This is a genomic window from Bradyrhizobium sp. HKCCYLRH3061, from assembly GCF_051168015.1.
Classification (GTDB): Bacteria; Pseudomonadota; Alphaproteobacteria; order Rhizobiales; family Xanthobacteraceae; genus Bradyrhizobium.
On the sequence record NZ_JBNPUE010000019.1, the window covers coordinates 56,724 to 111,397 of the forward strand.

Annotated in this window: 56 protein-coding genes (1 of these 56 only partly in view); 27 read left to right on the top strand and 29 right to left on the bottom strand. The window is 66.8% G+C overall.

Annotation, left to right across the window (positions count from 1 at the left end):
- Positions 1 to 703, bottom strand: the 5' portion of a protein-coding gene (locus ACQR2C_RS26405) for a helix-turn-helix domain-containing protein (protein WP_434882445.1). Its footprint begins 254 nt before the window's first position; only the first 703 of its 957 coding nucleotides appear in the window; the start codon lies at positions 701 to 703; the stop codon falls past the left edge of the window.
- A 183-nt stretch (positions 704 to 886) separates the two neighbouring features.
- Here ACQR2C_RS26405 and ACQR2C_RS26410 point away from each other — a divergent pair, with 183 nt between their 5' ends.
- Positions 887 to 1,903, top strand: coding sequence for a carbon-nitrogen hydrolase family protein (locus ACQR2C_RS26410; protein WP_434874465.1), 1,017 nt, complete (start codon positions 887 to 889; stop codon positions 1,901 to 1,903).
- 17 nt (positions 1,904 to 1,920) lie between these two features.
- Here ACQR2C_RS26410 and ACQR2C_RS26415 read toward each other — a convergent pair whose 3' ends face one another.
- Together ACQR2C_RS26415 and ACQR2C_RS26420 are read right to left on the bottom strand one after the other, a co-directional pair.
- The gene (locus tag ACQR2C_RS26415; protein ID WP_316181829.1) at positions 1,921 to 2,382 is read right to left on the bottom strand and encodes a PEGA domain-containing protein; all 462 of its coding nucleotides are present in this window, start codon (positions 2,380 to 2,382) and stop codon (positions 1,921 to 1,923) included.
- 114 nt (positions 2,383 to 2,496) lie between these two features.
- Complete coding sequence (locus ACQR2C_RS26420; protein ID WP_316218267.1) at positions 2,497 to 3,432, bottom strand: glycine reductase; 936 nt, start codon at positions 3,430 to 3,432, stop codon at positions 2,497 to 2,499.
- A 142-nt stretch (positions 3,433 to 3,574) separates the two neighbouring features.
- On the opposite strand from ACQR2C_RS26420, the gene ACQR2C_RS26425 reads away from it, so the two are divergent.
- From ACQR2C_RS26425 to nadC, 8 genes are all read left to right on the top strand, one after another.
- The gene (locus tag ACQR2C_RS26425) at positions 3,575 to 4,591 is read left to right on the top strand and encodes a transglycosylase SLT domain-containing protein (protein WP_434882446.1); all 1,017 of its coding nucleotides are present in this window, start codon (positions 3,575 to 3,577) and stop codon (positions 4,589 to 4,591) included.
- A gap of 122 nt (positions 4,592 to 4,713) precedes the next feature.
- On the top strand, positions 4,714 to 5,460 hold the full coding sequence (locus ACQR2C_RS26430) for an AzlC family ABC transporter permease (protein WP_316181833.1): 747 nt from the start codon (positions 4,714 to 4,716) through the stop codon (positions 5,458 to 5,460).
- On the top strand, positions 5,457 to 5,801 hold the full coding sequence (locus ACQR2C_RS26435) for an AzlD domain-containing protein (protein WP_315804125.1): 345 nt from the start codon (positions 5,457 to 5,459) through the stop codon (positions 5,799 to 5,801). The genes ACQR2C_RS26430 and ACQR2C_RS26435 overlap by 4 nt, the downstream gene beginning before the upstream one ends.
- 78 nt (positions 5,802 to 5,879) lie before the next feature.
- Entirely contained in the window at positions 5,880 to 6,362 is a 483-nt protein-coding gene (gene tsaA, locus ACQR2C_RS26440; protein WP_315804124.1) for a tRNA (N6-threonylcarbamoyladenosine(37)-N6)-methyltransferase TrmO, read from the top strand.
- A 15-nt stretch (positions 6,363 to 6,377) separates the two neighbouring features.
- Positions 6,378 to 7,334 (top strand): NUDIX hydrolase, encoded by a 957-nt coding sequence (locus tag ACQR2C_RS26445; protein WP_315804123.1) that lies wholly within the window; start codon positions 6,378 to 6,380, stop codon positions 7,332 to 7,334.
- A 68-nt stretch (positions 7,335 to 7,402) separates the two neighbouring features.
- The gene (gene nadA / locus ACQR2C_RS26450; RefSeq protein ID WP_434848837.1) at positions 7,403 to 8,389 is read left to right on the top strand and encodes a quinolinate synthase NadA; all 987 of its coding nucleotides are present in this window, start codon (positions 7,403 to 7,405) and stop codon (positions 8,387 to 8,389) included.
- Positions 8,386 to 9,939 carry an L-aspartate oxidase gene (locus ACQR2C_RS26455; protein ID WP_434882447.1) on the top strand — a complete coding sequence of 518 codons (1,554 nt, stop codon included), beginning with the start codon at positions 8,386 to 8,388 and terminating at the stop codon, positions 9,937 to 9,939. Before nadA ends, ACQR2C_RS26455 begins: the two co-directional genes overlap by 4 nt.
- Positions 9,936 to 10,784, top strand: a complete 849-nt coding sequence (nadC, locus tag ACQR2C_RS26460) for a carboxylating nicotinate-nucleotide diphosphorylase (protein WP_315804120.1) — start codon at positions 9,936 to 9,938, stop codon at positions 10,782 to 10,784. The genes ACQR2C_RS26455 and nadC overlap by 4 nt, the downstream gene beginning before the upstream one ends.
- Here nadC and ACQR2C_RS26465 read toward each other — a convergent pair whose 3' ends face one another.
- The 4 genes from ACQR2C_RS26465 to ACQR2C_RS26480 form a co-directional block, all read right to left on the bottom strand.
- Complete coding sequence (locus tag ACQR2C_RS26465; protein ID WP_434882448.1) at positions 10,785 to 11,210, bottom strand: HIT family protein; 426 nt, start codon at positions 11,208 to 11,210, stop codon at positions 10,785 to 10,787.
- A gap of 60 nt (positions 11,211 to 11,270) precedes the next feature.
- Positions 11,271 to 12,479: a GNAT family N-acetyltransferase gene (locus ACQR2C_RS26470; protein ID WP_434882449.1), complete on the bottom strand. Its 1,209-nt coding sequence runs from the start codon at positions 12,477 to 12,479 to the stop codon at positions 11,271 to 11,273.
- Positions 12,480 to 12,581: 102 nt separating this feature from the next.
- A complete protein-coding gene (locus tag ACQR2C_RS26475; RefSeq protein WP_316237479.1) occupies positions 12,582 to 13,334 on the bottom strand; it encodes a glycerophosphodiester phosphodiesterase in 753 nt (250 codons plus the stop codon).
- Between the two features lie 30 nt (positions 13,335 to 13,364).
- Positions 13,365 to 13,832: a RidA family protein gene (locus tag ACQR2C_RS26480; protein ID WP_315804116.1), complete on the bottom strand. Its 468-nt coding sequence runs from the start codon at positions 13,830 to 13,832 to the stop codon at positions 13,365 to 13,367.
- A 205-nt stretch (positions 13,833 to 14,037) separates the two neighbouring features.
- On the opposite strand from ACQR2C_RS26480, the gene ACQR2C_RS26485 reads away from it, so the two are divergent.
- Positions 14,038 to 14,895 (top strand): cell envelope integrity EipB family protein, encoded by an 858-nt coding sequence (locus ACQR2C_RS26485; protein WP_434882450.1) that lies wholly within the window; start codon positions 14,038 to 14,040, stop codon positions 14,893 to 14,895.
- 8 nt (positions 14,896 to 14,903) lie between these two features.
- Here the strand turns inward: ACQR2C_RS26485 and ACQR2C_RS26490 are convergent, their stop codons facing one another.
- Complete coding sequence (locus ACQR2C_RS26490; protein ID WP_434882451.1) at positions 14,904 to 16,211, bottom strand: DNA polymerase IV; 1,308 nt, start codon at positions 16,209 to 16,211, stop codon at positions 14,904 to 14,906.
- Entirely contained in the window at positions 16,208 to 16,507 is a 300-nt protein-coding gene (locus tag ACQR2C_RS26495; RefSeq protein ID WP_315718395.1) for a DUF3572 domain-containing protein, read from the bottom strand. Before ACQR2C_RS26495 ends, ACQR2C_RS26490 begins: the two co-directional genes overlap by 4 nt.
- Before the next feature lie 217 nt (positions 16,508 to 16,724).
- Between ACQR2C_RS26495 and ACQR2C_RS26500 the strand changes: the two genes are divergently transcribed.
- The 3 genes from ACQR2C_RS26500 to ACQR2C_RS26510 all read left to right on the top strand — a co-directional run bounded on the left by ACQR2C_RS26500 (position 16,725) and on the right by ACQR2C_RS26510 (position 19,653).
- Entirely contained in the window at positions 16,725 to 17,090 is a 366-nt protein-coding gene (locus tag ACQR2C_RS26500; protein ID WP_008964019.1) for a response regulator, read from the top strand.
- Between the two features lie 12 nt (positions 17,091 to 17,102).
- On the top strand, positions 17,103 to 18,521 hold the full coding sequence (locus ACQR2C_RS26505) for a PleD family two-component system response regulator (RefSeq protein WP_316181848.1): 1,419 nt from the start codon (positions 17,103 to 17,105) through the stop codon (positions 18,519 to 18,521).
- A 961-nt stretch (positions 18,522 to 19,482) separates the two neighbouring features.
- On the top strand, positions 19,483 to 19,653 hold the full coding sequence (locus ACQR2C_RS26510) for a hypothetical protein (protein ID WP_315804112.1): 171 nt from the start codon (positions 19,483 to 19,485) through the stop codon (positions 19,651 to 19,653).
- A 123-nt stretch (positions 19,654 to 19,776) separates the two neighbouring features.
- Here the strand turns inward: ACQR2C_RS26510 and ACQR2C_RS26515 are convergent, their stop codons facing one another.
- On the bottom strand, positions 19,777 to 20,544 hold the full coding sequence (locus ACQR2C_RS26515) for a hypothetical protein (protein WP_434882452.1): 768 nt from the start codon (positions 20,542 to 20,544) through the stop codon (positions 19,777 to 19,779).
- Between the two features lie 315 nt (positions 20,545 to 20,859).
- On the opposite strand from ACQR2C_RS26515, the gene ACQR2C_RS26520 reads away from it, so the two are divergent.
- From ACQR2C_RS26520 to ACQR2C_RS26535, 4 genes are all read left to right on the top strand, one after another.
- Positions 20,860 to 21,264 (top strand): DUF1127 domain-containing protein, encoded by a 405-nt coding sequence (locus ACQR2C_RS26520; protein ID WP_434882453.1) that lies wholly within the window; start codon positions 20,860 to 20,862, stop codon positions 21,262 to 21,264.
- 425 nt (positions 21,265 to 21,689) lie between these two features.
- Positions 21,690 to 22,133 (top strand): DUF1127 domain-containing protein, encoded by a 444-nt coding sequence (locus ACQR2C_RS26525; protein WP_434882454.1) that lies wholly within the window; start codon positions 21,690 to 21,692, stop codon positions 22,131 to 22,133.
- Between the two features lie 282 nt (positions 22,134 to 22,415).
- Positions 22,416 to 23,114 (top strand): aspartate/glutamate racemase family protein, encoded by a 699-nt coding sequence (locus ACQR2C_RS26530; RefSeq protein ID WP_434882455.1) that lies wholly within the window; start codon positions 22,416 to 22,418, stop codon positions 23,112 to 23,114.
- A gap of 145 nt (positions 23,115 to 23,259) precedes the next feature.
- Positions 23,260 to 23,490 carry a hypothetical protein gene (locus ACQR2C_RS26535; RefSeq protein WP_315804107.1) on the top strand — a complete coding sequence of 77 codons (231 nt, stop codon included), beginning with the start codon at positions 23,260 to 23,262 and terminating at the stop codon, positions 23,488 to 23,490.
- Positions 23,491 to 23,602: 112 nt separating this feature from the next.
- On the opposite strand, the gene ACQR2C_RS26540 is transcribed toward ACQR2C_RS26535, so the two are convergent.
- From ACQR2C_RS26540 to topA, 8 genes are all read right to left on the bottom strand, one after another.
- A complete protein-coding gene (locus tag ACQR2C_RS26540) occupies positions 23,603 to 24,955 on the bottom strand; it encodes a globin-coupled sensor protein (RefSeq protein WP_316237475.1) in 1,353 nt (450 codons plus the stop codon).
- A 222-nt stretch (positions 24,956 to 25,177) separates the two neighbouring features.
- A complete protein-coding gene (rpmG, locus tag ACQR2C_RS26545) occupies positions 25,178 to 25,345 on the bottom strand; it encodes a 50S ribosomal protein L33 (protein WP_006611239.1) in 168 nt (55 codons plus the stop codon).
- Positions 25,346 to 25,464: 119 nt separating this feature from the next.
- The gene (locus ACQR2C_RS26550; RefSeq protein ID WP_315804105.1) at positions 25,465 to 26,790 is read right to left on the bottom strand and encodes an LLM class flavin-dependent oxidoreductase; all 1,326 of its coding nucleotides are present in this window, start codon (positions 26,788 to 26,790) and stop codon (positions 25,465 to 25,467) included.
- A gap of 234 nt (positions 26,791 to 27,024) precedes the next feature.
- Positions 27,025 to 28,362, bottom strand: a complete 1,338-nt coding sequence (locus ACQR2C_RS26555) for an amidohydrolase (RefSeq protein ID WP_315804104.1) — start codon at positions 28,360 to 28,362, stop codon at positions 27,025 to 27,027.
- A gap of 44 nt (positions 28,363 to 28,406) precedes the next feature.
- Entirely contained in the window at positions 28,407 to 29,165 is a 759-nt protein-coding gene (locus ACQR2C_RS26560) for an NUDIX hydrolase (protein ID WP_434882456.1), read from the bottom strand.
- 40 nt (positions 29,166 to 29,205) lie between these two features.
- Positions 29,206 to 29,652: a DUF983 domain-containing protein gene (locus ACQR2C_RS26565; protein WP_316181857.1), complete on the bottom strand. Its 447-nt coding sequence runs from the start codon at positions 29,650 to 29,652 to the stop codon at positions 29,206 to 29,208.
- On the bottom strand, positions 29,649 to 32,024 hold the full coding sequence (rnr, locus tag ACQR2C_RS26570; RefSeq protein ID WP_434882457.1) for a ribonuclease R: 2,376 nt from the start codon (positions 32,022 to 32,024) through the stop codon (positions 29,649 to 29,651). Before rnr ends, ACQR2C_RS26565 begins: the two co-directional genes overlap by 4 nt.
- Positions 32,025 to 32,028: 4 nt before the next feature.
- A complete protein-coding gene (topA, locus tag ACQR2C_RS26575; RefSeq protein ID WP_434882458.1) occupies positions 32,029 to 34,800 on the bottom strand; it encodes a type I DNA topoisomerase in 2,772 nt (923 codons plus the stop codon).
- Between the two features lie 225 nt (positions 34,801 to 35,025).
- Between topA and ACQR2C_RS26580 the strand changes: the two genes are divergently transcribed.
- On the top strand, positions 35,026 to 35,235 hold the full coding sequence (locus tag ACQR2C_RS26580) for a hypothetical protein (RefSeq protein WP_315712655.1): 210 nt from the start codon (positions 35,026 to 35,028) through the stop codon (positions 35,233 to 35,235).
- Between the two features lie 13 nt (positions 35,236 to 35,248).
- On the opposite strand, the gene ACQR2C_RS26585 is transcribed toward ACQR2C_RS26580, so the two are convergent.
- Positions 35,249 to 35,692, bottom strand: a complete 444-nt coding sequence (locus tag ACQR2C_RS26585; protein ID WP_315804099.1) for a winged helix-turn-helix transcriptional regulator — start codon at positions 35,690 to 35,692, stop codon at positions 35,249 to 35,251.
- A 141-nt stretch (positions 35,693 to 35,833) separates the two neighbouring features.
- On the opposite strand from ACQR2C_RS26585, the gene ACQR2C_RS26590 reads away from it, so the two are divergent.
- Positions 35,834 to 36,607: an SDR family NAD(P)-dependent oxidoreductase gene (locus ACQR2C_RS26590; RefSeq protein WP_434838258.1), complete on the top strand. Its 774-nt coding sequence runs from the start codon at positions 35,834 to 35,836 to the stop codon at positions 36,605 to 36,607.
- A 77-nt stretch (positions 36,608 to 36,684) separates the two neighbouring features.
- Here ACQR2C_RS26590 and ACQR2C_RS26595 read toward each other — a convergent pair whose 3' ends face one another.
- The gene (locus ACQR2C_RS26595; RefSeq protein WP_315804097.1) at positions 36,685 to 37,296 is read right to left on the bottom strand and encodes an FMN-dependent NADH-azoreductase; all 612 of its coding nucleotides are present in this window, start codon (positions 37,294 to 37,296) and stop codon (positions 36,685 to 36,687) included.
- Between the two features lie 97 nt (positions 37,297 to 37,393).
- Between ACQR2C_RS26595 and ACQR2C_RS26600 the strand changes: the two genes are divergently transcribed.
- On the top strand, positions 37,394 to 37,792 hold the full coding sequence (locus ACQR2C_RS26600; RefSeq protein ID WP_315804096.1) for a winged helix-turn-helix transcriptional regulator: 399 nt from the start codon (positions 37,394 to 37,396) through the stop codon (positions 37,790 to 37,792).
- A gap of 3 nt (positions 37,793 to 37,795) precedes the next feature.
- On the opposite strand, the gene dprA is transcribed toward ACQR2C_RS26600, so the two are convergent.
- The 5 genes from dprA to ACQR2C_RS26625 form a co-directional block, all read right to left on the bottom strand.
- Positions 37,796 to 38,914, bottom strand: coding sequence for a DNA-processing protein DprA (gene dprA, locus ACQR2C_RS26605; protein ID WP_434882459.1), 1,119 nt, complete (start codon positions 38,912 to 38,914; stop codon positions 37,796 to 37,798).
- 63 nt (positions 38,915 to 38,977) lie between these two features.
- Entirely contained in the window at positions 38,978 to 40,315 is a 1,338-nt protein-coding gene (locus ACQR2C_RS26610) for a patatin-like phospholipase family protein (RefSeq protein WP_434882460.1), read from the bottom strand.
- 213 nt (positions 40,316 to 40,528) lie between these two features.
- On the bottom strand, positions 40,529 to 41,125 hold the full coding sequence (gene plsY / locus ACQR2C_RS26615) for a glycerol-3-phosphate 1-O-acyltransferase PlsY (protein ID WP_434838254.1): 597 nt from the start codon (positions 41,123 to 41,125) through the stop codon (positions 40,529 to 40,531).
- 30 nt (positions 41,126 to 41,155) lie between these two features.
- Complete coding sequence (locus ACQR2C_RS26620; RefSeq protein WP_315804092.1) at positions 41,156 to 42,457, bottom strand: dihydroorotase; 1,302 nt, start codon at positions 42,455 to 42,457, stop codon at positions 41,156 to 41,158.
- A 23-nt stretch (positions 42,458 to 42,480) separates the two neighbouring features.
- Positions 42,481 to 43,434, bottom strand: coding sequence for an aspartate carbamoyltransferase catalytic subunit (locus ACQR2C_RS26625; protein ID WP_042339600.1), 954 nt, complete (start codon positions 43,432 to 43,434; stop codon positions 42,481 to 42,483).
- A gap of 172 nt (positions 43,435 to 43,606) precedes the next feature.
- Between ACQR2C_RS26625 and ACQR2C_RS26630 the strand changes: the two genes are divergently transcribed.
- From ACQR2C_RS26630 to ACQR2C_RS26640, 3 genes are read left to right on the top strand one after another with little or no spacing between them, the layout of a single operon-like run.
- Entirely contained in the window at positions 43,607 to 44,311 is a 705-nt protein-coding gene (locus ACQR2C_RS26630; RefSeq protein WP_315804091.1) for a M15 family metallopeptidase, read from the top strand.
- A gap of 22 nt (positions 44,312 to 44,333) precedes the next feature.
- Positions 44,334 to 45,977 carry an acyl-CoA dehydrogenase family protein gene (locus ACQR2C_RS26635; RefSeq protein ID WP_434874490.1) on the top strand — a complete coding sequence of 548 codons (1,644 nt, stop codon included), beginning with the start codon at positions 44,334 to 44,336 and terminating at the stop codon, positions 45,975 to 45,977.
- Positions 45,974 to 46,798 carry a CPBP family intramembrane glutamic endopeptidase gene (locus ACQR2C_RS26640; protein ID WP_434874491.1) on the top strand — a complete coding sequence of 275 codons (825 nt, stop codon included), beginning with the start codon at positions 45,974 to 45,976 and terminating at the stop codon, positions 46,796 to 46,798. The genes ACQR2C_RS26635 and ACQR2C_RS26640 overlap by 4 nt, the downstream gene beginning before the upstream one ends.
- 9 nt (positions 46,799 to 46,807) lie before the next feature.
- Here ACQR2C_RS26640 and ACQR2C_RS26645 read toward each other — a convergent pair whose 3' ends face one another.
- Both ACQR2C_RS26645 and ruvX read right to left on the bottom strand, forming a co-directional pair.
- On the bottom strand, positions 46,808 to 47,731 hold the full coding sequence (locus ACQR2C_RS26645) for an AEC family transporter (RefSeq protein WP_434874492.1): 924 nt from the start codon (positions 47,729 to 47,731) through the stop codon (positions 46,808 to 46,810).
- A gap of 3 nt (positions 47,732 to 47,734) precedes the next feature.
- Positions 47,735 to 48,220: a Holliday junction resolvase RuvX gene (gene ruvX / locus ACQR2C_RS26650; RefSeq protein WP_316237462.1), complete on the bottom strand. Its 486-nt coding sequence runs from the start codon at positions 48,218 to 48,220 to the stop codon at positions 47,735 to 47,737.
- A 171-nt stretch (positions 48,221 to 48,391) separates the two neighbouring features.
- Here ruvX and ACQR2C_RS26655 point away from each other — a divergent pair, with 171 nt between their 5' ends.
- Positions 48,392 to 49,981, top strand: a complete 1,590-nt coding sequence (locus ACQR2C_RS26655; RefSeq protein ID WP_434874493.1) for an ABC-F family ATP-binding cassette domain-containing protein — start codon at positions 48,392 to 48,394, stop codon at positions 49,979 to 49,981.
- Positions 49,982 to 50,027: 46 nt separating this feature from the next.
- On the opposite strand, the gene ACQR2C_RS26660 is transcribed toward ACQR2C_RS26655, so the two are convergent.
- Together ACQR2C_RS26660 and ACQR2C_RS26665 are read right to left on the bottom strand one after the other, a co-directional pair.
- On the bottom strand, positions 50,028 to 50,963 hold the full coding sequence (locus ACQR2C_RS26660; RefSeq protein WP_316237460.1) for a cyclase family protein: 936 nt from the start codon (positions 50,961 to 50,963) through the stop codon (positions 50,028 to 50,030).
- A gap of 226 nt (positions 50,964 to 51,189) precedes the next feature.
- Positions 51,190 to 52,080 (bottom strand): LysR substrate-binding domain-containing protein, encoded by an 891-nt coding sequence (locus ACQR2C_RS26665; RefSeq protein WP_434882461.1) that lies wholly within the window; start codon positions 52,078 to 52,080, stop codon positions 51,190 to 51,192.
- Positions 52,081 to 52,185: 105 nt separating this feature from the next.
- On the opposite strand from ACQR2C_RS26665, the gene ACQR2C_RS26670 reads away from it, so the two are divergent.
- The 3 genes from ACQR2C_RS26670 to gatC all read left to right on the top strand — a co-directional run bounded on the left by ACQR2C_RS26670 (position 52,186) and on the right by gatC (position 54,666).
- The gene (locus ACQR2C_RS26670; RefSeq protein WP_316218304.1) at positions 52,186 to 53,172 is read left to right on the top strand and encodes an NAD(P)H-dependent flavin oxidoreductase; all 987 of its coding nucleotides are present in this window, start codon (positions 52,186 to 52,188) and stop codon (positions 53,170 to 53,172) included.
- Between the two features lie 9 nt (positions 53,173 to 53,181).
- Entirely contained in the window at positions 53,182 to 54,258 is a 1,077-nt protein-coding gene (locus ACQR2C_RS26675) for an NAD(P)H-dependent flavin oxidoreductase (protein WP_315804082.1), read from the top strand.
- A 120-nt stretch (positions 54,259 to 54,378) separates the two neighbouring features.
- Positions 54,379 to 54,666, top strand: coding sequence for an Asp-tRNA(Asn)/Glu-tRNA(Gln) amidotransferase subunit GatC (gatC, locus tag ACQR2C_RS26680; protein WP_315804081.1), 288 nt, complete (start codon positions 54,379 to 54,381; stop codon positions 54,664 to 54,666).
- Positions 54,667 to 54,674 lie beyond the last annotated feature (8 nt).

Sequence of the window (54,674 nt, forward strand, 5' to 3'; positions counted from 1 at the left end):
GTGCGATCTCCGGCAGTGAGAGGTCGGCGTCGGACAGCCGGGTGCGGACGTGCGCCTTGATCCGATAGAGCAGCGCTGCGCGGTGGCTCGAGGCGGGCAGGGGCTGGGTGCACAGCCGCTCGGCCAGGGTCATGGTGAGCAGGTCGGCGGCCTGGTCCGCCAGCCGCTCGGCATGCTCGGGGCCGATGTGCTCGGCGCGCTCGCAGAGCCTGACGATGAAGTCGTGGGCGAGCGGCTGGAGCGGGCTGTCGGAGCCGAAGCTGATCGCCGTCACGGTCTCGGTCGGACCGATCCGGCGCTGCAGCATCTCGCGCGGGAGCTTGAACACGATCTGCTTGAACGCGGCGTCGAACTGCAGCTCATAGGGGCGGGTCGTGTCGTAGATCGCGAACTCCCCGGGCCTGATCACGGTGTCGCGGCCATCCTGGACGACGCCGCCGATCCCCTCGCGCCCGAGCGCGATGAGGATGAAGTCGGCATCCGCCCGGGAGATCCGCTGCGAGGTCCGGTGCACGCGCTGCCGGTCCGAGGCGACCTCGGAGCACACGGCCCGTCCCAACGCGGTGTGGGTCACCGAGCCGCGAAACGCGCTGCCGAGATCGGAGGTGCAATCGAGCCCGACATAGACGTCGCAGACGATGTCCTGCCACAGCGCCAGCCGGCGGTGGCCCGGGCTTCCGTCGGTGGTGAACAGGATCGGCATCGCTCCGTCTCCTCCTGCACCTGTGGCTGCGGCAATGCAGCAAATTCCGGGCCGGCTCGATCTTCGTCGCAGCCGCAGTCGAATGTTCGTTCCCTGGGAGACGAGCGCGAAAGCCGGCTGGCGTCAATAGTTGGCCCGGTCGCGGCGCCACCCGCCGCGCACGGGCATCAGGGAGCAGCAGCGATGGGACTGGCACATCCGAAATACAAGGTGGCGGTGGTGCAGGCGGCGCCGGCCTGGCTCGACCTGGACGCCTCGATCAAAAAGACCATCGCCCTGATCGAGGAGGCCGCCGACAAGGGCGCCAAGCTGATCGCGTTTCCGGAGGTGTTCATCCCCGGCTATCCCTGGCACATCTGGATGGACTCGCCGGCCTGGTGCATCGGGCGTGGCTTCGTGCAGCGCTATTTCGACAACTCGCTGGCCTATGACAGCCCGCAGGCCGAGGCGCTGCGGGCCGCCGTGCGCAAGGCGAAGCTGACGGCCGTGCTGGGACTCTCCGAGCGCGACGGCGGCAGCCTCTACATCGCGCAATGGCTGATCGGCCCCGACGGCGAGACCATCGCCCGGCGCCGCAAGCTGCGGCCGACCCATGCCGAGCGCACCGTCTACGGTGAGGGCGACGGCAGTGACCTTGCGGTGCATGATCGTCCCGACATCGGCCGGATCGGTGCGCTGTGCTGCTGGGAGCATCTGCAGCCGCTGTCGAAATACGCGATGTACGCGCAGAACGAGCAGGTGCATGTCGCCGCGTGGCCGAGCTTCTCGCTGTACGATCCGTTCGCGCCGGCGCTCGGCGCCGAGGTCAATAACGCCGCCTCGCGCGTCTATGCGGTCGAGGGCTCGTGCTTCGTGCTGGCGCCGTGCGCCACCGTCTCGCAGGCGATGATCGACGAGCTGTGTGACCGGCCCGACAAGCACGCGCTGCTGCATGTCGGCGGCGGCCACGCCGCGATCTTTGGTCCGGATGGCTCTTCGCTCGCCGAGAAGCTGCCGCCGGAGCAGGAAGGCCTGCTGATCGCCGAGATCGATTTGGGCATGATCGGCATCGCCAAGAATGCCGCCGATCCGGCGGGGCACTATTCGCGCCCCGATGTGACCCGGCTGCTGCTCAACAAGAAGCCGCTCAACCGGGTCGAGCAGTTCGCGCTGCCGGTCGATGCGGTCGCTCCTGGCGAAGCGCAATCGGCGGCTGGCTGACAGGCCTGGCGAGCGGGCTAGGTCCCGGCCTCCGGTTGGGCCGGCGGCGGGGCCGACCGCCGCGGCGGCCGTTGCGCACGGCCTGCCGGTGCCGCCATGCGTGGCTGCAAGGTGACGATCACCGGGTTCGGCTTGTGGTCGGTCGCCGCGCCAGTCGCCGCGTCCACACCCATGCCGATCAGGCCGCCCGCCAGGATGTTGCCGGCGAAGCCGGCCGCGCCGGTCGCCGGGATGTCCTTGGTCAACGGGATGATCTGGGTCTCGTAGCCAGGCTTTTCGATGGTGACGGAGATGTCGGCATTGCGCTTGGCGACGAACGAGCAGGGAGTCGTGCAGGTCATCGGCGCTTCGAGACCGGCGACCGTGGCCTCGGCGCCGGACGGCGTCGACGCGACGCTGATCGTCTCGGTTGTGCCCCGCGTTACGGACGCGCAGCCTCCCAGCGCGGCGCACAGCGCCACCAACGCTACAACTCTCATTTGGTACTGCCCCCTTGAAACCCGGGGGAACTCAAGCGCAACTGGAGCGGGACGGCAAGCGCAATCAGCATTATCCGAAGAAATTCCCGGGCGAGTTTCGCCCGAGTGTGGCTTTCACACCTGCTTTCCACGAACCTGCCGCGCAATCGCCTTCTGCGCATCGAACTCGGCGCGCCGCCGCGCCAGCTCCTGCGGCGCGAGCATGGCGGGATTGCTGTAGTCGCGCTTCCAGCCGTGATCCTCGCTCCACTGCAAAGGCGATTGCACGGTCGTGCGTGCGGCTGGTGAACTCTCGAGGACACGTAAAGCCAAATCGAGCGTGAAGGCCTGCGAGGCCGCGTCGTGCGGCTTGCCGGCGGAGTTGCCGAGCGGAAAATCCGAGAACAGGAAGCGCGGCGCGGCGGCGTGCTCGACGATGTCCTTGGCGCAGCCCATGACGACGGTCGCGACGCCGTTCGCTTCGAGATGCCGTGCCACAAGGCTCACGGTCTGGTGGCACACCGGACAGTTCGGCACCAGCACGACGGCGTCGATCGCGTCGGCGCGGCAGCGCGCGAGAATCTCCGGCGCATCGGTCTCGATCGTCACGCGGTGGCTGCGATTGGTTGGCGCGCCGAAGAAGCGCGGTCCGACCGTGCCGATGCGGCCTTCACCTGCCAGCCTTAGGAGCTGTGGTAGCGGAAACCAGGTGCCGGAATCCTCGGCCGAGGTGTGCACGCGATCATAGGCGATGTGGGAAATGCGCAGGTCGTGCTGCGCCGACGTGTCGCCGTCATAGACGGAGTAGAACTTGGCGCCGCCATTGTAGGGCGCGCCGGGACCTTGATCGCCTTTGGCGGGATCGAAAGGCGCGGCCGTGGTGACGATGGTGACGCGCGACTGCGCGAGCGGCTTGCGCAGCGGCTGAAACGGCGCCGACGTGTAGTGGGCCCAGCGATAGGGCGTGTCATAGCCGATCGCCAGATAGTAGTCGCGCGTGCGCGCCATATAGGACAATGGCGCATCGCTGTCGGGCGCGAAGCCGAGTCTGTCGTCGGTCGGTGCGGTCATCCGTCGCGCTCCCTGCAGGACTTGGGGATTGCTAGCCGGCTCGTTCGCGGTGTCAAGGCGCCGCGCGGTGGAACCCCGCATGGTCTTCGGCTTTGTCTGTCGGCAGAATTCCAACCATTGCACCGCGCCCACGATGCTTTCCATGGTTTCCGTTGCTCGCATTGCCTGTCTCGGCCTTGCCTTGATGCTGACCATGCCCTTGTCCGGCGTGGCGGCGGAGCAGGCCTCCGACCGCGACGTTGCCGTGCCGGCTGATCCGAAGGATGGCGCGCGGCAGGATTCGCCGCAGGAGGCTGCGAAGCCGGCAGACGCTGCAGCAGAGGGCCCGGAGAACAAGACCGACGAGTCCAAGGAGAGCGGCACGCGCGAGGCGATCTGCCTGATGATCGAATCCGCAGCCAAGGCGAATGATCTGCCGCTCGAATTCTTCGCCCGCGTGATCTGGCAGGAGAGCCGCTTTCAGAGCGATGCAGTCGGGCCGGTCACGCGCAACGGCCAGCGCGCGCAGGGAATCGCCCAGTTCATGCCGGGCACGGCGAACGAGCGCCAATTGCTCGACCCGTTCGATCCGGTTCAGGCGCTGCCGAAGTCGGCGCAGTTCCTGGCCGAGCTGCGCGATCAGTTCGGTAATCTTGGTCTCGCGGCCGCCGCCTACAATGCCGGGCCACGGCGCGTGCAGGACTGGCTCGGCGGCAAGGGGCAGATGCCGTGGGAGACCCGCAACTACGTCTCGGCGATCACCGGCGCGTCGATCGACGATTGGGCCGCGGCGGGGAAGGGCGGCAAGATGCCGCCGAGCCCGCCGCCGACCTCGTGTCGTCAGCTGATGGCGATGTTGAAGCGCGCGCCGAATCCGTTCGTCACGGAGCTCGAGCAACATGTGGCGCTGTCGGCCGCGAAACCATGGGGCGTCCAGCTGGCTGCAGGCTTCGACCGCAACAAGGCGCTCGCGATGTATTCGCGGGCGATCAAGGGGCTCGGCCCGGTCATCGGCGACCGCGACCCGAGCCTGCTGTCGTCGGTAATGCGCTCGCGCGGCAACCGCGCCTTCTACCAGGTGCGGATCGGCGCCGAGACACGGGCCGAGGCCGACGCGCTCTGCAGTCGGATCCGCGGAGCCGGTGGTGCCTGCTTCGTGTTGCGCAATCGCTCCGGATAGCGCTGCCGCAGCATGGCGTGCGGGGGAATGGCTGCGCCGGACGCAGACCCGCGCGCGCCTGATGGCGGTTGACGCGCGCGGCTTTCGAAAGCCTTATCTTGGTTCGTTCCGCTGGGCCGCCCGTGACACTTCCTCCGCTCGATTCGCCGCAATGGCATGGTTCACTGCGCGCCTTCGGCTGGGGGCTGCGCGCGACGTCGGCGACCATCCTGTCGCTGGTGCTGTTCGTCACCTTCATCGGCATCGGCGCGCTCGCGCACGACACCCATTTCAGCATGCTCTGGGCGATCCTCTCTACCGCGCTGGTATGGGCCGGTCCGGCGCAGATCATCCTGGTCTCCACGCTCGGCTCCGGCCAGACCATTCTGCAATCGGCGATCGCGGTGACGATGAGCGCGATCCGGCTGTTTCCGATGGTGGTGGCGGTGCTGCCGCTGATCCGCTCGCCCCAGACCAAGCGGCGGCACCTGGTGCTGATCGCGCATTTCACTGCCGTGACGCTGTGGGTCGAATGCTATCGCTTCCTGCCGCATGTGCCGCGCGAGCGCCGCATCGCCTTCGTGCATGGGCTCGGCACCGGCCTGATGGGGATTGCGCTGATCGCGACGATCATCGGCTATCTTCTCGCCGCCAATCTGTCGCAGACCTTCGGCGCCGCGGTGCTCTTGCTGACGCCGCTGGCCTTCCTGTTCTCGACCCTGCGCAACGCCAGGGAGCTTGCCGACGTGCTCGCGCTCGGTCTTGGCCTCGTGCTGTATCCTCTGGCCGCCCAGCTCAACAGCGGCGTCGACATCCTGGTCAGCGGCGTCGTCGCCGGAACGCTCGCGTTCGGCGCGCACAAATGGCGCGAGCGGCGGGGGCTGGCATGAGCGACTTCATCGGCGATTGGCATGCGCTCGTGGTGCTGCTGGTGGCAGGCGTGATCCCCAACCAGATCTGGCGCCTGCTCGGACTTTGGTTCGGCAGCGGGCTCGACGAGGGCTCGGACCTGCTGATGTGGGTCAAGGCGGTCGCGACCGCGATCCTGGCGGGGGTCATCGCCCAGATCCTGGTGCAGCCGCCGGGCGCGCTCGCCAGCGTGCCGTGGGGCCTGCGCTACGGTGCCGTCGTTGCCGGCCTTGCGGCCTTCATGGCGACCCGTCGCTCGATCTTCGCCGGTGTCGTCTGCGGCGAGGCCGCGATGCTGGCCGGCAAATGGTGGCTCGGATGAGTTGCGCGATCTTGCGCGGCCGCAATTGCGGTGAGCCGAGGTTCGGATAGATTGCCGGGAAGACCTGAGGACTCCGCAATGACCGCTGATACCGATCTCCGCCCGGGCGAAGTCGCCATCGACGCGCCACAGCCGCGCGACGCCACGCTGTATTTCATCGGCCGTATCCGCACGCCCTGGACCTCGCGTCTGGAGACGCCGCGGCAGGGCAGCTTCGAGGGGCCGGTGTGCCGGCTCGAGATCTTCGAGCCCTGGGTGCCGGCGCTAGAGGGCATCGACAGTTTCAGCCATCTCCAGGTGCTGTACTGGCTCAACCGGGCGCGCCGTGATCTCGTAAAGCAGAGCCCGCGCCATCATGATGGCGAGACCCGGGGCACCTTCGCGCTGCGCTCGCCGGTGCGTCCCAATCCGATCGGCGTGTCGACGGTCCGCTTCGTCGCGCTGGAGGGCAGCACCGTTCTGGTGCGCGGTCTCGACTGCCTCGACGAGACGCCGCTGATCGATCTGAAACCGGATCACTGCGTGTTCACGCCGGCGGCGGCTGGCAAGGATGACAAATAGGACCGACAGATCCGGATGTCGAAGGTGAACAAGCGGCCGCAGAAGACGGTGACGGCTCTGGATGCGATCACGGCGGACCTCGTCGCCGTGCTGGTGGCGGTGACCGACGGGCAGCCCAGGATCATGACGATCGAGCACGCTGCGGCGCTGCCGAGCGGACCGTTTCAGTTCGGGCACCGCTCGCTGCAGACCGGCCTGCGCGCCTGGGTCGAGGCCCAGACCGGCCATCCCCTGGGCTATGTCGAGCAGCTCTACACCTTCGCCGACCGTGGCCGTACCGGCGATCCCGACGCGCCGCACCGGATCTCCATCAGCTATCTCGGCCTGACCCGTGAGGAGGAGGGGCGCGAGGGCGCGGATGCGCAATGGTCATCCTGGTACGACTACTTCCCGTGGGAGGATCATCGCGACGGGCCGCCGGCGATCCTGGCCAAGATCATCGCGCCGAAGCTGAAAGCCTGGGCCCGATCCGCCGACGAGCCGACGCTGCAGAAGACCAGGTGGCGGCGCGCCGCCATCACCTTCGGCCTCGACGGCCGCGAGTGGAACGAGGAACTGACGCTGCAGCGCTACGAGCTGCTGTATGAGGCGGGGCTGATCCCCGAGAGCGTGCGCGAAAAGGGAGGCGATCCGATCGTGCCGGGCCGCGCCATGACGGGTGATCACCGCCGCATTCTCGCCACCGGCATCGCGCGGCTGCGCGCCAAGATCAAATACCGGCCGGTCGTGTTCGAGTTGATGCCGGAAGAATTTACACTCCTGCAACTGCAACGCAGCGTCGAGGCCTTGGCAGGCCGGCTCGTCCACAAGCAGAACTTCCGCCGCCTCATCGAGCAGCAGGAACTCGTTGAAGAGACAGGCGCAATCGCTGCCGACACGATCGGTCGGCCGGCCAAGCTGTTTCGCTTCCGGCAGGGCGTTCTGGCCGAGCGGGCGGTGGTAGGAACCAAGCTGCCGCTCTCGCGGTCTTGATCGCCCGCTCTTGACAAGGCTTATGCTCAGGATAAGTATAAGGCATCTTATGCTCATGGAGAGTATAAATGGCCGATCTTGTCCTGCCCGCCGTCGCGCCGAATGCATCGCTTGCTGAGCGTCTGAGGCGGGTGATCCCGCCGCCGGAATGGGCTGTCTTCGAGGACGATGTCGAAGCCATCCTGGCGCTGAAGCGCCGGCGCAATGCCGTGGTGCTGGCGCACAACTATCAGACGCCCGAGATCTATCACGGCGTCGCCGACATCGTCGGCGACAGCCTGCTGCTGGCGCGCGAAGCGACCAAGGTCGATGCCGAGGTGATCGTGCTCGCCGGCGTCCACTTCATGGCGGAGACCGCCAAGCTGCTCAATCCCGACAAGACGGTGCTGATCCCCGACGTGGAGGCGGGCTGCTCATTGGCGGAGTCGATCACCGCCGCCGACGTCCGGCTGATGCGCGCGCGCCACCCGGGCGTGCCCGTGGTCGCCTATGTCAACACGTCGGTGGCCGTGAAGGCCGAGTCCGACGTCTGCTGCACGTCCGGCAACGCGCGCGCGGTCGTCGAGTCGCTCGGTGTCGATCACGTCATCATGCTGCCGGATGAATATCTCGCGCGCAACGTCGCCGCACAGACCAAGGTCAGGATCACGGCCTGGAAAGGGCATTGCGAGGTCCATGAGCGCTTCAGCGCCGATGACGTCCGCACGCTGCGCGACAACCATCCCGGGGTCACCGTGCTCGCGCATCCGGAGTGTCCGCCGGAGGTGGTGGCGGAGGCCGACTTCGCCGGCTCCACTGCGGCGATGTCGGACTTCGTCGGAGCAAGACGGCCGATCCGGGTGGTGCTGCTCACGGAATGCTCGATGAGCGACAATGTCGCCGTGCTCCATCCCGACATCGAGTTCATCCGCCCCTGCAATCTGTGCCCGCACATGAAGCGGATCACGTTGAAGAACATCCGCCATGCGCTCGAGACCAACACGCACGAGGTCACGATCGATCCCGCGATGGCCGAGCGCGCGCGGCGCGCCGTGGAAAGGATGCTGGCATCATGAGCATCGATGTTTCGAAGTTGGCTGGCCGTCCCGTGATCATCGGCGGCGGAGCCGCAGGTCTGATGACGGCGCTTCAGCTCGCGCCCGAGCCCGTCGTACTGCTGTCGAAGTCGCCGCTCGGCGCGGAGGCATCGAGCATGTGGGCGCAAGGCGGACTGGCCGCGGCGGTTGGCGATGACGATGATCCGTCGCTGCATCTTAAGGACACGCTCGCTGCCGGAGCGGGATTGTGCGACGAGTCCGCCGCGCGCCGTATCATCGATGCTGCGCCGGCCGCGGTCGAGCGCCTCGCCCAGCTCGGCGTCGCGTTCGACCGGCATGCGGATGGACGCTGGCGTCTGGGCCTGGAGGCCGCGCACAGCCGCAAGCGGATCGTGCATGCGACCGGCGACGGCACGGGACGCGAGATCATGCGCGCACTGATCGCGGCGGTGCGGCGTTGTGCTTCGGTGACCTTGCTCGAGGGCGTCGAGGCGCGCCGGCTGATTGTCGACGACAACGCGATCCAGGGCGTGGTTGCAGTGCGCGGCGATGCGGCTCTGATTCTCGCCACGACACGCGTCGTGATCGCAACCGGCGGCATCGGCGGGCTGTTCCTCGACAGCACCAATCCCACCGGCTGCTTCGGCCAGGGGCTCGCGCTGGCGGCGCGGGCCGGGTCCGTGCTGTCCGATCTCGAATTCGTGCAGTTTCACCCCACCGCGTTTGACGGGCCCTCGCGGCCGCTGCCGCTTCTCACCGAGGCGATCCGCGGCGACGGTGCGGTGCTGATCGACGAGACCGGCACGCGCTTCATGGCCGACGAGCCGGGGGCCGAGCTGGCGCCCCGCGATGTGGTGGCGCGCGCGGTGTGGCGGCGCCGCGCGCAGGGACACCGTGTGTTGCTCGATGCGCGCGACAAGCCGGGCCAGGATTTCGCCGCGCGCTATCCCGTGATCAGCGCCTTCTGCCGCATGGCGGGCATCGATCCCGCGCGCGATCCGATCCCGGTGCGGCCGGCCGTGCACTATCATATGGGCGGCATCGCTGTTGACGCGATGGGCCGCAGCACGGTCGAGGGCTTGTGGGCCTGTGGCGAGGCCAGCCGCACCGGCCTGCACGGCGCCAACCGGCTCGCCAGCAACTCGCTGATGGAAGCGATCGTCTGCGCGCAATGGGTGGCCGAAAGCGTGGCCGGCGCGCCGCAGCGTGCGGGCAAGCCGTGCGCGGTGGCGGTCATTCCGCCGGCGTCCGATCCGTCGGCCGTACGGCCGCTGCTGTCGGATGCGCTCGGCGTGATGCGCGAGCGCCGCACGATCGCGGCGGCCGTCCGCAGCCTGCTTCCGCTGGCGGAGCAGGCCGGGCCCGCGGCTGATCCTGCGCTGGTCGGCCTGATGCTCGCGGTCGCGGCGCATGCCCGTGAGGAGAGCCGCGGCGCGCATTTCCGCAGCGATCGTCCGGACACGCGGACCGTCGCGCAGCCGTCCAGCTTCACTCTGCCCGAGGCGATCACGGTTGCGCGCGACATCGTCGAGGCCGAGCAGACGCCGTTGAGGAGTGCAGTGCCATGAGTCTCAATCCTCTCTCGCCCTTGCTCTACGAGCCGCTGGTGCGCATGGCGCTGCTTGAGGATCTCGGCCGGGCCGGCGACATCACCACCGATGCCATCGTGCCGGCCGAGCAGCGCGCATCGCTGAAGCTGCGGGCGCGCCAGCACGGCGTGATCGCGGGCCTCGATGTGGCGCGCTGCGCCTTCCAGACCGTCTCGCCGGACGTGCGCCTGGAGGTCGTGCGGCCTGATGGCAGCGCCGCGGCGCCGGGAGACACGATCGCAACCATCAGCGGCCCGGCGCGGGCGCTGCTGACCGGCGAGCGCGTGGCGCTCAACTTCCTCTGCCGCTTGAGCGGGGTCGCCAGCGCGACGGCGTCGCTGGTCGCGGCGGTGAAAGGGACCAAGGCGCAGATCGTCTGTACCCGGAAGACCACGCCGGGCCTGCGCGCGCTGGAGAAATATGCGGTGCGCGCCGGAGGCGGCGGCAATCACCGGTTCGGGCTCGACGATGCCGTCCTGATCAAGGACAACCACATCGCCATCGCCGGCGGCATCAAGGCTGCCATCACGCGCGCGAAGGCCCATGCCGGCCATCTCGTCAAGATCGAGGTCGAGGTCGACACCTTGGCGCAGCTCGAGCAGGCGCTGACGCTCGGCGTCGACGCGGTGCTGCTCGACAACATGACGCCGGCGGAGCTCGAAACCGCGGTGGGCATGATCGGCGGCAAGGCCATCGCCGAAGCCTCGGGCCGGATCACCGTGGAGACCGCGCCCGCGATCGCCGCGGCCGGCGTCGACCTGATCTCCGTCGGCTGGATCACGCATTCGTCGGCCGCGCTGGACATCGGGCTCGACGAGGCCTGATCAGCCCTTCAGCGCCGCAATCAGCTTCGCCGCGTTCTCCTCCAGCAGCTTCGGATCTTCCTTGCGGCTCGCGGGCGGCAGCAGGGAATCGCCATTGTGGCGCGGCATGATGTGGACGTGCAGGTGGAACACCATCTGCCCGCCGGCATGCTCATTGAACTGCTGCACGGTGATGCCGTCGGCGGCGAACGCGGTCTTGGCCGCGCGCGCGATGGTCCGCACGGCACGGCCGACATGGAGGTAGTCCTCCTCGGTGATATCAAGGATGTTGCGGGCCGGCACCTTCGGGATCACCAGCGTATGCCCGGGGACGCGCGGCATGATGTCGAGGAACGCCAGCACGTGGTCGTTCTCGTAGACCTTGGTGCAGGGGAATTCGCCGCGCAGGATCTTTGCGAACGGATTGTTGGGATCGTAGGCGGTCATGGGCAGTCCCTTAAGCGGTTCTTCTTGGTGCGCCTTACTCTCACCGGCAGGTGTCGCCGGTCAAGACGGCTCGTCCATGCCTTTCCGGAACGGTCCGGATTCGGCGAGCTCGCGGCCGGCCTGCTCGACATAGGCGCGCTCGCGCTTGAGATAGTCGTCGATGGCGCGGCGCAGGCCGCGGTCGGCGATGTAGTGGGCGGAGTAGGTGGTCTGCGGCAGGTAGCCGCGCGCGATCTTGTGCTCGCCCTGGGCGCCGGCCTCGACCACGGCAAGCTTGTGCTGGATCGCAAAGTCGATCGCCTGGTAGTAGCAGACCTCGAAATGCAGGAACGGGTGGTGCTCGATGGCGCCCCAGTTGCGCCCGAACAGCGTATCCGAGCCGATGAAGTTGATCGCACCGGCGATCCAGCGGCCGTCGCGCCTGGCCATCACCAGCAACACGTCCTCAGCCATGGTCTCGCCGATCTGCGCGAAGAACTTGCGGGTCAGATACGGCCGGCCCCACTTCCGCGAGCCGGTCTCCATGTAGAACGCGAAGAACGCGTCCCAGGCGTCCTCGGTGATGTCCTTGCCGGTCAGCCAGTGGATGGTGATGCCGGCGGCCAATGCGTCGCGCCGCTCGCGCTTGATCGCCTTGCGGTGGCGCGAATTCATCGTCGCCAGGAAATCGTCGAAGCTGGAAAAACCCTGATTGTGCCAGTGGAACTGCTGGTCGGTGCGCTGCAGGAAGCCCTGCGCGGCGAGCAGCTGCCACTCCGACTCCCGGGCGAAGGTGACGTGGACCGACGACGCCTCGCTGATCCCGCACAGCGCCTTGAGCCCCTGCGCAAGCGCATTACCGATCAATTCCTGGTCCTGGTCGGCGCGGATCAAGAGCCGCGGCCCGGTCGCCGGCGTGAACGGGACCGACACCTGCAGCTTCGGATAATAGCGGCCGCCGGCGCGCTCATAGGCGTCGGCCCAGCCGCGGTCGAAGACGTATTCGCCCTGCGAATGGGACTTCAGATAGCACGGCACGACGCCGAGGATCTCGTCGCCGATCTTCGCCACCAGATGGCGCGGCGCCCAGCCGGTACGCAGGGTGGCCGAGCCAGAGGCTTCGAGCGCCGAGAAAAACGCATGTGAGATGAACGGATTGTAGCCGCGGCCGCAGGCGGGAGATGAGCCGGGACCAACGCGACCGCCGGGATTGGCGCAGGCATCCCATGCGGCCGCCGGGATCTCGCTGATCCCGGGAACGGCTTCGAGCGTGATCTCAGGCGATGCCATCGAGTCCTTGTCAAACCGGCCGGCACGGGACGCCCCGGCCGGGACGTTCCAGATGCCACGCCCTGAAGATCGTGCATCGCAGCAGCGAGTTCAAGGCCGGCGTCACGTCTCCGGCGTAAACCCTTCGAAGATCATCTGATCCGCGTAGCGGGCTGCGGCGGCACGCTGCTCGGGGGTGCGGACGGTCCAGGTCAGCAGCGGGCAGCCGAACACATTGCGCGCGATCCAGGGGGCCGGCGCAGGCAGCTGGTCGACCCAATAGGCGACGAAATGCGGCTGGCTGCTGAAGCCGTGCTTCAGATGCAGCATGCTGTCGCGCTGCGCCTGGGTCAGCTTGGCCCAATAGCCGTCCTCGTAGCTGCGCTGCGCGACGATGCCGCGCGTCAGCTTCGGCATGGTCTCGCGCAAGGCACGGACCTGGTCCGGATCGAACGACATCCCGACCACCGGCCCGGAGTAGGACGCCAGCACCTCGGCCATGCGCCGGACCAGCCGGCGATCGCCCTGGAACGTGCTCTTGACCTCGACGACCAGTGGCACGCGTCCGGCGATCAGGTTGCAGAGGTCGCCGAGCGTCATCATCTGCTCGTCGGTCTGCTTGAACTTGATCGCTTTCAGCTCTGCCGCGGTCTTCTCGATCAGCGGGCCGGTGCCCTCGGTGAGGCGTCCGAGATCATAGTCGTGATGCACCATGGCCTCGCCATCGGCCGACAGCTGGATGTCGCATTCGATGGCGAAGTTGCCGGCCACGGCGCCGCGTGCGGCGGCCGGCATGTTCTCGATGATGCCGCTGACAGCATCGTGAAGGCCGCGATGGGCGACGGGGCGGGCCGTCAGCCAGTCAGGTGCGCGCATTCGCCCCGTCCATTGTCTTCAACTTCGAACTCACTCAACCTCGAACACGCCTTCGACTTCCACCGCCGCATCGGACGGCAGGGCCGAGACGCCGACGGTGGTGCGGGCGTGGCGGCCCTTGTCGCCGAAGGCGGCGACCATCAGGTCGGAGGCGCCGTTGAGAACCTTCGGTCCGTCGAGGAAATCCGGCGCCGAATTGACGAAGCCGCCGAGCCGGACCACGCGCACGACCTTGTCGAGATCGCCGACCGCCGCCTTCACCTGCGCCAGCAGGTTGACGCCGCAGCCCTTCGCGGCCGCATAGCCGTCCTCGATCGACACGCCGCCGCCAAGCTTGCCGGAAGCGATCATCTTGCCGTCGCCGCCGAGGCAGACTTGGCCCGACACGAACAGCAGATTGCCGGTGCGCACGAACGGGACGTAATTGGCCACCGGTGCCTTTGGTGCCGGCAGTGTGATGCCCTGTGCCGCCAGGTTCTGTTCGACCGTACCCGCCATCTCAAATCCCCGTTCTGTCGCCTGAAAGCCGGTCCCGTGCCGGACCGCGGCCCTGTTTGGCGCAGTTGCCAGTGACATGCAAGCTGCCAGCACCGACGCGATTCCGGCGCTTTAAGCGCACGTTTCCGTGAGACAGCCGCAGTTGCGACGCAATGCAGCGGTCTCTAATGTGACGGTTTAGCGATACGTCCTCCGAGGAAAACTCATGGCTCATTCGTTTCGACTGTCGATGGGAGCGCTCGCCGTCGCGGCGATCACGTTCGGTCCGGCGCAGGCCGGGGCGGCGGTGCCGTTCCTGCCGCATCAGGCGCTCTACGACCTGAGCCTGGTCAAGTCGCGCGGTTCGAGCCCGGTCAACAGCGCGCGCGGCCGCATCCTCTACAATTTCTCCGGCAACGCCTGCGACGGCTACACTTCGGAATTCCGCCAGGTCTCGGAGCTCGATCTCGGGGAGGGCAAGGTGACCCTGAGCGACCTGCGGTCCACCGCATGGGAGGACGGCGCCGGGAAGAGCTACCGCTTCAAGATCGACTCGCGCATGAACGAGCAGGCCCCCAGCCCGGTCGACGGGATCGCCGAGCGCACCGGCGATCACATCACCGTCAAGCTCAAGCAGCCCGAGGCGAAGACCTTCACGCTCGACGGCTCGACCGTTTTTCCGACCGAGCAGATTCATCGCATCATCGCCGCCGCGCGCGAGGGCAAGTCGCTGCTCGAACTGACGGTCTATGACGGCTCGGACAATGGCGAGAAGGTCTACAACACGCTGACCGTGATCGGTGCGCCCGTGCCGGCCGACAAGGCCGCCGCCAAGCCCGACGCCTCGACCGACAATGACGAGATGAAGAAGATGACGCGGTGGCCGGTGACGGTCAGCTATTATGACCGCGACGCCAAGCGGGCCGAGGGCGAGCAGACGCCGGTCTACGCGATGTCGTTCGAGCTCTACGAGAACGGCGTCTCGCGCGCGCTCGTGCTCGACTACAATGATTTCGTCATCGCCGGCGCGCTCGGCAAGTTCGACGTCAAGGACGTGAAGGACGGCAAGCCCTGCAGCAATTGACCGGGGCGTCATTCGGTCTGCTCCGGGCCGTCATAGGCGATGCCGCGGATCACCGCGGCCTGGCCGAACTTCTTGCGTAGCGCATCGATCGCGCGCTCGGCCGAGGCCGAGCGGCGGTCGAGCATGTCGGTGTCGGAGGCCTCCGAGCCCGGGCGCAACGCGCTGACGCCTGTGCCCATCAGCCGGAACGCCGTGCCGTCGGTCTCGCGCGCCAGCATCTCCTTGCAGATTGCGAAGATCTTGCCGGCGAGCTGCGTCGGCGCCGCGATCGATTGCGAGCGCGTTCGTTGGCGGAAGTCGGCGGTCTTGAGCTTCAGCGTGATGGTCGACCCGGCGAGCTGGCTCGCCTTCAGCCGTGCCGACACCTTCTCCGACAGCCGCCACAGCGTCTTTTCCAGGGTCACGTAGTCGCGGATGTCGGTGTCGAAGGTGGTCTCGCTGGAGATCGTCTTGGCGCCGCGATCGGCCACCACCTTGCGGTCGTCGAGGCCGCGCGCCAGCCGCCACAGCCGGCGGCCGTCACCGCCGAACTGCTTCATCAGCTCGATCTCGTCGGCGCGCTGCAGGTCGGCGATGGTGCGGAAGCCCTGGTTCGCCAGCCGCTGCTGGGTGGCCGGACCGACGCCGAAGATGAAGCCGACCGGCTTGTCGGCCAGCATCATCAGTGCTTCCTCCTGGTCGAGCGCGGCAAAGCCGCGCGGCTTGTCGAGATCCGAGGCGATCTTGGCCAGGAACTTGTTGCAGGACAGCCCGACAGACACCGTGATGCCGATGGTCTGCTCGACGTCGCGGGCGAAGCGCGCCAGCACCTTGGCCGGGATCATGCCGTGGACGCGCGCGGTACCGGAGAGGTCGAGGAACGCCTCGTCGATCGACAGCGGCTCGACCAGCGGCGTCAGCGCCTGCATCGCCTGCCGGACCTCACGCCCGACGCGGACATATTTCGCCATGTCCGGGGGAATCACGGCCGCCGAGGGACACAGCTCCAGCGCCTTGAACATCGGCATCGCCGAGCGCACGCCATAGGTGCGGGCGATGTAGCAGGCCGCCGACACCACGCCGCGCTTGCCGCCCCCGATGATGACGGGCCGGTCGGCGACCTCTGGATTGTCGCGCTTCTCGACGGTTGCATAGAACGCGTCACAGTCGATATGGGCCAGGGTCAGCGCGGGCAGGGCGCGATGGCGGACGAGGCGCGGCGAGCCGCAGCCCGAACAGCGGCGCGCGCCATCGTCGAGGTCCGTCAGGCAGTCTCGGCAGAAGCAGGTCGGCCCGCTGACCGCGCGTGACCCGCTCGCTGGCGCCGAGCCGGTCACGGCACGTCGCGCTCCCACTGGCGGTCGCCCAATACCTGCCGTGCTGCCATGATATTGGTGGGATGTAACTTGGAGTGGGCGGCAAAAGCCTTTACCGTCTCGTCATCGCGCAGCACGAAATCGAGCACGCTGACCAGGAAATTGGGGTCGGCGGCCGAGGATCGCAGCGTCTCCGGCCCGATCCCGGTCTCGGCCAGGAAACGGCCCAGCCGCTCCGGTTCGCCGGCCAGGAAGCCGAGGGCCTGAACTGCAACGATTTCAGCGACTTCGCGCGGATTTCGAACGGGCTTTTTCAACGGCGGATTTGCCTTTCCGTTAACTTGTCGGCTCTACTTTGCGCCCATCATGCCCGAGTCTTCGGAATGGGTTCAAGCAAGTGGAAACCATCTCGGGGAAAGATGGAATCCCACCTTAACGGGTTTGAACGAATCTGGGGCTAGTTTGAATTAGATGAGTAGCGGTGGACAGTCGTCCGCCAGAGGACATGCCGGTGTCAGTGATTCGGAGGGGCGGATGGGCAAGACCGTCCTGATCGTGGAAGACAATGAGCTCAACATGAAGCTCTTCCGCGATCTGTTGGAAGCCCACGGGTACCAGACCTCCGGTACGTCCAGCGGCGTGGAGGCGCTCGACATCGTGCGCCGGACCCGCCCCGATCTGATCCTGATGGACATCCAGCTGCCGCAGGTCTCGGGCCTGGAAGTGACGAAATGGATCAAGGACGATCCGGATTTGCGTGCCATCCCGGTGGTGGCAGTGACGGCCTTTGCGATGAAGGGCGACGAGGAGCGCATCCGCGAGGGTGGCTGCGAAGCCTATCTTTCCAAGCCGATCTCGGTCGGAAAATTCATTGAAACGGTACGCCGCTTTATCGGCTAAGGAGTTTCTGCAGTGTCCGCGCGTATCCTCGTCGTCGACGACGTCCCGGCCAACGTCAAGCTGTTGGAGGCGCGGCTGTCGGCCGAATATTTCGACGTGCTGACCGCCGCGAACGGCGCCGAGGCTCTGCAGATCTGCCAGCGCGCCGAATGCGACATCATCCTGCTCGACGTCATGATGCCGGACATGGACGGCTTCGAGGTCTGCCGCCGGCTGAAGTCGAATCCGGCCACGCATTTCATTCCGGTCGTCATGGTGACGGCGCTCGACAGCCCGTCCGACCGCGTGCGCGGCCTGGAGGCCGGCGCCGACGACTTCCTCACCAAGCCCGTCTCCGACGTCGTGCTGATCGCGCGCGTACGCTCGCTGACGCGGCTGAAGATGATGACCGACGAGCTGCGCATGCGCGCGCTGACCTCGCTCGAGATCGGCGTGCAGGCGCCCGAGCGCAACGCGGTCGCCGACGCCGGCAAGGGCGGGCGGGTGCTGCTGGTCGACGACCGGCCGTCGTCCTACGAGCGGCTCGGGCCGATGCTGGCGACCGAGCATTCCATCGACGTCGAGACCAATCCCGCCGAGGCCGTGTTCAACGCCGCCGAAGGCAATTACGACCTCGTCATCGTCTCGCTCGACCTCAACGATTTCGACGGCCTGCGGCTGTGCAGCCAGTTGCGCTCGCTGGAACGCACGCGCCACGTGCCGATCCTGGCGATTGCCGATGCGGAAAACAATTCGCGGCTGCTGCGCGGGCTGGAGATCGGCGTCAACGACTATCTGCTGCGCCCTGTCGACAAGAACGAGCTGCTGGCGCGCGCCCGCACCCAGATCCGCAAGCGCCGCTACACCGACCATCTGCGCGACAACGTCCAGAACTCGATCGAGATGGCGATCACCGACGCGCTGACGGGCCTTCACAACCGCCGCTACATGGAGACGCATCTTTCGACCTTGGCCGACCAGGCCGCGAGCCGCGGCAAGCCGCTGGCGCTGATGATGCTCGACATCGACTACTTCAAGTCGATCAACGACAATTATGGCCATGATGCCGGCGACGACGTGCTGCGCGAGTTCGCGATGCGCGTGCGCAAGTCGATCCGCGGCATCGATCTCGCCTGCCGCTATGGCGGCGAGGAGTTCGTGATCGTGATGCCCGAGACCGACCTGCACGTCGCCGGCATGGTCGCCGAGCGGCTGCGGCGCTCGGTCGCCAACGAGCCGTTCGCCGTGCACAAGGGCGAGAAGCGCATCGAGGTCACGGTCTCGATCGGGCTGTCGACCCTGGAGCAGAAGGGCGAGCCGATTGCCGACGTCATGAAGCGCGCCGACAATGCGCTGTACCGGGCCAAGAACGAGGGCCGCAACCGCGCGGTGGCGATCGCCCCGGTCCATCAGCCGACCTTCCTGCCGCAGGCCGCCGGCCGCGGCCGCTAGAGGGGCAGGGGGCTGCGCTCTCTTCGTCCTCGGCTGAAGTTGCCGCGCATCTGTCCAACGCCCTCCATCTGCCATCGAGCGATTCCGGGCCTCGTGCTTCGAGACGCGCCGCAAGCGGCGCTCCTCAGCATGAGGTTGAGAGCTTCGCCAAGATCTCTCCAGCATCCCTCCGAGATCACGCCAAAACCACGAACCTCGTCCTGAGGGCACGCCGCAGGCGTGCGTCTCGAAGGACGGCCGCGGGGCTGATGCATCCTCGCGAGGAAGACGTGCTCCATCGCGTCGGAATGCTGCGTTCACGTGTGCTTTCCGTTCAGACATGACCAATCGTCCTCGCGGCGCATCCGCGCCCGAGCTTTGCCATTCAAAACCCTCTTCGAGAACAGAGGGCGCAGGGAAGGCCGGGTGCTGGTCGCACCCATGGTCCGCGTGCAGAAAGAAAGCACGCGGCAGAACCACAGGTACGAGCCGGACATCCGGCCCTCCCTGCGCGATGGCTTTACGGCTTACTCCGTGCTCTCCCCGGGGACCGGCGTTCTTGCCCCCGTCACCGGCGCGCTTCGTCGCAGCGCCCGCTTGGCCTCAGCGTCGGGAGGCCAGGACCACACGGCTTCACCGTGCGCATCAGGATGTTCGTCCGCGCGGATCAACCACGCTGCACCCCGACACGCCCACCGCAACCCACCTCACGCTCGTGACGATCGCGATGCGCCCCTCATGGCGAGGTGGGATGTCATGGAGGTAGCACTATTTCTGGAAAAAAGAAAGCGCAAATTGCGCTCCGAACAGCCGACGAGAGTGATATGGTTGAAAGCGTTCGAGAAGTTCGTCTTTTGGCGCAGGATCATGTCGGCGCGCTCGGACGGACGCCCGAAAATAAGGCTGACGCTGATCGGACCTGCGAACGTCAGGCGTCTTATGTTAGCTTGATCGTGGCGTTGCTTGCTCGTTGGGGGAAAACATGAAGCCGCTTCGCATGGGTGTTATGACCGGCGTGCTGATGTTGTGCGGGGTCTTGGTCCTCGAAGCGCTCGGTGTGCAGACCGATCTTTTGGTCCTCATGGTCTTGGGAGGCGTTTCGGGCTCGCTGGCTGACATCTTGGAACGCTTCATGGCGGGGCGCGGTGCGTAGCGTGGGTCATCGCCGCCTGGTCAGCCGTTATTGTCGGAGATTCCCGCCCTGATATGGAGGATCATTTCCGGAAGAGCCGGAGTGCCGTGATGAACCTCGATCAGGCCAATCCGTCCAGCGAACTCATGGGTAGTAGGATTGCGGTCCAGCCCGAACCAAATGCAGTCTCAACTCGTGATCTGGCGTCGAGGGGACAACGAGAGGCCTCGTGAACTCGCTAGGGATTTCGATCTCGCAACGATCTGAGCCGTTGCTATAAACGAGTGTATCCTGCGAAATCCGCAATGTGGTGCTCGAGCCGCGCTGTGGGTCATCGGACCACCTGTCCAGCGCTGCTATGCTGTCCGGGGCCGCAATACGCTGTAGCGCTCTGATCTCGTCAACGAGCCACCGGGCTTGCTGCGTCCGGAAAAAAATGAACGAGTGAAGGTGTTGATGAACCCAGGTATCATTTTCGTCTGCCATCGATTGGATCGTGGCGCTCGTGCGCTGAAGCGCGATCGTCTGGTTTCGTACCCTTCGGCGATAGTTCGGGGGCCATGGCGAAAACAGCAGATATCCCGGCAACGCGTAGCGCAGATTGCCCGACACCGTTCGTCGCCACGGCGAGGGGCTGTCCTGGCCGGCCGCGGCTGATTGGATGAAGAGCATACCCTTGGTCTTGCGGATCAGCGGCCAGAAATTGCGTGCGGGCGAGCGGCGAATGGCGTGGTGAAGTTGCATGATGGCAAGCGTGACGGGAGCCGCCCGTTCCAGTTGCTCGATGGCCATGGCCACGTGCTTGCTGTTCTGGCGTGCGTAGTCCTCGACAAGGGCGCGGTTCAACCTGCGAAGATGCCCGCGATAAGTCCGCATCTGTGCATCAAAGGCGTCGGCCATCCGATCGTACATCGCTCACTCCCGATCGAAGCATATCACATGAGCGCCGATTGGCCCCGCGTGCTGTTGGACAACAACAACTCGCTTTAAGGATGCGTGACGCCGACATATCGCTTGATGTTGTGCGGGCAGCGTGGTATCTAAGTGCCATGAACAAACTCGTGCGCATCATGAACTTCGACCACATGACCCGCTTCGGCCGGGCCGTGGAAGGAGTCGCGCGCTAGGAGTTTGACGACGCGATGTTCTCACCAGGCCCCGCCGGCATCGGACGGGGCCTTTTGTTTGGCCACGCTCCCTGCCGGCACAACAGCAGGAGCGCAGGGGATGCCACCCCACCAGACCAATTCGATCATCGACGCCGGGCACGTGTCAGGGCTCAACGTCGATCTCTCGATCGCCTCAGTCAAAGACGCGATCAGCAGCGTGCAGCCATCGACGCAGTCCGAGACGTCCATCGCAGCTTTGCGAGACGCGTTGTCGGAAAAGGACGCGGCCGGCCCGCCGGCCAGACCGACCTGGCTGGTCATCCGCCTGATCGGCCGATGCTGGCGCGCCATTCAAGAACGGCAACGCCGCGAGAGCGCGCGAGCAAGCCTCTACGAGCTGAGCGAACGCGAGCTCACCGACATCGGCATCACGCGCGCCGAGATCGAGCACATCGCCGCGCTGCAGACGCTCGACAGCCTGCGGGACAACCCACGATATCTCATCGCGCGCCGGGGAATGTAGCCGGTCGTTGAAAGTGGCGACGCAGGGACAACCGACCAATAGCGCGAGATAGCCGCCGCGACGTCATTGCGAGCGTCAGCGAAGCAATCCAGGGTCCCGCAAACGGCTCTGGATTGCTTCGCTGCGCTCGCAATGACGGAGGTGAGATGGCGCCTCTGTCTGGACACCAGTCTGCCGGAGACGTCGTGTGCTCGGGGCTCGGCATAACACAGCCTCGCATGGGTGCCCATCTGCGAGCGCAGGAACTACATGCCTTGATCTGGCGCAGTCTCCGTGGTAGATGAAAACCATGATCAACGTCGTGCGCCGCTCCAACCGCAAACATACGACCCGCTGCAGCCGGGCCGTGGGAGGAGTCGTGCGCTAGGATTTCGACGACACGATCATTCCACCAGGCCCCGCCGGCATCGGACGGGGCCTTTTGTTTGGCCACGCTCCCTGCCGGCACCACGCAGCAGGAGCACCCGATGCCACCCCAGACTCACCTCACTGCCGAGATCGCGCGCAATGCCGCCACGCGCGATCGTCCTCTCACATTGCTGAAGAACGCGGCGCACCAGGTGCCAGCCGCGCCGCGACCCAACGCATCCGTCACGTTGCTGCGTGACGCGTTGTCGGAAAAGAATGCGGCCGGGCCGCCGGGCCTCACGGCTAGGGGGCTGTTCGGCCTGCTCGCATCCAGTTGGCTTGCGTTCCAGGAAAGCCGCCGGCGGCGAAGGATGAGACTCTATCTAAGTGACCTGAGCGAGGCGCAACTGGTGGATATCGGCTTGACGCAAGGCGATCTCGACCATATCGCAGCCCACCGCGCGCTCGAGCGCCTCAGGCACGACACGGCAAATGTCATGATGTCCCGCGGCGTGATGTAGCTGCGGCAATTGACGCTAACAGATGGTTCGACAGGGTGGATCGGCGTGATCCGCCCTGGCGATGCCGTGCCCATTTGTTTGTCCCGGCGTCATTGCGAGCGCAGCGAAGCAATCCAGGGCTCAGCAGGGACTCTGGATTGCTTCGCTGCGCTCGCAATGACGGTGGAGAGATCGTGTTTCTCTCGCTCAGTGCCCAGGCGGAGTCGCGACGGCGGATCGTGCTCACGCCCGTCCGTCTTCCACGCTATCATGACCGGCCGCCATCACAGGATGAGACCACGAATGACACGACACATCGGCATCGTCGGCTGCTCCGCCGAGGGCGCGGCGCTCTGCTATCGCACGATCTGCAGGGAGGGGGCCGACCTGCTCGGGCCGCATGCCCATCCCGAGGTGTCGATGCACACGCCGTCGCTCGCCGACTACGTGGCCTGCCTCGATCGCGGCGATCTCGATGGCGTCGCCGAGCTGATGCTGACCTCGGCGCACAAGCTCGCTGCGGCAGGCGCGGATTTCCTGATCTGTCCCGACAACACCATCCACCAGGCGTTGCCGCTCGTGCTGCCACGCTCACCGCTGCCGTGGCTGCACATCGCCGACGAGGTTGCCAAGGAGGCGGTCAGGAGAGGCTACAGGCGTATCGGCATCACCGGCACGACATGGCTCGTCGACAGCAATGTCTATCCGGACAGCCTGATGGCACACGGATTGGCGTTCGCGCGTCCGAAAGAGGCAGATCGCGTCGAAGCCAACCGCATCATCATGGATGAGCTCGTCTACGGGCGGTTCGAGCCGCCCTCCGTCGCGACCTTTCAGAAGATCATCGCACGGTTGAAAGGTGATGGCTGCGACGCCGTCGCGCTCGGCTGCACCGAGATTCCGCTGATCATCGACGATGCCAACTCGCCTCTGCCGACGTTGGATTCGACGCGTCTGCTCGCGCGTGCTGCGCTGGCGCGGGCGATGTCCGGCGCCGGCTGAGAATTGCGGCAAGGCGCTGATCGTTCACAGCGGGATGTGCAGGCCGCATTGGCTGCGACGCTCGCCATCCGGTCTTCGGACGCACAGTTCCGTCGGAACCCCCTTGGGCGGGAAACGTTTGTTTCAGCCCAAGAAGGAGCGCCCAATGAAGAAGCTGATGTTTGCGGTTGCCGTGTCGCTGTCCGTTCTGCCGTCATTCGCCATGGCCCAGGGCCACATGGGGACGCCGCAGGAGCAGAAGGCGTGCGCGCCGGATGCCAAGCGCTTCTGTCGCAGTCAGCTCGGCGATGACTTCGCAGTCCAGAACTGTCTGACGCAGAACCGGACCAAGCTGAGCAAGCGCTGCTCGGCGGTGTTCCAGAGCCACGGGATGTAGCACGCCCGGTGCGTCGGCCCGGTTCAGTGCAACGTCGTCCGCCGTTCCTGCGACGCGGAGGAATGGCGGGTGATGCTCACGCTGACGCGCCCGACGCGCCGGCTGAACCGGGTCAGGCCGCGCGCACCTTGCGCAGGAATGTCTCCAGCTCGTCCTTGAGGTGATCACTCTCGCGCGACAGCGAATGCGCCGACGCCAGCACCTGCGATGACGCGGTGCCGGTGGCGCTGGCGCCCTTGCTGACGTCGCCGATGTTGCTGGCGACGCGGGTCGTACCGCCGGCGACCTCCTGCACGTTGCGCGAGATCTGCCCTGTGGCGGCGCCCTGCTGCTCGACGGCCGCGGCGATGCCGGCCGCGATCTCCGAGATCTGCTGGATGGTGCCGCCGATCTGCTTGATCGAGGCGACCGAGGACTGCGTCGCGCTCTGGATGCCTTCGATCTGCTGGCCGATCTCCTCGGTGGCTTTCGCGGTCTGCGACGCCAGCGCCTTGACCTCGGAGGCGACCACCGCGAAGCCGCGGCCGGCGTCGCCGGCGCGCGCCGCCTCGATGGTGGCGTTCAGCGCCAGCAGGTTGGTCTGGGCGGCGATCGAGGTGATCAGCTTGAGCACGTCGCCGATGCGCTCGGCGGTGCGCGACAGCTCGCTGATGCCGACATCGGTCTGCTCGATCTGGCGAACGGCCTCCTTGGCGATGGTGGTCGATTCCCTGACCTGCCGCCCGATCTCATGCACCGAGGAGGTCATCTCCTCGGCGGCCGAGGCGACCGACTGCACGTTGGTCGAGACCTGGCCCGAGGCCGAGGCCGCGCTGGCCGACAAATGCTGGGTCTGCTCGGCGGTCTTGGTCAGCGTGTTGGCCGAGACCTCGAGCGTGCGCGCGTCGGCATGGACCTTGTTGATGATCTGGCCGACGGTGGATTCGAACTCGTCGGCCATGCGCTGCATGGCGGCGTGCTGCTCGGTCTTGGCCGCATCGAGATAGACCGAGATGGCGAGATCCATGTCGATCATCGCCGCCTTGGTGATCGCAGCCTGCAGCGCGGCCTTCTTCTCGCGCGCCGCCTGGCCGCCGAACCAGCCGTCCGCGATCTCCGTCTCGATCGCCTTCTGCAGCCCGGTCACGATCAGCGAATAGCCGGCGATGTACCAGCGCGGCTCCAGCCCCATCCGGTTGTGGGCCTCGCCGATCCGGGTCACCGATTTCACATAGGCATCGTCGAACTTCGCGGTCGCCAGCGACATCCAGTGATCGTGCTGGGCCTGCTTGGCGTGCCGCATCGTGGCCGGGCTGGAGAACATCTTGGCGAGATGCGGGACCTTGCCGACATGGGCATAGAACTGGTCCAGCAGGCCGGGCAGCACCTTGCCGATCAGCGGCCGCAGCTCCCGCAGCGCCTCCCGGGTCGCATGGTCGATGCCGATGAAATCGAGCCGGGATTGCAAAGTCTGAAGATCGGTCATCGCTGGTCTGCCGGTAAGATAAGGAGGGAGACGCTACTGAGGGTGCGCCGCTACCCCAAATCGCACGGGTTTGGTTGATGGCTCCTTAAGTCGGGAACCGGATTCAGCCGCGGCCCATGGACCGATCAGATGGGAGATGGCCCGTGCCGCAGGAGTGGAGGCATCGGCCCAATAAAAAACGGGGCCGAAACGGCCCCGTTGAAGTCGCAGCAGACCGCGATCTTACTTGATCTTGGCTTCGCGGAATTCGACGTGCTTGCGCGCGACCGGGTCGTACTTCTTCTTGACCATCTTGTCGGTCATGGTGCGCGAGTTCTTCTTGGCGACGTAATAGAAGCCGGTGTCGGCCGACGACACGAGCTTGACCTTGATGGTGACCGCCTTGGCCATGTCTTGAACCTCTGGAATCGGGGATAGGGTGGGCACCGGCCAAAGAGGGGGCGCCGTTGGCCGGCAACCTACCCAGCCAGCCCCCAAAGTCAAGGTTTGAGGGCCAGATTCTGGGGTGCCTAGGCTGGGAAGAAGCGGTTTTTCGGCCGGGGCAGGCCGAGATTCTCCCGCAAGGTCGGCCCCTCATACTCCGTCCGGAAGATCCCGCGGCGCTGCAGCTCGGGAATCACCTTGTCGACGAAATCGTCGAGCCCTGCCGGCAGGAATGGGAACATGATGTTGAAGCCGTCCGACCCACGGCTTTCCAGCCACTCCTGCATCTGGTCGGCGATCGTCGCAGGCGTGCCGACGAAGGACAGACCGCCGTAGCCGCCGACCCGCTGCGCCAGTTGCCGCACCGTGAGCTTGTCGCGCGCGGCGACATCGACCAGGCGCTGGCGGCCGCTCTTGGAGGCGTTGGTCTCGGGAATCGGCGGCAGCGGGCCATCGGGATCGAAGCCGGAGGCGTCGGTGCCGAGGATGACCGAGAGCGAGGCGATGGCGCTGTCGTCATGCACCTTGCTGTCGAGCAAAGCGCGCTTCTCCTTGGCCTCGTCGACGCTGTCGCCGACCACGACGAAGGCACCGGGCAGGATCCTCAGATGCTCCGGATCGCGGCCGACCTTTTCCATGCGGCCCTTGATGTCGGCATAGAGTGTCTTTCCATCCGCGAGGCTGCCGCCGCCGGTGAACACGGCCTCGGCCGTCTCTGCCGCGAGCTGCTTGCCGTCCTCCGAGGCGCCGGCCTGCACGATCACCGGCCAGCCCTGCACCGGGCGGGCGATGTTGAGCGGTCCGCGGACTTTCAGATATTTGCCCTTGTGATCGAGCACATGCATCTTCGCAGGGTCGAAGAACAGCCCGCTCTCGACATCGCGCACGAAGGCATCGTCGGCGAAGGAATCCCACAGGCCGGTGACGACGTCGTAGAACTCGCGGGCGCGCTTGTAGCGCTCGGCGTGCTCCATGTGATCGTCGAGGCCGAAATTCAGCGCGGCATCCGGGTTCGACGTGGTGACGATATTCCAGCCGGCGCGCCCGCCGGAAATGTGGTCGAGCGAGGCGAAGCGGCGGGCGACGTGATAGGGCTCGTCGAAGGTGGTCGATCCCGTGGCGATCAGGCCGATGTTCTCGGTGACCGCCGATAGCGCCGACAACAGGGTGAACGGCTCGAACGACGTCACGGTGTGGCTGCGCTTCAGCGCGTTGATCGGCATGTTCAGCACGGCGAGATGATCGGCCATGAAGAAGGCATCGAACTTGCCGGCCTCGAGCTTGCGGATCAGTTGCTTGAGATGCGCGAAGTTGAAATTCGCGTCCGGCCAGGCGCCGGGATAGCGCCACGCGCCGGTGTGGATGGAGACCGGGCGCATGAAGGCGCCGAGCTTGAGTTGACGAGGGGCCATGTGGGGGCGTCCGGGATGATTGCTCTCGTCAGCAGATAGGAACTCGGCTGATGCGTGTCAGCCACCCGCCGCAGAACACGATTTCGTTTTTGGTGGCGGATGGAGCACACTCATTCCGGCGTGGGCCACGCAGCCAACAAAAACAAAGGTGTCGTTCGCCGAGACGACACCTCTCGTGTGGCTGGACCGCCCATCTCATGGCGAGCGTAGCGCAGCATGTCGCGGCCGGACCCGCTACTGCCCCTGCGCCCGCGCGTCGAACGCCGAGAGCACCGCGAGCGTCATCGCGGTGACGCCGGTCACGATCGTCGGCTTGGGCACCGGGGCGAATTGCGGCGAATGGTTCGGCGGCAGCGGCGGCCCGCTGCCGTTGCGCGCGGCGGCGACGCGCTCGGGCTCATAGACGCCGATGCCGAAGAACATCGAGGGCACGCCGGCCGATACGAACTCGGAATAGTCCTCGCTGGTCGTGGTCGGCGGGACCAGCATCAGCTTGTCGCCGAAGGCGGCGCGCAGCACCTTCTCGCCGGTCGCGACGACGCCCGGATCATTCATGACGGCTTTCGCGCCCTCGGTAATCTCGATCTGCGGCGGCGGCGCATCGGCCATGGCGGCCACCGCCTTCGCGGTGCGCTCGATGCCCGCCACGAGCTTGGCGCGCACCTCAGGCTTGAAGCTTCTGATCGTGCCGACCACCAGCGCGTTGTCAGGAACGATGTTGCCGGCGGTGCCGCCATGGATCGCGCCGATGCTGACGATGCCGAACTCGGTCGGATCCTTCTCGCGGCTGATCACGCTCTGCACGTCGACGACGAAGCGGGCGGCCATCATCACAGGATCGATCGTCTGGTGCGGAGCCGCGCCGTGACCACCCCGGCCGTGGAAACGAACGAACAGTCCATCGACGCTGGAGGAGCCGATTCCCGTGCGATAGGTAAGTGAGCCATAAGCGAAGCCGCCGTCGTGCAGGGCGAAGCCGACATCGGGCTTTGGAAAGCGCGTGAACAGGCCGTCGGCCAGCATCGCCCTTGCGCCCGCGACCTCTTCCTCGGCCGGCTGGGCGATGAACATCAAGGTGCCTTTCCACTTGTCCTTCATGCCGACGAGCGTCTTGGCCGTCCCGACCCAGCTCGCCATGTGCACGTCGTGGCCGCAACTATGCGCGACGAAGGTCTCGTGTCCGTTCCAATTGGCCTTGTCGCGGCTGGCGTAGGGCAGGCCGGTTTTTTCTTCCATTGGCAGCGCGTCGAGCTCGGTGCGCACCATGATGGTCGGGCCGTCACCATTGCTGTACAGCGCGACCAGGCCGGTCTTGCCGACCTTCTCGGTCACGTCGAAGCCGAGCGCGCGCATCTGCTCCGCGAGCTTTGCCGCGGTCTTCACCTCCTGGAAGGCGAGCTCGGGATGCGCGTGCAGATCCTTGTAGAGCACATCGAGCGCGGGATAGTCGCGCTCGAGCGATGCGGCGATGGTGCTTTTCAGCGCTGAGACGTCGAGCTCCGCATGCGCCGGCGTCGCGGCGAGGGCGATCAGCACGGCGGAGGCGAGCAGAAGGCTGCGAGACTGCGTCATGGATTGGCTCTCCGATGAACGCAATCAGTCTAGTCCCGTTCAGCTCAACCGCCCAGCACGTCCTTCTGCATCTTGCCGCCATAGAAATGGAAGAAAGGCACGTCAGCGTCGTGGCGCAGCGGCCCGGTGGCGAGGCGGCGGTCGAGCTCGTGGAGCACGTTCTTGGTCATCGGATGCAGATCGGCGAGCGGTCTGGAGCCAAGCTCGACCCAGACCAGCTCGACCAGCTCGGCATCGGCATGGATCACGCCCTCGACACGGTGGGTGATGGCGGAGGCATCGGCGGTGAAGAAGCGGGTGTCGAAGCGCTTGATGCGGCCGGGCGGGGTGATGGCGCGGGCGATCAGGAACAGCCCCGACGGGTCGGGCAGCAGGCCGGCGTCGGCGAATGGCGCCCATGGCCCGTCCAGTTTCGGCGCGGGGCCGCCGACCTTGCGTCCGAGACAGAGACCGGTTTCCTCACAGGCCTCGCGGATCGCGGCGACGGCGAGCGACTTCGCGCGCGAGGCCGTCGTCTGCGGCTTGCCCTTGAACAGATTGGCTTCGAGCTCCGCCGGCATCGGCGCTGCCACGGGAATGCGATGATCGGTCTTGTCGACGCGGCCGCCGGGGAAGACGAACTTGCCCGGCATGAACACGACCTTGTCGTGGCGCTTGCCGACCAGCACCTTCGGCACCGCGCCGCTGCGGTCGACCAGGATCAAGGTCGCAGCATCGCGTGGCTTGGTGTAGGGATGATGGTCCGCTTCCTTCTCGGCGGGCTTGCCCGCCGGCGCGCTGCTCGCCTGTGCCGTATCGCTCATGTCCTCCCCGCTTTTTCTTATTTGTTGATCGTTTGGTCGCTCACACCGGTGGAATGCCTTCCACGGGATTGTCGTCGAAGCCGTGCATGCGGAACGCCCATTGCAGCCCGACGACGGCGCCCTTGACCGGCTGAATCAAGGCGAGCGAGGCGACCAAGGTCACCGGCAGATAGATCGCGAGCTGCAGCGCCACCGGCGGCGCGTAGTTGGTCTCGATCGAGAGCACCAGCGGCACGATGATGTGGCCGACGATGACGATCACGAGATAGGCGGGAAGATCGTCGGCGCGATGCCCGGAGAAATCCTGGCCGCAGCGGTCGCAATTGTCCGCGACCTTCAGGAAGGCGCGGAACAGCTTGCCCTCGCCGCAGCGCGGGCAGCGGCCGCGCAGGCCGCGCTTCATCGCGGTCCAGACGTCGCGCTTCTCGACGGCGCCGGCGTCACGCGTCCAGGTCTGCGGGGGCAATGTGCGGGGCGTTGAGGTCATGGCGTCCACGATCTGCCTTTCTTCGATGTGCCGGGCTTGCGTTTTGCCCCTGCCGCTGGGCTTTTCTTGCGGCTTTTTTCTTTGTGCTTCGGCCGAGCCTCGGATTTGGCCCGCTTGGTCGCCTTGGCGTTCTTCCCGACGTTATTCTTTCGCCGGGGTCCTGCGCCGCGCGGATGCCGCGACACCAGCACATCCGCCTGGGTCAGCAGCTCGAAGCGCAGCGCACCGGCCACCGGCTGAGCTTCTACCAGACGGACGTCGACGACGTCACCCAGCCGGTGCATGGCACCGCTGCGCTGGCCGATCAGCGCATGTCGCGTCTCGTCATAGTCGAAATATTCCGTGCCGAGCGTACGGATCGGAACCAGGCCGTCGGCGCCGGTATCATCGAGCTTGACGAACAGGCCGGCGCGGGTGACGCCGGAAATGCGGCCCTGGAAGGTGGCGCCGACGCGGTCCGCCAAATGATGCGCGATCAGGCGGTCGGCGGTCTCGCGCTCGGCCTTCATCGCGCGCCGCTCGGTCACCGAGATCTGCGCCGCGACCTCGGCGAGGTGATCCGGCGTCTCGCTGTCGGGCAGGGCGCCGTCGCCGAGGCCCAGCGCGCGCAGCAGGCCGCGGTGCACGACGAGGTCGGCGTAGCGGCGGATCGGCGAGGTGAAATGCGCGTAGCGGCGCAGGTTCAGGCCGAAATGCCCGTAATTGTCGGTCGAATATTCCGCCTGCGCCTGCGAGCGCAGCACGACCTCGTTGACGAGATGCTCGTAGTCCTGGCCGGCGACCAGGGTCAGCACGCGGTTGAACAGCGACGGCCGGAGCGCGCCTGATTTGGCGAAGGGCACGTCGAGCGTCTTCAGGAACTCCTGCAGCGCATGGATCTTCTCCACCGTCGGCTCATCATGCACGCGGTAGATCAAAGGCAGCGCCTTCTTCTCCAAAAGCTCCGCCGCGGCGACGTTGGCCGAGATCATGAACTCCTCGATCAGCTTGTGAGCATCGAGGCGCTCCGGCACGACGACGCGGTCGACGGTGCCGTCCTTCTTCAGCAGGATCTTGCGCTCGGGAATGTCGAGGTCGAGCGGATCGCGCGCGTCGCGGCCGCGCTTGGCGACCTCATAGGCCGCGTAGAGCGGCTTGAGGATCGGCTCGAGCAGGGGGCCGGTGACGTCGTCGGGCTTGCCGTCGATGGCGGCCTGCGCCTGCGCGTAGGACAGTTTGGCGGCCGAGCGCATCAGCACGCGATGAAACGAGTGCGAGCGCTTGCGGCCGTCCGCGCCTAACACCATGCGCACCGCGAGCGCGCCGCGCGCCTCGCCCGGCACCAGCGAGCACAGATTGTTGGAGATGCGCTCGGGCAGCATCGGCACGACGCGGTCGGGGAAATACACCGAGTTGCCGCGGATCAGCGCGTCGCGGTCGAGCGCCGAGCCCGGCCGCACGTAGTAGGCGACGTCGGCAATCGCGACATGGAGAATGAAGCCGCCGGCATTGTTCGGATCGGGATCCGGCTCGGCATGAACGGCGTCGTCGTGATCCTTGGCATCGGGCGGATCGATCGTGACCAGCGGCAGCTCGCGCCAGTCCTCACGCCCCTTCAAGCTCGCGGGCTGCGCGGCTTCGGCCTCTGCCACGGCCGCCGCGGAGAAATCCATCGGGATTTCGTGGGCATGGATCGCGATCAGGCTGATTGCCTTCTCGGTCGCGACCGAACCGTAGCGCTCCTTCACACGTCCGGAGGGCAGGCCGTAGCCGCGGCCGCGCAGCAGGTCGACGCTGATGAGATCACCGTCCTTGGCGTCCTTGGTGTCGGCGGGGGCGATGGAGAGCTCGCGTCCCGCCTGCTTCTTGTCGACCGGAATGAGGCGGCCGCCGCCGCCGGGATTAGCCCGGAAGATGCCGAGCACGCGCGGCCGCGCCTGATCGAGCACCTTGAGGACGCGGCCGCGATAGGACACGCCCGCCTCATCCTTGATCGGCTCGACGCGGAGCAGCGCGCGGTCACCGACGCCGGCCGCCGAGCCGGGCCCGGCATGGCGCGGGGTGTGGATGCGGATGCGCGGCGGCTCGGATTGCTCGGCCTCGTCCCACTCGGCGGGCTTGGCGATCAGCTCGCCGTCGCTGTCGCGCCCGGTGATGTCGACAACCAGCGTGGCCGGCAAGGTGGCGGTCTCGACGACGGTCTTGCGGCCGCTCTTCTTCACGGTGCCGTCGGCGACGAGCTCGCGTAGCAACTGCTTGAGGGCCGCGCGATCAGCGTTCTTCAGGCCGAACTCGCGGGCGATATCCTTGGTGCCAACCTTGCCCGGATTGGCGCGGATGTAGGCGACGATGGCCTCCCGCGGAGGGAAGCCGATGTCGCGCTTCTTGCTCATTTTCTCATCCGCGGGCCTTGCCAGCGCTCTTCTTGGGCGTCGCCTTGGTCGCGGGCTTCGCCGAGGTCTTGGCGGCCTTGGCGACCGGCGCACGCGCCTTGCTGGTGGAGTCTGATTTCGGTTTGGCGGCCGCCTTCTTCGCCACGGCCTTCTTCGCCGGCTTCGGCGTGTCGTCGTCGCCGCCGGTCTTCGGCTTGGCCTTGCTGGCCGCCGCTTTGCTGGCAGACTTGGCCGGCTTCGCCGCCTTGCCCTTGGCCTTCGCCTTGCCGCCACCCTTGGCGGCGCGCTCGTCGAGCAGCGCGATCGCCTCGGCCAGGGTGATCGTGTCCTTCTCCTTGTCACCGGGGATGGTGGCGTTGACGCCGCCGGCGGTGACATAGGCGCCGTAGCGGCCGGCCTTGACGGCGACGGCGCCGAGCGAGGGATGCTCGCCGAGCGCCTTGCCGGGATCGGCGCCGAAGCGCTTGCTTGGTCCCTTGGCGATCTTCTCGGCGATCAGGCTGACGGCGCGGTTGAGGCCGATGTCGAACACCTCGTCGCCGGCCTCCAGGCTCGCATAGGTCTTGTCGTGCTTCACGAACGGCCCGAAGCGGCCGAGATTGGCGATGATCGGCAGACCCGTCTCCGGATGGATGCCGACCTCACGCGGCAGCGACAGCAGCCTCAGCGCGTGGTCGAGCTCGAGACTCGCAGGCGAGGTGCCCTTCGGGATGCCGGCGCGCTTCGGCTTCTCGCCCTCGGCGTAATCCTTCTGCTCGCCGAGCTGGATGTAGGGGCCGAAGCGGCCGGCCTTGACGACGACGTCGAGCCCGGTGTCCGGATCCTGGCCGAGCACGCGGTCGGCGGTCGCCTCGCTGTCCGCGGCAAGCGGCCGGGTGTAGCGGCATTCCGGATAGTTCGAGCAGCCGACGAAGGCACCGAACTTGCCGGCCTTGAGGTTGAGCCGTCCGGTGCCGCAGGTCGGGCACTGCCGGACGTCGCCGCCATCGTCGCGCGGCGGATAGATGTGCGGCCCCAGCATCTCGTCGAGCGCGTCGAGCACCTGCGCGACGCGCAGGTCCTTGATGTCATCGACGGCGCCGATGAACCCGGTCCAGAAATCCTTCAGCACCTGCTGCCAGGCGATCTCGTTGTTGGAGATGCGGTCGAGCTGCTCCTCGAGATCGGCCGTGAAATCGTACTCGACGTAGCGGCGGAAGAAGTTCTCCAGGAACGCGATGACGACGCGGCCCTTGTCTTCGCCGTGCAGCCGCTTCTTCTCGAGCTTCACGTAGCCGCGGTCCTTCAGCACCTGCAGGATCGAGGCATAGGTCGAGGGACGGCCGATGCCGAGCTCCTCCATGCGCTTGACCAGCGAGGCCTCGGAGAAGCGCGGCGGCGGCTCGGTGAAATGCTGGGTGACCGCGAGATTCTGCCGCTTGAGCTGTTCGTTCGGGCTCATCTGCGGCAGGCGGCGGCTGTCCTCGTCCTCCTCGTCGTCGCGGCCCTCCTGATAGAGCGCGAGGAAGCCGTCGAACTTGATGACCTGGCCGGTGGCGCGCAGCTCCAGGGTGCGCGCGCCCGCCTTGGCGATGATGTCGACGGTGGTGCGCTCAAGCTCGGCCGATTCCATCTGGCTCGCGATGGTGCGGGTCCAGATCAGCTCATAGAGCTTGGCCTGATCGTCATCGAGCCGCTTGCGCAGCTCGGCCGGCTTGCGCGACAGGTCGGTCGGACGGATCGCTTCGTGCGCTTCCTGGGCGTTCTTGGCCTTGGCCTGGTACTGGCGCGGGCTATCCGGGACGTATTTGTTGCCATAGATCTCGCCGATCACCTTGCGCACCTGGGTGATCGCCTCCGGCGCGATCTGCACGCCGTCGGTTCGCATATAGGTAATGAGACCGGTGGTCTCGCCGCCGATGTCGATGCCTTCGTAGAGCCGCTGCGCGATGCGCATCGTGTGCGCCGGCGCAAAGCCGAGCTTGCGGCTCGCCTCCTGCTGCAGCGTCGAGGTGGTGAAGGGCGCCTGCGGATTGCGCCGTGCCGGCTTGGCATCGACGGTCGCGACCGTGTAGCTCGCCGCGTTGAGCGCGTTCTTGAAATCCTCGGCCTCCGCGCCGGTGCCGATGTCGAGCCGCTGGATCTTCTTGCCGTCGGCGCCGACGAGGCGCGCCTCGAAGATGTCGCCGCGCGGCGTCGCCAAGGTTGCGATCAGCGACCAATATTCACGCGGGACGAACTTCTCGATCTCCAGCTCGCGATCGCAGACGAGACGCAGCGCGACCGACTGCACGCGTCCGGCCGAGCGGGCGCCCGGCAGCTTGCGCCACAGCACGGGAGAGAGAGTGAAGCCCACGAGGTAATCGAGTGCGCGGCGCGCCATGTAGGCGTCGACAAGCGCACCGTCGATCTGGCGCGGATGTTTCATCGCCTCCGAGACGGCCTGCTTGGTGATGGCGTTGAAGACGACGCGCTCGATCTTCTGATCCTTGAGCGCCCGCTTCTCCTTCAACACCTCCAGCACATGCCAGGAAATCGCTTCGCCCTCGCGATCAGGGTCGGTGGCGAGAATCAGTCGGTCGGCACCCTTCAGCGATTTGGCGATGTCGTTGAGTCGGCCGGCCGCCTTGGGGTCGACCTCCCAGATCATGCGGAAATTCTCGTCCGGATCGACGGAGCCGTTCTTGGCCGGAAGGTCGCGGACATGACCGAAAGAGGCCAGAACCTCGTAGGAGGAGCCCAGATACTTATTGATCGTCTTGGCCTTGGCAGGCGACTCCACGATGACGATATTCATGTATTTCCAATGGCTTAGTGGAAGGATTGAAGCTGGCTTCGCGGGATTCGCGCCGGCTGCGTTGACCCGAACATGGGTGGTGAGGGGGTTCCTGTCAAATCGAGGGATGTTGAAAGGCGATTGCGTTGGGTCGGCGAAGTACCTATCAGGTTGTACGGAGCACGATGAGATCCGCGCTCTTTTGAGGTTGTTTTTCGTCAAATTCCTTATGCTGGGTGACAGTTGTTGGCCAAGGCAGCGGACAAAAGCGACCCGGACGTCGAGGCGATGGTGGAGGATCCCGACGCCGCGGCGGCGCTGATCGCCGAGGTGACGGCCAGCCTGTCGCATCTGGCGCAGCGCCATCGCCTCGACATGCTCGACTACCTCCTGCGCATGGCGAACCTGGAGGCCGAGGAGCATCTCAGGCTGCGCAGCCGCCGCAGGCTGTGCTGACGGCCGGCCGCGCTCACCGCGGGGCGAGAGCGGTTTCCTCCGGCGCCAGCGTCCGGCCGTCTTCCGCAGTGAGCAGCAGCTTGCGAACCGGCCTGCGGTTCACCCGGTCGACGAGCGCGGTGGCGATCTGGTCGGGGTGCTCGTCGAACTCCTCGCTCCACTGCCGCAGTGCGACCAGGATCGGAAACAGGCCGCGGCCCTTCGGCGTCAGCACGTAGTCGCGATAGGAGCTGCCATCCGAGGCCGGCTCGGTGGTCAGGATGCCGCGATCAACCAACGCCCGCAGCCGCGCCGCAAGGATGTTCTTGGCCATGCCGAGGCTGCGTTGAAACGCGCTGAAGCGGCGCACGCCGAGAAACGCGTCGCGGATGATCAGCAACGACCACCAGTCGCCGATCGCATCCAGCGACCGTGCGATCGGGCAGGCGTCGCCTTCCAGACTGGTGCGCTTGACCATCACATGATCCTTGTCCTGTCACCCAGGGGCGGCTGATGCCCGGGGCGCTCGAGCCCGCTCACGCACTTGTGTGGTTGCATTATAAAACCAGTCAGCCTATGTCGTCCATCGGTTTAATTATGCAACCATATGGAGACGGATGTGAGGCTTGCGAACAAGACGGCACTGATTACCGGCGGCAGTAGCGGCATCGGGCTTGCGACCGCCCGCCGTTTCGTCGCCGAAGGCGCCAGGATCGCGATCACCGGGCGCGATGCCGGGCGGCTGGAGGCTGCGGCGCGCGAGCTCGGGCCGAACGCGCTGGCGCTGGTGGCCGATGCCACGGACATCGCCGCGACCGAGGCCGCGGCTGCCACCGCCGCAGAACGCTTCGGCAAGCTCGACATCCTGTTCGCCAATGCCGGCATCCCCGGCTCGACGCCGGCCGGGGCAACCAAGCTCGAGGTGTTCGAGCAGGTGATCCGCACCAATCTGACGGGCGTGTTCTTCACCGTGCAGGCGGCGCTGCCACATCTCAAGGACGGCGCCTCGGTCATCCTCAATGGCTCGGTGATCTCCGTGCTCGGGAATCCCGGCTATTCGGCCTACGCCGCGAGCAAGGCCGGGGTGCGCGCGATGGCGCGGGTGCTGGCGTCGGAGCTGTCGCCGCGCGGCATCCGTGTCAACGTGGTCGCGCCGGGCGCGATCCGGACGCCGATCTGGGGCGCCGCGGTCGCGACGCCGGACGCCGAAAAGATGTTCGAGGCAAGGATCGCGGCGACCACCCCGCTCGGTCATATCGGCGAGCCTGACCATATCGCCGGCACCGTGCTGTTCCTGGCCTCGGACGACGCCGCGCATGTCCAAGGCCAGGAGCTGTTCGTCGATGGCGGCGCCACGAGCTCGCCGGCCGGTGCGCCGATCTATCGGGGTTGACCGGCCGGGTCGGTGGGCGGTTTGAGACCTGCCCCGGAGTTGAAAGCGGTGGCTGCCGGCGGCAGCCACCGAGGGACTCAAGCGGCGAGACCGCCGGCCGTTTGAATCGCCTTGGCCAGGGCTTGCTCGCGATGCTCCGGGCCGATCTGGACACCGTCGGCCGCAACGAATTCGAGATACGTGACGCCGATGAAGCTGAAGACACTGCGCAAATAGGTCTCCAGGTGTTCGAATGCCGCCATCGGCGTGTCCGCGCCGTAATGGCCGCCGCGCGAGAGCGCCACGATAATGCGCTTGCCACCGGCCAGACCCTGCGGGCCGTTTGGGCCATAGCTGAAGGTCTTACCCTTGACGGCGATGCGGTCGATCCAGGCCTTAAGCTGGCTCGGGATAGAGAAGTTGTACATCGGAGCGCCGATCACGACGATATCGGCAGCCAGGAACTCTTCTAGAACCGCCTGTCCGGCAGCGATATCAGCTTCCACCGCGGGATCCTCGACGGGCGCTCCGTAAGCGACGGCGACATGCGTTCCTGACAGATGCGACAGCGGCTCGGCTGCGACATCTCGGTAAATCACCTCCAGCCCCGGCATGATCTGGCGAAAACGGCCGACGATCGCGGCGGATACCTGACGGCTGACGGAGTTCGCGCCGAGCACGCTGGAGTCGATGTGGAGGAGTTGGGTCATAGGTCAGTCACCTCAGTATTGGTTTGTAACTGGCGCACTATGAGTGACTGTGCTGTAACCTCACAAGAACGCACATTCTTGAAACCCGAGCACAGCCGTGACACTTGCGAACAGCGATGATCCCGATCTCCCGACGCAGCCAAGTCATGATGATTGCCGGGGCGCGGCCTCGATCCTGGCGCGTGTCGGCGACAAATGGAGCGTGTTCGTCATCATGATGCTTCAGGACGGCCCGAAGCGCTTCAACGAGCTGAAGCGGCTCGTTGGCGGGATTTCCCAGCGGATGCTGACCTTGACCCTGCGCGGCCTCGAGCGCGACGGGCTGGTGACGCGGACGGTGTTTCCGACCATCCCGCCGCGGGTCGATTATGAGCTGACCGATCTCGGCCGCGGCCTGTCGCAGCCGGTGCAGGCGCTTGGGCAATGGGCCATCCGGCACCAGGAGCAGATCGAGCAGGCGCGCACGCGGTTCGACGCGCGCAGGGATGCGGACTGAGAGTCAGATCAGCGACACCATCCCGCCGCCGTGGCGCTCCAGGCGGCCGGCGAGCTCGAGCTCCAGCAGCACCATGCGCAGCACGGCCGGCGACAGGCCGCTGATCCGGATCAGGTCGTCGATCGACACCGGGGTCGGGCCGAGCAGGGCCGTGACCTGCGCGCGGTCGTGGCCCTCGGGATCGGGGGCGAACAACTCCTCGTCCGGCTCGCGCAGCGGCAACGGCAGCGGCCGCTCCATGATCGGGCCGACGGCCTGGATGATGTCGGCGGTTTCGGTGACCAGCGTGGCGCCCTGCTTGATGAGATCGTTGGTGCCCGCGCAGCGGGGATCGAGCGGCGAGCCTGGGACGGCGAAGACCTCGCGTCCCTGTTCGCCGGCCATGCGCGCCGTGATCAGCGAGCCCGAGCGATGCGCGGCCTCGACGACGACGACGCCGAGCGAGGCGCCTGAGATCAGCCGGTTGCGGCGGGGAAAGTCGCGGGCGCGCGGCTCGTGTCCGAGCGGCATCTCGGAGATTGCGGCGCCACTGCCACTGATGATGGCGCCGAGCAGATCGACATGCTCCGGCGGATAGATCCGGTCATGGCCGCCGGCGAGGACCGCGACGGTGCCGCTGCCGAGGCTCGCGCGATGGGCGGCCTGATCGATGCCGCGGGCGAGCCCCGAGATGATGATGAAGCCGGCCCGGCCGAGCTCATGGGCGATCTGGCCGGCGAATTTGAGTCCGGCGGCGGAGGCGTTGCGCGAGCCGACGATGGCGATCATCGGGCGCATCAGCGTCTCGCGGGCGCCGCGCACCGCCAGCAGCGGAGGTGCATCGTCGCAGGTGGCGAGTCGGGGCGGATAGCCGTCCTCGTCCGGCGCCCGCAGGTCGACGCCCTGCCGCTTGCAGGCGTCGAGTTCGGCCTCGGCTTCGCCGACCGTGCAGATCCGGCCGGCTCCGGCCGCGCCGCCGCGGCGTGCCAGGTCGGGCAGCCGGTCGAGCGCGGCGCGCGCGGTGCCGAAATGGTCGAGCAGTGAGCGGAAGGTGCGCGGGCCGACATTGTCGGAACGGATCAGCCGCAGCCGGTCGCGCCGCTCGGTGTCGCTCAGCTCGATCGTCGTGTTGATGGCGTCCACGCATAGCCCCCCAAACCCGGAGGCTAGAATGGAGCAACCCGAAGACGCAGGGAAGAGGGCGCGCTACGCCGGCGCGACGTCGCGCACATCCTCGGACACGGACACCGGCGACGCCAGCGCGGGCTGCTCGTCGGGGATGGCCGGCGTGGTGCCGGCCGGGGCTTCGCGCAGCCAGCGTTCCGCGGCGTCGCGTCCGCGCTGGTAGAGCAGCTCGATGAAGCCGCTGCCGAGGTCGGTCGCATCGCGCTGAGCCAGGGCCTCGATCTCGTCCTCGGCGGCAAGCCGATGAACGCGCGGCGGATGCAGGCCGTCGCTGCGCGCCCATTCGAGTGCCGCGAGCTCGGCGTTCAGGACCGCATTGCCGGCGATCTGGTCGAGGCGGCGATCGATCGCGGCCGAGGTCATCGGCACATAGGCGTCGCGCGCGGGCATGACCTGAACGACCAGCAGGTCGGCGGCGCTCGACTCATGCGCGATCTGGATCAGCGGCGGATTGGTGACGTAGCCGCCGTCCCAATACGCCTCGCCCTCGATGTCGACTGCGGCGTGCAGTTGCGCGGGACAGGTGGAGGCGAGCAGAGCATCCGGCGTGACGCCGGCATTGCGGAAGATCTGCGGCAGGCCGTCACGGGCCCGGGTCGCCGCAACCAGCAGGCGGGGCGCGGCCGGGCCCTGCACGGCGTCGAAATCGATCGTCTCGCGGAGGAGGTCGCGGAGCGGATCGAGATCGAGCGGGTCGGCGCGTCCGCCCCGCAGCCCCGCGCCGAACGACACCGAGCTGCTCGCCGGCGAGTACGCGCCGATCACCAGCAGCGATCGGAACGACGCCTCCTCCATCAGCCGGGTCCAGAACAACGCGAGCCGGTTGCGCGCTTCGTCACGGCCGCCCTTGGCCAGCCCGCTCGCGAGCAGCGCGGCGTTGACCGCGCCGGCGCTGGCGCCGCTGATGGTGTCGAAATCGCAACCGGGTTCCTCGAGCAGGCGATCCAGCACGCCCCAGGTGAAGGCCGAGAACGTTCCGCCGCCCTGCAGGGCCAGCGACAGCTTGCGCGGCGGCCATGTTCGCGGCGGCGGCGGCAGGGTGGCGCTGGCGATCGTCTCGGCGAGCGATCGCTCCGGCGTTTCCGCAGGCTTGGGCTCGGCGGCAGCCGCCGCCCCGGTCATGGGAAGCTTGACGGCGGCGGTGCTTTCCTGCGGCGTGCTCGCCGAAGGCTCCATCGCGGCGTTTGCGCTCTCAGGAACCAGATCTTCAGCCGCGCCTACGCCGACGCTCGTCGCGGGCTCGACCGCTGTCGCCGGCGAGGGAGCGGCGGGTTCGCTGGTGGAGCCGAACGCATCCGTCAACCAGATCTGAGCGGCGGAGAGGAGGGCGCTGGCGCTGGAACGGACCGGGGTGGACATTTGCTGCGCCGGCTCCTCATCAGTGCGATCATCGCGCGTGGCGACGAACCGCTTGAATGGGTCTTGCGTAATCAGATGCCGGAATCATGACAGGCAATCATGATTCACGCCAGGGTCCGGCGTTGACTTGTTAGCTGATGAAGCACAGGTGTTGCTGCGTTGCCGCTGCGATTTCAGCACGAACCACACATTACCCGTATTTGCCCGGAGTAGTTACTTCTTCGCGCCGATCTTGCTCTCGGTGCCGGCCTGCAATCGCTTGATGTTTTCGCGATGCATGTAAATGAGCAACAATGTGAGCAGAGCAAACAAGGCGGCCAGCGCGGTGTGACCGAAAGCCCACAGCACGATCGGCGTCAGCACGCTGGCGACGAGTGCTGCGAGTGATGAGTAGCGGAGCGCGAAGGCGGTTGCGAGCCAGACGAGGCAGAAGAAGATCGCGCCCGGCCAGAACAGTCCGATCAAAATACCGATGTAAACGGCGACACCTTTGCCGCCGCGGAACTTCAGCCACACCGGGAACAAGTGACCGAGGAAGGCGCCGAGGCCCGCGACCATCGCGGCATTCGGGCCGCCGAGATAGCCCGCAATGATCACGGCCGCCGTGCCCTTGAGAGCGTCGCCGAGCAGGGTCGCCGCCGCCAGCCCCTTGCGGCCGGTGCGCAGCACATTGGTGGCGCCGATATTGCCGGAGCCGATGCTGCGCAGATCCTGCGTGCCGGCGAGCTTGGTAAGGATCAGGCCGAACGGGATGGAGCCGAGGAGATAGCCGATGATGAGAGCGACCGGCAGGAAGGCTTCGGAACCCATCACGCGACTCCTTCGACGCTTCGCCTGGCGTCAGACATGTTCGAACACGGTGCGGCCGCCGACGATGGTGCGGACCACGCGGCCGGTGAAGCGGGCTTCGTCGAACGGCGTGTTCTTGCACAGCGATTTGAGGTCTGCCGGATCGAGGATCCAGGGCACGTCCGGATCGATCACGATGATGTCCGCCGGCGCGCCCGCCCGCAAGGTGCCACCGGGCAGGCCGAGCAGCTCGGCGGGCCGGGTCGACATCGCGCGGATCAGGGCGGTCCAGCTGAGCTCGCCATTGTGCACCAGCCGCAGCGCCGCTGGCAGCATCGTCTCGAGTCCGACCGCGCCGCTGGCAGCCTCCGCGAACGGCAGCCGCTTGACCTCGACGTCCTGTGGCGTGTGGTCCGACATGATGACGTCGATCAGGCCGGAGGCGAGCGCCTCGACCAGCGCGCGGCGGTCGACCTCGGTGCGCAGCGGCGGCGTCAGCTTGAGGAAGGTGCGGTAGGGGCCGATGTCGTTCTCGTTCAGGGTGACATGATTGATCGAGACCGACGCGCTCACCGTGAGCCCTGCCTCGCGGGCGCGCCTGAGGATGTCGAGCGAGTCGATCGAGCTCAGCGCGGCCGCGTGATAGCGGCCCTTGCTGAGTGCGACGAGGCGCATGTCGCGCTCGAGCACGACGGCTTCGGCTGCGGGCGGAATGCCGGAGAGGCCGAGCCGCGAGGCGAACTCGCCTTCGTTCATGACGCCTTCGCCGACGAGGTTCGGATCCTCGGTGTGATGCACGATCAGGGCGTCGAAATCGCGCGCATAGGTCAGCGCGCGGCGCATCACCTGGGCGTTCATCACGCTGCTGTGGCCGTTGGAGAAGGCGACGGCGCCGGCGGCGCGCAACAGCCCGATCTCGGTCATCTCCTCGCCGCGCAGGCCCTTGGTCAGCGCCGCCATCGGCTGGATGTTGACGATCGCGGTGTCGCGGGCGCGGCGCAGCACGAAGTCGACGGTCGCCGAATTGTCGATCACAGGCTCAGTGCCGGGCTGGCAGATGATGGTGGTGATGCCGCCGGTCGCGGCGGCTTGGCTGGCGCTGGCGAATGTCTCGCGATGGCCCAGACCCGGCTCGCCGACGAAGGCGCACATGTCGATCAGGCCGGGGGCCACGATCTTGCCGGCGCAGTTGACGACATCGGTGCCCTCGGGCACGCCCGCGGCGCCGATGCCGCGCTTGAGGTCGCGGATGACGCCGTCGGCGATCAGCACGTCGCCGGGGCCGTCGAAGTCGCGGGAGGGGTCGATCACGCGCGCATTGGCGAGCAGGATCGGGCGGCGGTCGGTCAGCATGGCGTTTGGTCCCGACTTCTGTATCACGCGTTGGGCAGGTTGCGGGCCAGTGCTTCGAGCACGGCCATGCGCACGGCGACGCCCATTTCGACCTGCTCCCGGATCAGCGATTGCGCGCCATCGGCCACGATGGATTCGATCTCGACGCCGCGGTTCATCGGCCCCGGATGCATGACCAGCGCGTCGGGCTTGGCGTAGGCGAGCTTCTTCTGGTCGAGCCCGAAATACTGGAAATATTCCGACGACGACGGCACGAACGAGCCGTTCATGCGCTCGCGCTGCAGCCGCAGCATCATCACGATGTCGGCGCCGTTCAGCCCCTCGCGCATGTCGCGCGCGACCTCGACGCCCATGCGCTCGATGCCGGGTGGCAGCAGCGTGGAGGGTGCGACCACGCGGACGCGCGCGCCCATCGTGTTCAGCAGCAGGATGTTGGATCGCGCCACGCGCGAATGCAGCACGTCGCCGCAGATCGCGATGACCAGCCCCTCGATGCGGCCCTTGTTCCGGCGGATCGTCAGCGCGTCCAGCAGCGCCTGCGTCGGATGCTCATGCGCGCCGTCGCCGGCATTGATCACGGAGCCGTCGACCTTGCGCGCGAGCAGCTCGACCGCGCCGGAGGCGTGGTGGCGGACCACCAGAATGTCCGGATGCATCGCGTTGAGCGTGACCGCGGTGTCGATCAGGGTCTCGCCCTTCTTGATGGACGAGGACGACACTGACATGTTCATGACGTCGGCGCCGAGCCGCTTGCCCGCCAGCTCGAACGAGGATTGCGTGCGGGTCGAGGCCTCGAAGAACAGGTTGACCTGGGTGCGGCCGCGCAGCACGGTGCGCTTCTTGTCGACCTGACGATTCAGTTCGACATACTCCTCGGACAGGTCGAGGAGGCCGGTGATGTCGTGGGCGGAAAGGCCCTCGATTCCCAGCAAATGCCGGTGCCCGAGGACGAAAGTCGATTTCGGAGAGGTTGCCATTAAAGCCAGAGCTATAGGCGCGGTTTCCATGAGGGGCAAGGCCGAAAGCCGGGGTTCCGAGTTATCCCCCGTTCCGTCTTCCGAGCCTCTCAGGGGGCTCCAAACCGGGGGCTGGCGGGCCGTCGTCGGAGGAGGCCCGCTCCGATATGCGCTGATCCTGCTGGCGGCGATCGTGCCGGCCTGCGCGGCCGCGTTGCCGTTCGATTTCGTCTATCTCCGCGACATCGACCCGACGATCCTCCAGGACATCCGTTATGCCGGCAGCAACAATTTCGTCGGCCGACCCTTGCCGGGCTACGAGGCGGCCGAATGCGTCGTGACGCGTGACGTGGCGCGGCGGCTGCAGGCGGCTCAGGCCGAGCTGCGGCAGCGCGGCCTGTCGCTGAAGATGCTCGACTGCTACCGGCCGGTGCGTGCGGTCGCAGAGATGCTGGCCTGGTCCCAGGACGGCGTCGAGACCACGGCCGGCCGCCGCTACACTCCGCGCGTTGCCAAGCAGGACCTGTTCCGTCTCGGCTATATCGCCCTGCGTTCGAGCCATTCGACGGGTGCGGCGCTCGATCTCACGCTGGTCGAGCTCGCGGCCGACAATTCCGCGGCGTTCGACCCGGCCAAGGACTACGCGGACTGCACCGCGCCCGCAGCGCTACGCGCGCCCGAGGGCAGCGTCGACATGGGAACCGGCTACGATTGTTCCGACGTGAAGGCCCATACCGCTGCGCAGAACCTGACACCGGAGCAGCGCCGCTGGCGCAACGAACTGGTTGCGGTGATGGCGCGGCAAGGTTTTGTGAACTATGCCAAGGAGTGGTGGCACTTTTCGCTGCCGGGCGCTGGCGCGACCACTTATGTTTTTCCCATTCGGCCGCGCCGATGATCGATCTCTGCAGGGCACGGCCATGACGCAGTCTTCCTTCGCGACCCATGAGGTCTTCAACCAGTCGCCGCCGTTCGAGGACGTCGACCTGTTCACGGCCGACCGGCCGTTGGCCGACGCCGTCAAGGCCAATGGTGGTGCCGGGGCTGAGCAGGAGCTGACAGCTTTCGGCAAGCGATGGGGCTCGGCTGCGATGGCCGAGCAGGGCCGGCTCGCCAATGAGAACACGCCGAAGCTGCGCAGCTTCGACGCCAAGGGCTTTCGGCGGGACGTCGTCGAGTTTCATCCGGCCTATCATCAGATGATGACGCGCTCGGTCGAGGCCGGCCTGCACAATTCGACATGGACCGCCGGGGGCCATCCTGTTGGCGGCGCGTCGGAGGTGGTACGCGCGGCGAAGTTCTACATCGCCTCGCAGGTCGAGAGCGGACACCTCTGTCCGATCACGATGACGCGGGCCTCGGTGGCGGCGCTGGCCGCGCAGCCTGACCTGCTGGCGCGGACGATGCCCCTCATCGGCACGCGCGACTACGATCCGGCGTTTGCGCCGTGGTGGCAAAAGCGCGGCATGACGCTCGGCATGGGCATGACCGAGAAGCAGGGCGGGACCGACGTGCGCGCCAACATGACGCGCGCTGAGCGTACGACCGATGGCTATCGCATCACCGGGCACAAATGGTTCATGTCGGCGCCGATGTGCGACGCCTTCCTGGTGCTGGCGCAGGCCGATGCCGGCCTGACCTGCTTCTTCATGCCGCGCTTCACGCCGGATGGCGCGGTGAACGCGATCCAGTTTCAACGCTTGAAGGACAAGCTCGGCAATCGCTCCAATGCCTCGTCGGAGGTGGAGTTCGCAGGCAGCTATGCCGAGCGGGTCGGCGACGAGGGCAGGGGCATCAGCACCATCATCCAGATGGTGCAACTGACGCGGCAGGATTGCGCGATCTCGTCTGCCGGCCTGATGCGCTCGGGGCTCGCGCATGCGCTGCATCATGCGCGCCATCGCAGCGTGTTCCAGAAGCATCTCGCCGACCAGCCCTTGATGCAGGCGGTGCTCGCCGACATGGCTCTCCATGTCGAGGCGACGGTGGCGCTGGTGATGCGGCTGTGCCGCGCGTTCGACCGCACGCCGGCTGACGCGAGCGAAGCCGCCTACATGCGGCTGTTGACGCCCGCGATCAAATACTGGGTCTGCAAGAGCGCGCCGCCGTTCCTGTATGAGGCGATGGAGTGCCTGGGCGGCAATGGCTATGTCGAGGACGGCATTCTCGCGCGCCACTTCCGGGAGTCGCCGGTCAATGCGATCTGGGAAGGCTCGGGCAACGTGATGTGCCTCGACGTGCTGCGCGCGCTGTCGCGCGAGACGGAGGCTGCCGCGCATATCCTGATGCATCTGAAAGCCGAGACCGGCGGACTCCCTGGCGCCGCGGAGGCGCTTGCCTTCATCGAGACCAGCTTCCGTCGATCGGATTCCGAGCGCGTCGCGCGCCTCGCGGTCGAGAGGCTGGCGCTGCTCGCAGCCGCCGCCGCGCTCAACCTCGTGATGCCCGGCCATGCCGAACTGTTCGCCGCGACGCGTCTTTCCGCTGTTCATCCGAGCATGTACGGCGCCATCGATCTCGATCCCTCGGACATCCGTACCTTGCTGGAGCGCGCGCTGCCTTGACCGACACTCCCGAAGCCGCCGTGATGGATTCCCTCGATCCGGGCAACCCGCCGCAGCAGGTCGCTCCGGCGCAGCATCAGCCGCGCACGCTCGGCTTCTGGCGCACCTTGCTGTGGGGCCTCCTCATCATCGTCGTGTTCTTCATCGGCCAGCTGACTCCTATCGTCTATTTCCTGCTGCGCCATGAGGGGCCAATCGACAGCATGGCCGCGTTTCAGTTGGCCATGATCCAGATCGCGAGCCGGTCGCTCACGGTCTCGCTGTCGGCGATCATGGGCGTTCCGGCCATTTTGATCCCGATCTATTTTGCCGTCCGCCACACCCGCATGTCGTTCGCCGACTATCTGGGCCTGCGCTGGACCGGCTGGAAGAATTTCGGCTTTGGCTTTGTCGGCATGGTTGTGATCCTGGGATGCTGGGAGCTGATTTCGCAACTGACCGGCCGCGGAGACACGTCGTCGAGCTTCATGGTGGACATCCTGAAGACCGCCAGAGGCGACGGCGTGGTCTGGCTGCTGGTCATCGCCTTCTGCGTCGCGGCGCCGGTCTCGGAAGAGCTGATGGCGCGCGGCTTTCTCTATCGCGGCTGGTCGGACTCCTTTCTGCGGGTGCCCGGCGCCATCGTGCTGTCGTCCTTGCTGTGGACCGTGCTGCATCTCCAGTACGACTGGTTCGCGCTGCTCAACGTGTTTTCCCTCGGCGTGTGGTTCGGCTATCTGCGCTCTCGAACCCACTCCACCTATCTGACCATGGTGCTGCACGGGCTCAACAACCTCGCCGCCACGGTGCAAACCATGTGGCTCGCCAGCGGCCACTCCTGAGCGCGGTGTTCAGCTCGCCCAGGCGATCGCGAGCGGCATGGTCAGCGCGGCCAGCACGGTCTGCAGCGAGATGATCTGCGCCAGCAGCGGCGCATCGCCGCCCATCTGCTTCGCCAGCACATAGGCGCTCGGCGAGGTCGGCACCGCCGCGCAGATCGCGACCACCACGAGGCTCGGGCCGGTGACGCCGAACCATCCGGCAAGCCCGATAGCGAGGAGGGGCATCAGGACCAGCTTGAGCACGACGCCGAGCGCGGCGGCCGGGCCGGCGCGCCGCAAGCCCTCGAAGTGCAGACCGGCGCCGGTCACCAGCAGACCGATCGGCAGCGAGGCCTGGCCGAGCGCATCGGCGGCATCGTGCCAGAGCTTTGGCAGCGGCACATGCGCCACGTTGAGCGCGAGCCCGGCGATGCAGGCCCAGATCAGCGGATTGCGGACGATGGTGGCGAGGATCTCGCGCATCGAGCGGCGGGTCGGCGAGGCGTAGTGCGCGAGCACGGCGACGCTGAAGACGTTGACCATCGGGATGATCGCGATCATGCCGACCGAGGCCACCGCGAGCCCGGTCGGGCCGAACAGGCTGCCCGACACGCTGAGCGCGACGTAGGTCTGCCAGCGGGTTGCTCCCTGGAAGATCGACGTGAAGGCCGGACCATCGATGCCGGAGCGGGTGAGCAGCGGCCGCAGCGCGAGGCACAGCGCCGACATCGCCAGCATCGCCAGGAACAGGGCGCCGCCGATGCCTGCGACCGGCACCTTGCCGAGATCGGCCTTCACCAGGCTCTGCAGCAGCAGCGCCGGAAACAGCACATAATAAGTCAGCCGCTCGAGCCCGTGCCATTGCGTATCCAGCCGGATCAGGCTGCGCCGCAGGCCGAAGCCGACCACGATCAGCAGGAACACCGGCGCGAGCGCCGCGGCGACGGGGCTCATGAGCTAGCGACCGGACTGGCGCAAGGTCGCAAGCCGATCGAGCGCGCCCTGCAGGATGAAGATCGCTGCATGCGTATCGATCACCTCGGCGCGTTTGGCGCGGCTGACATCCATGCCGATCAGCTCGCGCTCGACGGCGGCCGTCGACAGCCGCTCGTCCCAGAGGCCGATCGGCAGGTCGGTGATGCCCGCGAGGTTGCGCGCGAACGCCCGCGTCGATTGCGCCCGCGGCCCTTCGCTGCCGTCCATGTTGATCGGCAGGCCCAGCACCAAGCCGACCACCTTGCGCTCGGCGCAAATCGCCTGCAGTCTGACAGCATCGGCCTTGAAGGCCTTGCGCTGGATGGTCTCGACGCCGGTGGCGAGCCTCCGGTCGGGATCCGACACGGCGACGCCGATGGTCTTGGTGCCGAGATCGAGGCCGACGAGCGCCCCGCGCTCGGGCCAGCGGCCGGCGGCTTCGATGAGGGGAAGGATGGGAGCGGGCATGGCGCGCCGCTTAGCACGGGTGCATCCCCCGAGCCAGCACGGCAGGCGCATGGCTTGTCGCTCCGCTGCCATCGTTCTATATGGAGCATCGTACCGTGAACAGGAGTGGTGCCGTGGATCGCAGGACCAACATTGCCCGCCGCTTTGTGTCCTCTGCCATCACGGTCGCTAATGTCCTTCTGTCTCACGCTCGACGCGGTCGCCGCCGCGACACCTGACGGTCATCCTCTCTTCGACAATCTCACGCTCTCGATCGGCGCCGAGCGCGTCGGTCTGGTCGGCCGCAACGGCTCCGGCAAGTCGACCTTGCTCCGCATCGTCGCTGGCGTCTCGGAGCCGGCGGCCGGAGCGGTGACGCGCAGCGGGGCGCTCGGCCTTCTGGCGCAGCACTGGGATCCCGGTTTGCGTGTCGACGAGGCGCTCGGCGTCGCCGGTGATCTTGCGGTCATCGGCCGTATCGTCGCGGGAAAGAGCCAGGACGCCGATCTTGCCGATGATCTCGCGCGCGCGGATTGGAGCCTGCCGAGTCGTGTCGATGACGCGCTGACCGAGGCGGGCCTCGCCGGAATTGCGCTCGATCGCTCGATGGACTCGCTCAGCGGCGGCGAGCGGACGCGCATCGGCATCGCGCGGCTGCTGATCGAGGCGCCGGATCTGCTGCTGCTCGACGAGCCCACCAACAATCTCGATGCCGAGGGCCGCGACGCCGTCGGCCGGCTGATGCGGCGCTGGCGCGGCGGCGTGCTGGTTGCCAGTCATGACCGCGCGCTGCTGGAGAAGATGGACCGGATCGTGGAGCTCACCCCGGTCGGGGTCCACATCGTCGGTGGCGGCTGGACGATGTTTACGACGGCGCGGGAGGATGCGCGGGCGCGTGCAGCGATCGCGCTGGACCGCGCTGATGCGCATGTGCGGGATGTCAGCCGCGCCGTGCAGCGCCAGCGCGAAGCCAAGGCGCGCAAGGACAAGGCCGGCCGTGCTTTCGCCGCCGCCGGCTCGGCCCCGAGGATCATGCTGGGCGCCCGAGCCGAGCGGGCCGAGATGACCGGCGGGCGATCGCAGCGGCTCGCCGAGCGCATGATCACCGAAGCGGCCGAGCGAGCAGAACAGGCGCGACAACGTGTGGAGGTGCTGACGCCGCTCTCGATGGTCCTGCCGCCGACCGGGCTCGGCGCCGGCACCGAGCTGCTTGCGATGGAGGACGCGGTCGTGAGCGCCGGCGACAGGAGGTTCGGTCCCTGGACGCTCGGTGTCAGGGGCCGGCAGCGGATCGCGATCACCGGACGCAATGGCGCAGGCAAGACCACGCTGCTCAGGGCCGCGATCGGCGCGATTCCGCTGACCGATGGAACGGTCCGGCGCGCCGACGGGCGTATCGCGATGCTGGATCAGCACGTCGCGTTGCTGGATCGCAGCGACAGCATCATCGGCAATTTCCGCCGCCTCCATCCGGCGCTCGGCGCCGAGGCGGCGCATGCAGCCTGCGCGCGCTTCGCATTCCGCAACCGCGACGCCGAGCAGACGGTGGAGACGCTGTCCGGCGGCGAGCGCCTGCGTGCGGGCCTTGCCTGCACGTTCGGCGGCGAGCGTCCGCCATGGCTGTTGCTGCTCGACGAGCCGACCAATCATCTCGACATTTTCTCGATCGAGATCCTGGAGCGGGCGCTGCGCGACTTCGACGGCGCGCTGCTGGTCGTCAGCCACGACCCGTCATTTCTTGCGGCGATCGGCATTGCCGGGGAGTTCGTCGTGAATGGCTGAGCGGGCACGGCAGACCGTGCCCGCAAAGCAGATGCGATTCAATGAGCTACCGGATCGCGATCGGGTTGATCATGCCCTGGACGCCGCCGCGCCAGCGCGGTTGGCCCAGCACGAACAGGAACTCATAGCCCTTGTCCTTGGCGAGCTCAGCGGTGTCCATGTTCTCCAGGATGTAGGTTCCGTTCATCGCGAGCAGGATCTGGTGCACCTCGAACAGGTTGTTGGACTCGAACGGGATCGCCTCCACCGCCCAATTGTCGGCGCCGACGGCGACCACGCCCTTCGAGGTCAGGTATTTCGCGCCTTCGACGCCGAGACCCGGCTCACCGGCGCCGTAGCGCTTGTCGTCCTTGCCGATCAGACCGAGCCAGCCGGTGTGGAAGATCACGATGTCGCCCTGGCGGATTTCGACACCCTGTTTCTTGGCGGCCTCCTCGATCTCCTTGACGTTGAACGCCGTGCCTTCCTTGACCACGTCGGTGTTATAATAGGCGGCCATGTCGAGCAGCACGCCGCGTGCGACCAGCGGCGGCACCTTCTCGATGCCGAGCTTCTTCAGGCCGGTCGGATCGGCGAAGTCGAGCAGCTTGTTGCCGTTGTAATAGACGTGCTCGACGCCGAGATGGCCGAGACCGTCAATCTGGCTGCCGACACCGACCCAGCCTTCGACGATGTCGTCATTGTAGGTCGCCTTGTTGGGCCCGAGTCCGGGAATGCCCGCCTGTCCCGGCTGCACCACCGTGATTTTGAACGAGCGCGGCGGGTAGGCGGGGGTCTTGGAGTCGATGATCATGCCGAGCGGATAGGTCTTGCCGGTCTTCACCAGCGAGGCGGCTTTGACCACGAGCTCCGGCGTGATGTAGTTGGCCGCGCCGATCTCGTCGTTCGGCCCCCATTTCGATTTCGTCCAGTCCTGGGCTTGGGCCGTCCCGATCGCACCCATCATGGCAATCGAGCAGCCCAACACGAACGCGTTGCGCATCGCATTTCCTCCGACATGTTGATGTTTGTTGTTTTCGCGCTGGCCAGCGCTGCATCCTAACGTAGTGCAGGGCTGCCGGACAAAATGTTTTCGGATGCGTGCGCTGCACAGCGCCCGAACGTCGCATCGGTCGAAATGGCAGTGTTTTGCGGAGGTGGCGTTGATTCCGTGTTGTGGAATGTGTCTTGTGGCTGGGACGCCTGTGCACAATCTCTGGGCGAACGTCTTACGCCGCGATGTCGTGATCCCGGCAGCCGAGGCCTTCCATGAAGGCCGACAGCGCACTGCTGCGATGCGCCGCGCGGCGGTGGATGAAGAGCGTCTCGACCTGCGCATGGGACGGATCGAGTGTGTGCAGCCCGACGCTGCCGCTCATCGCGTGCCGCGTCACCACCGCGCGCGGCAGCAGCGCGACGCCCATGCCGGCGGCGACGCAGCCGATCATGCCGTCGAGGGTGCCGAGCTCGATCCGGGACGCGGCGGGCCAGCCGAAATCGTTGAACACCTGCTCCAGCCGCTGCCGGTAGGTGCAGCCGGTCCTGAACACCAGCGCGGTCGGTCCCGACGCCGCGGTCGCCGCGCGTAAGGCGGACAGGCTTTCGAAGCGCCGGGCCGTCACCAGCACCAGCTCTTCCTCGAACGCGACGACGCCGGCGAGATCGGGATGGTCGATCGGACCGGCGACGAAGGCACCATCGAGAGTGCCGTCGAGCACGCTCGCGACGAGATCGGCGGTCGGCGCCGTGCGCAGGCTGAGGGCGACGGCGGGAAAGCGGCGATGGAAGTCGGCGAGCCGCGTCGGCAGGCGCACCGCGGCGGTCGTCTCCATCGAGCCGATTATCAGCGGCCCCTGCGGCTCGCCGTCGTCACGCGCGGCGAGAACCGCTTCGCGCGACAGCGCCGCGATGCGATCGGCGTAGGGCAGCAGGCGCTGTCCGGCGCCGGTCAGGGTCATGCCGCGGCTGTGGCGTTCGAACAACGCGGTGCCGATCTCGGCTTCCAGCGCCTTGATCCGCTGCGTGACGTTGGACTGGACCGTGTTGAGCACCTCCGCGGCGCGCGTGATGCCGCCGGCGCGCGCCACCGCGGCAAAGGTCTGCAGGTCGCTCAGTTCCACGGCCGCTCTCCGTTTTGAATCTGCGATGGCAGAGTTCTCAACTATTCATTTTCAGAGAATGCTACCCGCGCCTAAGTTCCGCGTCCAGAGCGCAGGAGAGTCTTCATGCCGCTGAGAACCGCGCTGACGGAGAGGCTCGGCATCGATCATCCGATCCTGCTGGCGCCGATGGATGTGATTGCCGATGCGCGGCTGGTGCGCGCCGTCAGCGGTGCCGGGGGGTTCGGCATTCTCGGCGGCGGCTATGGCAACCGCGCTTGGCTCATGCAGGAGACAGCGAAGCTCGATGGCCTGCGTGCGCCGTTCGGCATCGGCTTCATCACCTGGTCGCTGGCGAAGCAGCCGGAGTTGCTCGAGATCGCGCTTGCGGCCAAGCCCACCGCCGTGATGCTGTCGTTCGGTGATCCCCGGCGCTTTGCACCGGCGATCAAGCAGGCGGGCGCGCGCTTGATCTGCCAGGTGCAGGACGAGGCCATGGCCGAGCAGGCGATCGCGGCCGGCGCCGATGTCCTGATCGCGCAAGGAACCGAAGCAGGCGGCCATGGCGCCTCGCGGACCACGCTCGACATCGTGCCGGCCATCATCGATCTCGCAGCCGGTCGCGTGCCAGTGGCCGCCGCCGGTGGTCTCGCCGATGGCCGCGGTCTTGCCGCGATGCTCACGCTCGGCGCCGATGGCGTGCTGCTCGGCACGCGCTTCTATGCCAGCCAGGAAGCTGCCGGTGCAGACGAAGCCAAGCGCCGCATATGCGCGGCAAAATCAGGCGAGACCGTGCGCGGCATCGTCTTCGACCTGTCGCGCAACAATGTCTGGCCGGCGCCGTTTACCGGACGCTGCCTGGTCAACGACCATGCGCGGCGCTGGATAGCGCGCGAGGTCGAGCTGCTGCAGCAGGTCGAGCGCGTGTCGGCCGACTATGTGAAGGCGAGGGCGGAAGGCAATTTCGACATCGCCGCGGTCATTGCCGGCGAGGCGGTCGGCCTGATCCATGATATCCCGCCGGCCGCCGAGATCGTCGCGCGCATCGTCGATGAGGCCGAGCAGATCCTGCAAGGGCGGCGCAACTCGTCCGCCGTCTTCGCCAAGCAATAGGAGCAAATCATGTGGCCCGACCGCCGCTTCCTGGATCTCGTCAAGACCGAGCACCCGATCGTGCTCGCGCCGATGGCCGGCGTGATGGACGCCGATCTCGTCATCGCGGTGGCGCAAGGCGGCGGGCTCGGCTCGCTGCCCTGCGCGATGCTCTCGGCGGACAAGGCCCGCGAGCAGGTCAACATCATCCGCCAGCGCGTCTCGGCGCCGATCAATGTGAACTTCTTCTGCCACACGCCCGTCGAGGCCGACGCGGCACGTGAGGCCGGGTGGAAGAAGCGGCTCGGCGCATATTATCAAGAGTACGGCGTTGATCCCGACGCTCCGGTCCCGGCCGCGAACCGTGCGCCGTTCGATGCCGCGATGTGCGCCGTCGTCGAGGAGTTGAAGCCGGAGATCATCAGCTTCCATTTTGGCCTGCCCGAGCCGTCGCTGCTGGCCCGCGTGAAGGCGACAGGCGCGGTCGTGATGGCGTCCGCGACCGTGGTGCGCGAGGCGGTGTGGCTGGAGCGGAACGGCGCCGACGTCATCATCGCGCAAGGTGCGGAAGCGGGCGGCCATCGCGGCATGTTCCTGACCGACAAGCTCGCCGAGCAGGTCGGGACGTTTGCGCTGGTGCCGCAGATCGTCGATGCGGTTGATGTCCCGGTGATCGCGGCGGGCGGCATCGCCGATGCGCGCGGCATCGCCGCGGCGTTCGCGCTCGGCGCCTCCGGCGTGCAGATCGGCAGCGCCTATCTGCGCTGCCCCGAATCCAAGGTCAGCGTGCTGGCGCGTGCCGCGCTTGCCGCCGCCGATGACGAATCCACCGTTATTACCAACGTGATGACCGGCCGGCTCGCGCGCGGCGTCGCCAACCGGGTGATGCGCGAGGTCGGGCCGATCTCGCCGGACGCGCCGGCGTTTCCTCATGCCGCGACCGCGCTCGGCCCGCTCAAGGCGGCCGCGGAGAAGCAGGGCAAGGTCGATTTCACCAATCTCTGGGCCGGGCAGGCGCTGCCGCTCGGCCGCGAGCTGCCGGGGGCCGAGCTGACGCGGACGCTGGCCGAACAGGCGCTGGCGCGGCTTGCGAAGCTGGCGGGCTGACGCCAAAGGCGGCGTCACGGGCGGGGCGGTGCCCTGGGAAAGTCCGGAGGCTGCCGGTTGCGGCGCGAAAGCGGGCTCTGCTATAGGGCGGGTTCACTGTTTCCCGTGAGGCCCTATATAATGTCGGTCGATGCCGCCACCGTCCGCAAGATCGCGCAATTGGCGCGGATCGCTGTCACTGACGCCGAGGTCCCGCATCTGCAGGGCGAGCTCAATGCGATGCTGGCCTTCGTCGAGCAGCTCTCGGAGGTCAATGTCGAGGGCGTCGAGCCGATGACCTCGGTGACCCCGATGGCGATGAAGAAGCGCCAGGACGTCGTCACCGACGGCGACATCGCCGACGACATCGTCAAGAACGCGCCGATGACCGAGAACAACTTCTTTCTCGTGCCGAAGGTCGTGGAATAGCCAGGTGG

Coding starts and splice junctions, on each gene's coding strand:
- gatC (WP_315804081.1), top strand. CDS start 54,379: ATGTCGGTCGATGCCGCCACCGTCCGCAAGATCGCGCAATTGGCGCGG.
- ACQR2C_RS26550 (WP_315804105.1), bottom strand. CDS start 26,790: ATGGCCCCTCGTCAACTCAAGCTCGGCGCCTTCATGCGCCCGGTCTCC.
- ACQR2C_RS26445 (WP_315804123.1), top strand. CDS start 6,378: ATGTCGAAGGTGAACAAGCGGCCGCAGAAGACGGTGACGGCTCTGGAT.
- ACQR2C_RS26675 (WP_315804082.1), top strand. CDS start 53,182: ATGTGGCCCGACCGCCGCTTCCTGGATCTCGTCAAGACCGAGCACCCG.
- nadA (WP_434848837.1), top strand. CDS start 7,403: ATGGCCGATCTTGTCCTGCCCGCCGTCGCGCCGAATGCATCGCTTGCT.
- topA (WP_434882458.1), bottom strand. CDS start 34,800: ATGAATATCGTCATCGTGGAGTCGCCTGCCAAGGCCAAGACGATCAAT.
- ACQR2C_RS26565 (WP_316181857.1), bottom strand. CDS start 29,652: ATGACCTCAACGCCCCGCACATTGCCCCCGCAGACCTGGACGCGTGAC.
- ACQR2C_RS26625 (WP_042339600.1), bottom strand. CDS start 43,434: ATGGCAACCTCTCCGAAATCGACTTTCGTCCTCGGGCACCGGCATTTG.
- ACQR2C_RS26465 (WP_434882448.1), bottom strand. CDS start 11,210: ATGACCGCCTACGATCCCAACAATCCGTTCGCAAAGATCCTGCGCGGC.
- rpmG (WP_006611239.1), bottom strand. CDS start 25,345: ATGGCCAAGGCGGTCACCATCAAGGTCAAGCTCGTGTCGTCGGCCGAC.
- ACQR2C_RS26520 (WP_434882453.1), top strand. CDS start 20,860: ATGCCACCCCACCAGACCAATTCGATCATCGACGCCGGGCACGTGTCA.
- ACQR2C_RS26480 (WP_315804116.1), bottom strand. CDS start 13,832: ATGGCGGGTACGGTCGAACAGAACCTGGCGGCACAGGGCATCACACTG.
- ACQR2C_RS26475 (WP_316237479.1), bottom strand. CDS start 13,334: ATGCGCGCACCTGACTGGCTGACGGCCCGCCCCGTCGCCCATCGCGGC.
- ACQR2C_RS26540 (WP_316237475.1), bottom strand. CDS start 24,955: ATGACCGATCTTCAGACTTTGCAATCCCGGCTCGATTTCATCGGCATC.
- nadC (WP_315804120.1), top strand. CDS start 9,936: ATGAGTCTCAATCCTCTCTCGCCCTTGCTCTACGAGCCGCTGGTGCGC.
- ACQR2C_RS26510 (WP_315804112.1), top strand. CDS start 19,483: ATGAAGCCGCTTCGCATGGGTGTTATGACCGGCGTGCTGATGTTGTGC.
- ACQR2C_RS26530 (WP_434882455.1), top strand. CDS start 22,416: ATGACACGACACATCGGCATCGTCGGCTGCTCCGCCGAGGGCGCGGCG.
- ACQR2C_RS26415 (WP_316181829.1), bottom strand. CDS start 2,382: ATGAGAGTTGTAGCGTTGGTGGCGCTGTGCGCCGCGCTGGGAGGCTGC.
- ACQR2C_RS26560 (WP_434882456.1), bottom strand. CDS start 29,165: ATGAGCGATACGGCACAGGCGAGCAGCGCGCCGGCGGGCAAGCCCGCC.
- ACQR2C_RS26670 (WP_316218304.1), top strand. CDS start 52,186: ATGCCGCTGAGAACCGCGCTGACGGAGAGGCTCGGCATCGATCATCCG.
- ACQR2C_RS26555 (WP_315804104.1), bottom strand. CDS start 28,362: ATGACGCAGTCTCGCAGCCTTCTGCTCGCCTCCGCCGTGCTGATCGCC.
- ACQR2C_RS26410 (WP_434874465.1), top strand. CDS start 887: ATGGGACTGGCACATCCGAAATACAAGGTGGCGGTGGTGCAGGCGGCG.
- ACQR2C_RS26455 (WP_434882447.1), top strand. CDS start 8,386: ATGAGCATCGATGTTTCGAAGTTGGCTGGCCGTCCCGTGATCATCGGC.
- ACQR2C_RS26470 (WP_434882449.1), bottom strand. CDS start 12,479: ATGGCATCGCCTGAGATCACGCTCGAAGCCGTTCCCGGGATCAGCGAG.
- ACQR2C_RS26585 (WP_315804099.1), bottom strand. CDS start 35,692: ATGGTCAAGCGCACCAGTCTGGAAGGCGACGCCTGCCCGATCGCACGG.
- ACQR2C_RS26620 (WP_315804092.1), bottom strand. CDS start 42,457: ATGCTGACCGACCGCCGCCCGATCCTGCTCGCCAATGCGCGCGTGATC.
- ACQR2C_RS26535 (WP_315804107.1), top strand. CDS start 23,260: ATGAAGAAGCTGATGTTTGCGGTTGCCGTGTCGCTGTCCGTTCTGCCG.
- rnr (WP_434882457.1), bottom strand. CDS start 32,024: ATGAGCAAGAAGCGCGACATCGGCTTCCCTCCGCGGGAGGCCATCGTC.
- ACQR2C_RS26660 (WP_316237460.1), bottom strand. CDS start 50,963: ATGCGCAACGCGTTCGTGTTGGGCTGCTCGATTGCCATGATGGGTGCG.
- ACQR2C_RS26635 (WP_434874490.1), top strand. CDS start 44,334: ATGACGCAGTCTTCCTTCGCGACCCATGAGGTCTTCAACCAGTCGCCG.
- ACQR2C_RS26425 (WP_434882446.1), top strand. CDS start 3,575: ATGGTTTCCGTTGCTCGCATTGCCTGTCTCGGCCTTGCCTTGATGCTG.
- ACQR2C_RS26435 (WP_315804125.1), top strand. CDS start 5,457: ATGAGCGACTTCATCGGCGATTGGCATGCGCTCGTGGTGCTGCTGGTG.
- tsaA (WP_315804124.1), top strand. CDS start 5,880: ATGACCGCTGATACCGATCTCCGCCCGGGCGAAGTCGCCATCGACGCG.
- ACQR2C_RS26645 (WP_434874492.1), bottom strand. CDS start 47,731: ATGAGCCCCGTCGCCGCGGCGCTCGCGCCGGTGTTCCTGCTGATCGTG.
- ACQR2C_RS26500 (WP_008964019.1), top strand. CDS start 16,725: ATGGGCAAGACCGTCCTGATCGTGGAAGACAATGAGCTCAACATGAAG.
- ACQR2C_RS26655 (WP_434874493.1), top strand. CDS start 48,392: ATGTCCTTCTGTCTCACGCTCGACGCGGTCGCCGCCGCGACACCTGAC.
- ACQR2C_RS26610 (WP_434882460.1), bottom strand. CDS start 40,315: ATGTCCACCCCGGTCCGTTCCAGCGCCAGCGCCCTCCTCTCCGCCGCT.
- ACQR2C_RS26420 (WP_316218267.1), bottom strand. CDS start 3,432: ATGACCGCACCGACCGACGACAGACTCGGCTTCGCGCCCGACAGCGAT.
- ACQR2C_RS26485 (WP_434882450.1), top strand. CDS start 14,038: ATGGCTCATTCGTTTCGACTGTCGATGGGAGCGCTCGCCGTCGCGGCG.
- ruvX (WP_316237462.1), bottom strand. CDS start 48,220: ATGCCCGCTCCCATCCTTCCCCTCATCGAAGCCGCCGGCCGCTGGCCC.
- ACQR2C_RS26515 (WP_434882452.1), bottom strand. CDS start 20,544: ATGTACGATCGGATGGCCGACGCCTTTGATGCACAGATGCGGACTTAT.
- ACQR2C_RS26595 (WP_315804097.1), bottom strand. CDS start 37,296: ATGACCCAACTCCTCCACATCGACTCCAGCGTGCTCGGCGCGAACTCC.
- plsY (WP_434838254.1), bottom strand. CDS start 41,125: ATGGGTTCCGAAGCCTTCCTGCCGGTCGCTCTCATCATCGGCTATCTC.